Origin of the sequence: Peribacillus sp. NPDC076916, from assembly GCF_050269675.1 — a bacterium.
In the GTDB taxonomy this organism is placed as follows: Bacteria; Bacillota; Bacilli; order Bacillales; family DSM-1321; genus Peribacillus; species Peribacillus aracenensis.
Genome location: NZ_JBNNIU010000018.1, coordinates 1 through 55,588 on the forward strand (window position 1 = coordinate 1; position 55,588 = coordinate 55,588).

The 55,588-nt window shown below is 41.0% G+C and carries 71 protein-coding genes, 1 rRNA gene, 1 pseudogene and 2 other annotated features (1 of these 75 cut by a window edge); of the genes and pseudogenes, 3 read left to right on the forward strand and 70 right to left on the reverse strand.

What is annotated here, in order from left to right:
* Together ACQKFG_RS25815 and ACQKFG_RS25820 are read right to left on the reverse strand one after the other, a co-directional pair.
* Positions 1–67 (reverse strand): 16S ribosomal RNA (locus ACQKFG_RS25815); the annotation flags it as partial.
* 277 nt (positions 68–344) lie between these two features.
* Positions 345–581, reverse strand: a complete 237-nt coding sequence (locus ACQKFG_RS25820; RefSeq protein ID WP_192207459.1) for a hypothetical protein — start codon at positions 579–581, stop codon at positions 345–347.
* A 132-nt stretch (positions 582–713) separates the two neighbouring features.
* Between ACQKFG_RS25820 and pdaB the strand changes: the two genes are divergently transcribed.
* A complete protein-coding gene (pdaB, locus tag ACQKFG_RS25825; protein ID WP_342614897.1) occupies positions 714–1,466 on the forward strand; it encodes a polysaccharide deacetylase family sporulation protein PdaB in 753 nt (250 codons plus the stop codon).
* Between the two features lie 91 nt (positions 1,467–1,557).
* On the opposite strand, the gene ACQKFG_RS25830 is transcribed toward pdaB, so the two are convergent.
* Entirely contained in the window at positions 1,558–2,238 is a 681-nt protein-coding gene (locus tag ACQKFG_RS25830; protein WP_342614896.1) for a KinB-signaling pathway activation protein, read from the reverse strand.
* A gap of 137 nt (positions 2,239–2,375) precedes the next feature.
* Between ACQKFG_RS25830 and gerD the strand changes: the two genes are divergently transcribed.
* Positions 2,376–2,936: a spore germination lipoprotein GerD gene (gerD, locus tag ACQKFG_RS25835; RefSeq protein ID WP_192207456.1), complete on the forward strand. Its 561-nt coding sequence runs from the start codon at positions 2,376–2,378 to the stop codon at positions 2,934–2,936.
* Positions 2,937–2,980: 44 nt separating this feature from the next.
* Here the strand turns inward: gerD and ACQKFG_RS25840 are convergent, their stop codons facing one another.
* The 5 genes from ACQKFG_RS25840 to ACQKFG_RS25860 all read right to left on the reverse strand — a co-directional run bounded on the left by ACQKFG_RS25840 (position 2,981) and on the right by ACQKFG_RS25860 (position 7,290).
* On the reverse strand, positions 2,981–4,039 hold the full coding sequence (locus ACQKFG_RS25840; RefSeq protein WP_427563932.1) for a P-loop NTPase: 1,059 nt from the start codon (positions 4,037–4,039) through the stop codon (positions 2,981–2,983).
* Positions 4,040–4,178: 139 nt separating this feature from the next.
* Positions 4,179–4,895 (reverse strand): N-acetylmuramoyl-L-alanine amidase CwlD, encoded by a 717-nt coding sequence (gene cwlD / locus ACQKFG_RS25845; RefSeq protein ID WP_349730521.1) that lies wholly within the window; start codon positions 4,893–4,895, stop codon positions 4,179–4,181.
* 83 nt (positions 4,896–4,978) lie between these two features.
* Positions 4,979–5,404: a DUF2521 family protein gene (locus ACQKFG_RS25850; protein ID WP_192207453.1), complete on the reverse strand. Its 426-nt coding sequence runs from the start codon at positions 5,402–5,404 to the stop codon at positions 4,979–4,981.
* 544 nt (positions 5,405–5,948) lie between these two features.
* Positions 5,949–6,479, reverse strand: a complete 531-nt coding sequence (locus ACQKFG_RS25855) for an ECF transporter S component (RefSeq protein WP_427563934.1) — start codon at positions 6,477–6,479, stop codon at positions 5,949–5,951.
* 268 nt (positions 6,480–6,747) lie between these two features.
* On the reverse strand, positions 6,748–7,290 hold the full coding sequence (locus tag ACQKFG_RS25860) for a TetR/AcrR family transcriptional regulator (RefSeq protein ID WP_427563936.1): 543 nt from the start codon (positions 7,288–7,290) through the stop codon (positions 6,748–6,750).
* 170 nt (positions 7,291–7,460) lie between these two features.
* On the opposite strand from ACQKFG_RS25860, the gene ACQKFG_RS25865 reads away from it, so the two are divergent.
* Positions 7,461–8,906, forward strand: coding sequence for a DHA2 family efflux MFS transporter permease subunit (locus tag ACQKFG_RS25865; RefSeq protein WP_342614894.1), 1,446 nt, complete (start codon positions 7,461–7,463; stop codon positions 8,904–8,906).
* Between the two features lie 169 nt (positions 8,907–9,075).
* On the opposite strand, the gene rpsI is transcribed toward ACQKFG_RS25865, so the two are convergent.
* The 62 genes and pseudogenes from rpsI to disA all read right to left on the reverse strand — a co-directional run.
* On the reverse strand, positions 9,076–9,468 hold the full coding sequence (gene rpsI / locus ACQKFG_RS25870; protein ID WP_034304957.1) for a 30S ribosomal protein S9: 393 nt from the start codon (positions 9,466–9,468) through the stop codon (positions 9,076–9,078).
* Positions 9,469–9,488: 20 nt separating this feature from the next.
* Positions 9,489–9,926: a 50S ribosomal protein L13 gene (gene rplM, locus ACQKFG_RS25875; RefSeq protein WP_034304960.1), complete on the reverse strand. Its 438-nt coding sequence runs from the start codon at positions 9,924–9,926 to the stop codon at positions 9,489–9,491.
* Positions 9,927–10,191: 265 nt separating this feature from the next.
* Positions 10,192–10,932, reverse strand: coding sequence for a tRNA pseudouridine(38-40) synthase TruA (gene truA / locus ACQKFG_RS25880; protein WP_192207450.1), 741 nt, complete (start codon positions 10,930–10,932; stop codon positions 10,192–10,194).
* A gap of 14 nt (positions 10,933–10,946) precedes the next feature.
* Positions 10,947–11,744: an energy-coupling factor transporter transmembrane component T family protein gene (locus ACQKFG_RS25885; protein ID WP_192207449.1), complete on the reverse strand. Its 798-nt coding sequence runs from the start codon at positions 11,742–11,744 to the stop codon at positions 10,947–10,949.
* Positions 11,744–12,610, reverse strand: coding sequence for an energy-coupling factor ABC transporter ATP-binding protein (locus ACQKFG_RS25890; protein WP_192207448.1), 867 nt, complete (start codon positions 12,608–12,610; stop codon positions 11,744–11,746). Before ACQKFG_RS25890 ends, ACQKFG_RS25885 begins: the two co-directional genes overlap by 1 nt.
* Positions 12,586–13,425 carry an energy-coupling factor ABC transporter ATP-binding protein gene (locus ACQKFG_RS25895; protein WP_192208116.1) on the reverse strand — a complete coding sequence of 280 codons (840 nt, stop codon included), beginning with the start codon at positions 13,423–13,425 and terminating at the stop codon, positions 12,586–12,588. Before ACQKFG_RS25895 ends, ACQKFG_RS25890 begins: the two co-directional genes overlap by 25 nt.
* A 363-nt stretch (positions 13,426–13,788) precedes the next feature.
* Positions 13,789–14,151: a 50S ribosomal protein L17 gene (gene rplQ / locus ACQKFG_RS25900; protein ID WP_034304973.1), complete on the reverse strand. Its 363-nt coding sequence runs from the start codon at positions 14,149–14,151 to the stop codon at positions 13,789–13,791.
* Positions 14,152–14,233: 82 nt separating this feature from the next.
* On the reverse strand, positions 14,234–15,178 hold the full coding sequence (locus tag ACQKFG_RS25905) for a DNA-directed RNA polymerase subunit alpha (RefSeq protein ID WP_034304976.1): 945 nt from the start codon (positions 15,176–15,178) through the stop codon (positions 14,234–14,236).
* Positions 15,179–15,355: 177 nt separating this feature from the next.
* On the reverse strand, positions 15,356–15,745 hold the full coding sequence (gene rpsK / locus ACQKFG_RS25910; RefSeq protein WP_028390438.1) for a 30S ribosomal protein S11: 390 nt from the start codon (positions 15,743–15,745) through the stop codon (positions 15,356–15,358).
* Between the two features lie 22 nt (positions 15,746–15,767).
* Positions 15,768–16,133, reverse strand: a complete 366-nt coding sequence (gene rpsM / locus ACQKFG_RS25915) for a 30S ribosomal protein S13 (protein ID WP_034304978.1) — start codon at positions 16,131–16,133, stop codon at positions 15,768–15,770.
* A 22-nt stretch (positions 16,134–16,155) separates the two neighbouring features.
* The gene (gene rpmJ / locus ACQKFG_RS25920; RefSeq protein WP_003156543.1) at positions 16,156–16,269 is read right to left on the reverse strand and encodes a 50S ribosomal protein L36; all 114 of its coding nucleotides are present in this window, start codon (positions 16,267–16,269) and stop codon (positions 16,156–16,158) included.
* 40 nt (positions 16,270–16,309) lie between these two features.
* The gene (gene infA / locus ACQKFG_RS25925) at positions 16,310–16,528 is read right to left on the reverse strand and encodes a translation initiation factor IF-1 (protein WP_028390440.1); all 219 of its coding nucleotides are present in this window, start codon (positions 16,526–16,528) and stop codon (positions 16,310–16,312) included.
* Between the two features lie 42 nt (positions 16,529–16,570).
* Positions 16,571–17,022: pseudogene (locus ACQKFG_RS25930) on the reverse strand (M24 family metallopeptidase); the annotation flags it as partial.
* 71 nt (positions 17,023–17,093) lie between these two features.
* Positions 17,094–17,747: an adenylate kinase gene (locus tag ACQKFG_RS25935; RefSeq protein ID WP_192207447.1), complete on the reverse strand. Its 654-nt coding sequence runs from the start codon at positions 17,745–17,747 to the stop codon at positions 17,094–17,096.
* Between the two features lie 58 nt (positions 17,748–17,805).
* A complete protein-coding gene (secY, locus tag ACQKFG_RS25940; RefSeq protein WP_192207446.1) occupies positions 17,806–19,101 on the reverse strand; it encodes a preprotein translocase subunit SecY in 1,296 nt (431 codons plus the stop codon).
* On the reverse strand, positions 19,101–19,541 hold the full coding sequence (rplO, locus tag ACQKFG_RS25945; protein ID WP_034304982.1) for a 50S ribosomal protein L15: 441 nt from the start codon (positions 19,539–19,541) through the stop codon (positions 19,101–19,103). Before rplO ends, secY begins: the two co-directional genes overlap by 1 nt.
* A gap of 32 nt (positions 19,542–19,573) precedes the next feature.
* Positions 19,574–19,756 carry a 50S ribosomal protein L30 gene (gene rpmD, locus ACQKFG_RS25950; RefSeq protein WP_076372857.1) on the reverse strand — a complete coding sequence of 61 codons (183 nt, stop codon included), beginning with the start codon at positions 19,754–19,756 and terminating at the stop codon, positions 19,574–19,576.
* A gap of 16 nt (positions 19,757–19,772) precedes the next feature.
* Positions 19,773–20,273, reverse strand: a complete 501-nt coding sequence (rpsE, locus tag ACQKFG_RS25955) for a 30S ribosomal protein S5 (protein WP_034304987.1) — start codon at positions 20,271–20,273, stop codon at positions 19,773–19,775.
* Positions 20,274–20,295: 22 nt separating this feature from the next.
* On the reverse strand, positions 20,296–20,658 hold the full coding sequence (rplR, locus tag ACQKFG_RS25960; RefSeq protein ID WP_053349055.1) for a 50S ribosomal protein L18: 363 nt from the start codon (positions 20,656–20,658) through the stop codon (positions 20,296–20,298).
* 32 nt (positions 20,659–20,690) lie between these two features.
* Complete coding sequence (gene rplF / locus ACQKFG_RS25965) at positions 20,691–21,227, reverse strand: 50S ribosomal protein L6 (protein ID WP_192207445.1); 537 nt, start codon at positions 21,225–21,227, stop codon at positions 20,691–20,693.
* A 30-nt stretch (positions 21,228–21,257) separates the two neighbouring features.
* The gene (rpsH, locus tag ACQKFG_RS25970; RefSeq protein ID WP_034304995.1) at positions 21,258–21,656 is read right to left on the reverse strand and encodes a 30S ribosomal protein S8; all 399 of its coding nucleotides are present in this window, start codon (positions 21,654–21,656) and stop codon (positions 21,258–21,260) included.
* A gap of 30 nt (positions 21,657–21,686) precedes the next feature.
* Entirely contained in the window at positions 21,687–21,872 is a 186-nt protein-coding gene (locus tag ACQKFG_RS25975; RefSeq protein WP_034304998.1) for a type Z 30S ribosomal protein S14, read from the reverse strand.
* A gap of 25 nt (positions 21,873–21,897) precedes the next feature.
* Positions 21,898–22,437 carry a 50S ribosomal protein L5 gene (rplE, locus tag ACQKFG_RS25980; protein ID WP_048677889.1) on the reverse strand — a complete coding sequence of 180 codons (540 nt, stop codon included), beginning with the start codon at positions 22,435–22,437 and terminating at the stop codon, positions 21,898–21,900.
* A gap of 29 nt (positions 22,438–22,466) precedes the next feature.
* The gene (gene rplX, locus ACQKFG_RS25985; protein ID WP_034305002.1) at positions 22,467–22,778 is read right to left on the reverse strand and encodes a 50S ribosomal protein L24; all 312 of its coding nucleotides are present in this window, start codon (positions 22,776–22,778) and stop codon (positions 22,467–22,469) included.
* Between the two features lie 43 nt (positions 22,779–22,821).
* Complete coding sequence (rplN, locus tag ACQKFG_RS25990) at positions 22,822–23,190, reverse strand: 50S ribosomal protein L14 (RefSeq protein ID WP_034305005.1); 369 nt, start codon at positions 23,188–23,190, stop codon at positions 22,822–22,824.
* A 41-nt stretch (positions 23,191–23,231) separates the two neighbouring features.
* Entirely contained in the window at positions 23,232–23,495 is a 264-nt protein-coding gene (rpsQ, locus tag ACQKFG_RS25995; protein ID WP_048677887.1) for a 30S ribosomal protein S17, read from the reverse strand.
* An 18-nt stretch (positions 23,496–23,513) separates the two neighbouring features.
* Positions 23,514–23,717, reverse strand: a complete 204-nt coding sequence (gene rpmC / locus ACQKFG_RS26000; RefSeq protein ID WP_034305010.1) for a 50S ribosomal protein L29 — start codon at positions 23,715–23,717, stop codon at positions 23,514–23,516.
* Complete coding sequence (gene rplP, locus ACQKFG_RS26005) at positions 23,707–24,141, reverse strand: 50S ribosomal protein L16 (RefSeq protein ID WP_034305012.1); 435 nt, start codon at positions 24,139–24,141, stop codon at positions 23,707–23,709. Before rplP ends, rpmC begins: the two co-directional genes overlap by 11 nt.
* A 1-nt stretch (position 24,142) precedes the next feature.
* Positions 24,143–24,799 (reverse strand): 30S ribosomal protein S3, encoded by a 657-nt coding sequence (rpsC, locus tag ACQKFG_RS26010; RefSeq protein ID WP_034305014.1) that lies wholly within the window; start codon positions 24,797–24,799, stop codon positions 24,143–24,145.
* A 3-nt stretch (positions 24,800–24,802) separates the two neighbouring features.
* Complete coding sequence (gene rplV / locus ACQKFG_RS26015; protein WP_034305017.1) at positions 24,803–25,144, reverse strand: 50S ribosomal protein L22; 342 nt, start codon at positions 25,142–25,144, stop codon at positions 24,803–24,805.
* A 17-nt stretch (positions 25,145–25,161) separates the two neighbouring features.
* Entirely contained in the window at positions 25,162–25,440 is a 279-nt protein-coding gene (rpsS, locus tag ACQKFG_RS26020) for a 30S ribosomal protein S19 (RefSeq protein WP_034305018.1), read from the reverse strand.
* A gap of 60 nt (positions 25,441–25,500) precedes the next feature.
* Entirely contained in the window at positions 25,501–26,331 is an 831-nt protein-coding gene (gene rplB / locus ACQKFG_RS26025) for a 50S ribosomal protein L2 (RefSeq protein WP_034305021.1), read from the reverse strand.
* Between the two features lie 26 nt (positions 26,332–26,357).
* The gene (gene rplW, locus ACQKFG_RS26030; RefSeq protein ID WP_034305023.1) at positions 26,358–26,642 is read right to left on the reverse strand and encodes a 50S ribosomal protein L23; all 285 of its coding nucleotides are present in this window, start codon (positions 26,640–26,642) and stop codon (positions 26,358–26,360) included.
* On the reverse strand, positions 26,642–27,265 hold the full coding sequence (gene rplD, locus ACQKFG_RS26035) for a 50S ribosomal protein L4 (protein WP_192207444.1): 624 nt from the start codon (positions 27,263–27,265) through the stop codon (positions 26,642–26,644). The genes rplW and rplD overlap by 1 nt, the downstream gene beginning before the upstream one ends.
* Before the next feature lie 25 nt (positions 27,266–27,290).
* Positions 27,291–27,920, reverse strand: coding sequence for a 50S ribosomal protein L3 (gene rplC, locus ACQKFG_RS26040; RefSeq protein WP_192207443.1), 630 nt, complete (start codon positions 27,918–27,920; stop codon positions 27,291–27,293).
* Between the two features lie 40 nt (positions 27,921–27,960).
* A complete protein-coding gene (gene rpsJ / locus ACQKFG_RS26045; RefSeq protein WP_019244375.1) occupies positions 27,961–28,269 on the reverse strand; it encodes a 30S ribosomal protein S10 in 309 nt (102 codons plus the stop codon).
* Positions 28,270–28,685: 416 nt separating this feature from the next.
* Complete coding sequence (gene tuf / locus ACQKFG_RS26050) at positions 28,686–29,873, reverse strand: elongation factor Tu (protein WP_192207442.1); 1,188 nt, start codon at positions 29,871–29,873, stop codon at positions 28,686–28,688.
* 120 nt (positions 29,874–29,993) lie between these two features.
* Positions 29,994–32,072, reverse strand: coding sequence for an elongation factor G (gene fusA / locus ACQKFG_RS26055; RefSeq protein WP_192207441.1), 2,079 nt, complete (start codon positions 32,070–32,072; stop codon positions 29,994–29,996).
* Positions 32,073–32,116: 44 nt separating this feature from the next.
* Positions 32,117–32,587 (reverse strand): 30S ribosomal protein S7, encoded by a 471-nt coding sequence (rpsG, locus tag ACQKFG_RS26060; RefSeq protein WP_048677878.1) that lies wholly within the window; start codon positions 32,585–32,587, stop codon positions 32,117–32,119.
* A gap of 41 nt (positions 32,588–32,628) precedes the next feature.
* Positions 32,629–33,051, reverse strand: coding sequence for a 30S ribosomal protein S12 (rpsL, locus tag ACQKFG_RS26065; protein WP_034305038.1), 423 nt, complete (start codon positions 33,049–33,051; stop codon positions 32,629–32,631).
* Positions 33,052–33,155: 104 nt separating this feature from the next.
* Positions 33,156–33,404 (reverse strand): 50S ribosomal protein L7ae-like protein, encoded by a 249-nt coding sequence (locus ACQKFG_RS26070; protein ID WP_034305040.1) that lies wholly within the window; start codon positions 33,402–33,404, stop codon positions 33,156–33,158.
* 294 nt (positions 33,405–33,698) lie between these two features.
* Positions 33,699–37,298 (reverse strand): DNA-directed RNA polymerase subunit beta', encoded by a 3,600-nt coding sequence (rpoC, locus tag ACQKFG_RS26075; RefSeq protein WP_144553522.1) that lies wholly within the window; start codon positions 37,296–37,298, stop codon positions 33,699–33,701.
* A gap of 184 nt (positions 37,299–37,482) precedes the next feature.
* Positions 37,483–41,052, reverse strand: a complete 3,570-nt coding sequence (gene rpoB, locus ACQKFG_RS26080) for a DNA-directed RNA polymerase subunit beta (RefSeq protein WP_192207440.1) — start codon at positions 41,050–41,052, stop codon at positions 37,483–37,485.
* A 238-nt stretch (positions 41,053–41,290) separates the two neighbouring features.
* Positions 41,291–41,896, reverse strand: a complete 606-nt coding sequence (locus tag ACQKFG_RS26085; protein WP_427563955.1) for a class I SAM-dependent methyltransferase — start codon at positions 41,894–41,896, stop codon at positions 41,291–41,293.
* A gap of 197 nt (positions 41,897–42,093) precedes the next feature.
* Positions 42,094–42,453 (reverse strand): 50S ribosomal protein L7/L12, encoded by a 360-nt coding sequence (rplL, locus tag ACQKFG_RS26090; protein ID WP_034305050.1) that lies wholly within the window; start codon positions 42,451–42,453, stop codon positions 42,094–42,096.
* Positions 42,454–42,516: 63 nt separating this feature from the next.
* Entirely contained in the window at positions 42,517–43,017 is a 501-nt protein-coding gene (rplJ, locus tag ACQKFG_RS26095; RefSeq protein WP_192207438.1) for a 50S ribosomal protein L10, read from the reverse strand.
* 39 nt (positions 43,018–43,056) lie between these two features.
* Positions 43,057–43,207 (reverse strand) — a sequence feature (ribosomal protein L10 leader region).
* Between the two features lie 46 nt (positions 43,208–43,253).
* The gene (gene rplA / locus ACQKFG_RS26100; protein ID WP_061141095.1) at positions 43,254–43,949 is read right to left on the reverse strand and encodes a 50S ribosomal protein L1; all 696 of its coding nucleotides are present in this window, start codon (positions 43,947–43,949) and stop codon (positions 43,254–43,256) included.
* A gap of 104 nt (positions 43,950–44,053) precedes the next feature.
* Positions 44,054–44,479, reverse strand: coding sequence for a 50S ribosomal protein L11 (gene rplK, locus ACQKFG_RS26105; protein WP_034305057.1), 426 nt, complete (start codon positions 44,477–44,479; stop codon positions 44,054–44,056).
* 174 nt (positions 44,480–44,653) lie between these two features.
* Positions 44,654–45,187: a transcription termination/antitermination protein NusG gene (nusG, locus tag ACQKFG_RS26110; protein ID WP_048677866.1), complete on the reverse strand. Its 534-nt coding sequence runs from the start codon at positions 45,185–45,187 to the stop codon at positions 44,654–44,656.
* A 257-nt stretch (positions 45,188–45,444) separates the two neighbouring features.
* The gene (secE, locus tag ACQKFG_RS26115) at positions 45,445–45,627 is read right to left on the reverse strand and encodes a preprotein translocase subunit SecE (RefSeq protein ID WP_076372883.1); all 183 of its coding nucleotides are present in this window, start codon (positions 45,625–45,627) and stop codon (positions 45,445–45,447) included.
* Between the two features lie 50 nt (positions 45,628–45,677).
* Positions 45,678–45,827, reverse strand: a complete 150-nt coding sequence (gene rpmG / locus ACQKFG_RS26120) for a 50S ribosomal protein L33 (protein WP_349730517.1) — start codon at positions 45,825–45,827, stop codon at positions 45,678–45,680.
* 200 nt (positions 45,828–46,027) lie between these two features.
* Entirely contained in the window at positions 46,028–46,660 is a 633-nt protein-coding gene (gene sigH, locus ACQKFG_RS26125; protein WP_094246690.1) for an RNA polymerase sporulation sigma factor SigH, read from the reverse strand.
* A gap of 85 nt (positions 46,661–46,745) precedes the next feature.
* Positions 46,746–47,255 (reverse strand): NYN domain-containing protein, encoded by a 510-nt coding sequence (locus ACQKFG_RS26130; protein ID WP_034305067.1) that lies wholly within the window; start codon positions 47,253–47,255, stop codon positions 46,746–46,748.
* A gap of 4 nt (positions 47,256–47,259) precedes the next feature.
* Positions 47,260–48,003, reverse strand: coding sequence for a 23S rRNA (guanosine(2251)-2'-O)-methyltransferase RlmB (gene rlmB / locus ACQKFG_RS26135; RefSeq protein ID WP_260288185.1), 744 nt, complete (start codon positions 48,001–48,003; stop codon positions 47,260–47,262).
* On the reverse strand, positions 48,000–48,422 hold the full coding sequence (locus ACQKFG_RS26140) for a Mini-ribonuclease 3 (RefSeq protein WP_427563945.1): 423 nt from the start codon (positions 48,420–48,422) through the stop codon (positions 48,000–48,002). Before ACQKFG_RS26140 ends, rlmB begins: the two co-directional genes overlap by 4 nt.
* A gap of 3 nt (positions 48,423–48,425) precedes the next feature.
* Positions 48,426–49,823, reverse strand: a complete 1,398-nt coding sequence (cysS, locus tag ACQKFG_RS26145; RefSeq protein ID WP_192207433.1) for a cysteine--tRNA ligase — start codon at positions 49,821–49,823, stop codon at positions 48,426–48,428.
* A gap of 1 nt (position 49,824) precedes the next feature.
* Positions 49,825–50,475 (reverse strand): serine O-acetyltransferase, encoded by a 651-nt coding sequence (cysE, locus tag ACQKFG_RS26150; protein ID WP_228467588.1) that lies wholly within the window; start codon positions 50,473–50,475, stop codon positions 49,825–49,827.
* Between the two features lie 84 nt (positions 50,476–50,559).
* Positions 50,560–50,808 (reverse strand) — a binding site (T-box leader).
* A gap of 42 nt (positions 50,809–50,850) precedes the next feature.
* On the reverse strand, positions 50,851–52,308 hold the full coding sequence (gene gltX, locus ACQKFG_RS26155; RefSeq protein ID WP_427563948.1) for a glutamate--tRNA ligase: 1,458 nt from the start codon (positions 52,306–52,308) through the stop codon (positions 50,851–50,853).
* Positions 52,309–52,396: 88 nt separating this feature from the next.
* Positions 52,397–52,876 (reverse strand): 2-C-methyl-D-erythritol 2,4-cyclodiphosphate synthase, encoded by a 480-nt coding sequence (ispF, locus tag ACQKFG_RS26160; RefSeq protein WP_134784433.1) that lies wholly within the window; start codon positions 52,874–52,876, stop codon positions 52,397–52,399.
* A 14-nt stretch (positions 52,877–52,890) separates the two neighbouring features.
* Entirely contained in the window at positions 52,891–53,577 is a 687-nt protein-coding gene (ispD, locus tag ACQKFG_RS26165; RefSeq protein ID WP_427563950.1) for a 2-C-methyl-D-erythritol 4-phosphate cytidylyltransferase, read from the reverse strand.
* Between the two features lie 21 nt (positions 53,578–53,598).
* Positions 53,599–54,696 carry a PIN/TRAM domain-containing protein gene (locus tag ACQKFG_RS26170; protein ID WP_192207430.1) on the reverse strand — a complete coding sequence of 366 codons (1,098 nt, stop codon included), beginning with the start codon at positions 54,694–54,696 and terminating at the stop codon, positions 53,599–53,601.
* Positions 54,697–54,921: 225 nt separating this feature from the next.
* On the reverse strand, positions 54,922–55,588 hold the 3' portion of the coding sequence (gene disA, locus ACQKFG_RS26175; protein WP_192207429.1) for a DNA integrity scanning diadenylate cyclase DisA. 407 nt of this gene lie beyond the right edge of the window; only the last 667 of its 1,074 coding nucleotides appear in the window; its start codon lies off the right edge, out of view; it ends in the stop codon at positions 54,922–54,924.

The window sequence follows — 55,588 nt, forward strand, 5'->3', positions numbered from 1 at the left end:
GCTCGACTTGCATGTATTAGGCACGCCGCCAGCGTTCGTCCTGAGCCAGGATCAAACTCTCCGAAGAAATGTTTGACTTGCTCATTTGCTTTTTTGATAGTGTGTGCTCACTTAAAATTTAACGTTGGCGCTTTGTTTTGTTCAGTTTTCAAAGAGCAATTTGTTTGTCGCATCTCTTAGCGACTTTAATATCTTAACACCTTATCCCCACTTCGTCAATAACTTTTTTAAAAAAGTTTTTTTCATTCTTTTTCAAAAGCTATTACGTAGCAGCAACTTTTATAATATACCAGCGTACAAACCAATAGTCAATAGATTTTTTGAATATAATTCGCATTTAAATATCATGACTGGTTCCGCTTGGATAAATTCGTTTTTCCCCTCATATACATCAGGCATTCCTCCTCGGTGCTCACCCTTTTAAACAGCTTGAAAAGAATATTATATTTCTCGTTTATTGCCCTTTTGACTAAGTGATCGATTCTGTCATCTTGCAAATCGAATAGTATTTCATCCATCTCTCTTTTTAAAAGGTACTCTAATTCCATCTTTTCTTTGTCATTAATCAATAAACCGAGCATGGTTCACACCTCCATCAGACAGCTTTCCCCATTCCCGTCAATTTTATGAATTTCCAACGGATTTTTTTGCATAACAATAATCCTCGCGCATAAATTTGAAGACAAGAGTACTTTGGACAAGGGGATGGATTAATGAAATTTTTCATGGTGCTTCAGGCCAAGAACATTAAATATTATTCGTTGATTTTGCTTACGGCACTTTTTACCGCTTGGTTTCTTTTTGTACAAAACATTCTTCATGCCCCCGTTTTTTCTACAGAGGATGGGCCGAAGGCGGTTTATAAAGGGGAAAAGAATGTTGCGATCACGTTCAATATTGGCTGGGGTGATGAGAAAGCTGCCCCAATAATAGAGACATTAAAAAGAGAAAAAATTAAATCCGCCACTTTTTTCCTCGCGGGATCTTGGGCTGAACGTCATCCGGATATTGTAGCTGAAATTGTGAAAGAAGGATATGAAATCGGCATGCTTGGTTACGATTATAAAGATTATTCCGAAATGGAAGATCAAGAAATCATCCGGGATATTTCTAAAGCCCAGGAAGCATTTAAAAAACTTAATATAAAGAACATAGAACTTTTACGTGCTCCCACCGGCCACTTTGATAAACGCCTCTTAAAGATTAGCGAGAATTTCGGATATACCGTTGTCCATTGGAGCATCGATTCAAAGGATTGGACCAATCCAGGTGTGGATCGGATCGTTCAAAACATCACCAAGGCCCAAAAGGGAGATATCATCTTATTACATGCTTCAGACTCCGCAAAACAAACGAATAAGGCTTTACCGGAGTTACTAAGTGAACTTCGATCAAAAAATTTAAACTTCGTTAACGTTTCAGAGATGATTTCCAATTCATCGGCAAGCAGTGAGGAAATCCGCTGACTGAAAAAACTGCGTACTAATGGTCTCCAAAACCTTTAGTACGCAGTTTTTATGTTTTGATTTCCTTATGTATGGACCGCTTGCAAATAGGTTAGCTGCCTTTCCCTAGTTCACCGGCTTTCATCTTTCCTTTTGCCGGGGTTTGCTTACTCCCTCTTTTACTGGCCAATTCCCTTTGTGAATGCTGAATCAATTTGCTCAGAACCAATAATTGATAAGCATTGCAGGCTAACAACGGAAACAGCATGAAGTAAAACCAACTTTCATCATTGGCACTTAGGACAGGTATCCACTCCAAAACCGTGACCACGACCATGAAAAATAAGGCGGGTATGAACGACTGTTTATTCGATTGTTTCATTTTGAAATATGCTGTAATAAGCCCTGCGGCCAATACAACCAATGCTAACACGATGTAGGAACTGATCCCCTCGCCTGAACCAAAGCTGAGATATCGCAGGTAAACAAGATCGAATACAACAAAAAGAATGAGTACAAGTTGAACGGCATTCCATAAGGAAGCGCTTTTAAATATCCCCAGACCAAAACGATGTATCGTTAAATAGGCAAAAAAGCCGGCTTGGCTTATGACACTGAAAATTAATCCAACACCGAATAACCAAATAAAAGTTGATATGATGGCACTGACTTCAAAAGAAGAAAAATAAGGCTTAAACTCACTCCACCGAGCCAAGAACCCTACAACTCCGCCCGTTACACCACCTATAAGCAATGTTGTTAAAAACAATTTAACTAAGTTACGGCTGTTCATTGTTTTCCTCCATACATTTCTATTTCATTTCCTTAATTGTACCAACCAAATTTGGAAAAATCCACTTATTCCACTAAGGAATAATATCGCCGATTGGAACCATATTAACAGTAAGAAGGATGAAAGGGGCCCTGCGTATGAGAGGTGGAGTTGCTTTGCTTTTCATGTCATTCTTGCTCGTTTGTTCCGGTTGTGCCCAAAATGGAGCAGGCGCAGAAAAAATGGAGTATGAAGAGACAAAGAAAATGATTGTCGATATCTTGAAGACAGATGATGGAAAAAAAGCCATCCAGGATATCATTACTGATGATAAAACGAAAGCTGAACTTATTATGGATTCGGAAGACATTAAGAAATCCATTGAAGATATGGTCACTTCAGATAAAGGGAAGGAATTTTGGAAAAAAACATTTAATGACCCGGAATTTGCTTCCGCTTATGCTAAAGCATTGGAAGACGAACATAAAAAGGTATTGAAGGACTTAACTGCTGATCCTCAGTATCGTGGAATGCTCATGGAAATAATGAAAGAACCGGATATGGAAAAAGAAATGAATAAGTTATTAAAAACCAAGGAGATGCGGTCGGTCTATAAAGAGCTGATCATCGAAACCATGGAAAGTCCCCTCCTTCAAGCGAAAATGCAAGAGAAATTGGATAAAGCTGCCACTAAAGCGGTGGAGAAGGAGAAAAAGTAAAAAGAATGAAAAGAGGCTGATTCCAATCGGAATCAGCCTTCTTTTCATTGTAGTTTTTCAATGACCTTTTTGGCAATATCTTCGTAAATCCTGCCGAGTCTATGGTCCGCTGCGTAAATGGATGGAGCAAAGTCCTCTTCGTTCCAATCTGGCTGCTGCAAGGGAAGTTGGCCTAAAACTTCCGTACGAAGCTCTTCTGCAAGCTTCTTGCCGCCGCCTTTTCCGAATACGTACTCTTTTTCACCTGTCGTTTTACTTTCGAAGAATGACATATTCTCTATGACACCGATGACTTCGTGTTCTGTCTTGATGGCCATGGCACCAGCTCTTGCCGCAACGAAGGCTGCAGTCGGATGCGGTGTCGTAACGATGATTTCCTTACATGAAGGGAGCATCGTATGAACGTCCAAAGCAACATCTCCTGTACCCGGAGGTAAGTCAAGGACCAAATAATCCAATTCTCCCCATTCCACTTCATTAAAGAAACTGTTAAGCATTTTACCGAGCATCGGTCCTCTCCAGATGATCGGAGCGTTATCCTCTACAAAAAAGCCCATTGAGATAACTTGAACGCCAAACCGTTCTACAGGAATGATTTTTTCCCCGCGCACAACCGGTCTTTTTGTTATCCCCATCATATCAGGTACACTGAATCCATAAATATCGGCATCAACCAGTCCGACCTTTTTACCCAAACGAGCAAGTGAAGTAGCGAAATTCACTGAAATCGTGGATTTTCCCACACCGCCTTTACCACTGGCGATCGCGATGAATTGTGTTTTGCTGTTAGGCCCAAGCAAACCTTGGTCTGCTTCATCCTGAGGAATACTCTCACGATGCTTGGCTAACTCCTCGTCTGAAAGCTCCGCGAAACGAATACCTACCGATTCCGCTCCGTTCGTTTTCAGCAAGTCCACAACTTCCGATTGCATTTGCATTTGTTCGGCAGTCCCCGTTTTTGCAATCGCAAGTTTAACGCTTACATGATTCTTTTCAGGTTTGATTTTGATTTCTATAATTCCATTTGTCTCTTCAAGGCTTTTATGTAGAAAAGGGTCTTTAAGATCCTTTAATAAATTCAGTACTTTCTCTTCTGTTAACAAGTCGAGCACCCCTTTGAATTTTATTTTCCCATTTTTCAGTATAACATATTACTGTAAGAAAGCTTATTATCTGCCCCGCATGCGAAACCTGATGATTTCCCCATAATAAAAAGGCCTTGTACCTTACAAGACCCAGACATCACTCTTCATCCGATAGTTTTTCCTCTGTAAAGTACCGTAAAATACCCATATAAATCGAACTGGCAACCTTTTCTTGATATTTATCACTGATAAGGCGTTCCCTTTCCTCGGAATTGGAAAGAAAACCAATTTCCACAAGCGCTCCCGGTTTCTTGGCATAATTCAGCAAATACACATGGTTAATCGTTTTTGCATCACGCTTTGTATTTTCCAGGTTTCTTATGATTTCAGTCTGAATGAATTTTGCCACCTGTTCATTTTCCTCAAACCTGTTTGTATAAAAGGTCTGGGCACCTTTCGATGACGCTGATGGAAAAGAGTTCAAATGAATGCTTAAGAATAAGTCCGCTTCCGAATCATTGATCATTTCAACCCGATTCCGTAAGTCCTCCTGTTTTCGCTGGCGGATACCCTTTGTATTTCCCTGTGCCAAATCCTCGTCCTTCTCACGTGTCATGATGACAAGGGCACCTTGTTCCTGTAAATAGTCCCTGACCTTTAGTGAAACGGAAAGGGCAATTTCCTTTTCCATAACCTCTTGTACATTTGCCCCGCCGTCCATCCCTCCGTGACCTGCATCCAGAATGATGACCTTACCTGCCAGCGGAAGGTTCCAGGAGTCCCAAGAATCATCTTCAACAAATTTAAAAGTCACAATTAAAAAAAGGACAAATAATCCCATTGCGATCCCTGTATATTTCAGCTTTCTGCGCATGACCGTTCCCCCTCCATGGTCTCTCTACTAAAAAGTATGGGACAAACCATGAAATTAGAACAAGGAATGGGATTTTGGCCTTTCTAATGCAGTTTCATTTTATATCGTTTTTCTCCAGTCTTAAAGCCGTCCAGCCACCAATCCCCAACAAACCCTTCACAACAATAAAACAAACCTTCATCGAAAGCTTTATTCGCTGTAACTTCCCGCCAATACAAAATAAAGTTAAAAAGAGTATCGACCAAAAACTTCTCTTCCTTCCAGCACCTGGATCTCACATCTTCTTCCGACTCACCATAATAACCAAACTTACTATAGTTTGCTCCTAATAAATAAGCCTCTATGGCAACATCAAAATAGCCTTCCTCCAAAACATCCATCAAATCCTGGCCGAAGTAACGCTGAATCCTTCCCTTCATGTCCTCGATGGAAAGTTCCCTGAGCAGCCTACGTTCGAACTTCAATTGCCTTTCCCTTTGCATCTCCTGTAAACCTAATATCACAGCCATAATTCACCTCCGGGGCAATTCCCCATTTCCCAAAATTATTTCCCAAGACATAATTTAGTTTTAGCGTTCTATTTTGAACCATTCATTTATTCCATTGGCAAAAAATAATGAGGATAGGTTTGGCGGGTACTTGAAAAAGCATATCGATATGCAATATGATAAGAAACCTGTTAAAGTGCAGACTGCACAAGAAACTTAATGTTAGAAAACCTCGATTTTTCTCCACTAACACGCCACTCAGGCAGCCACCCGAGGCTGACCTTGCCGACTTGGGTCGCTCTCTGGGCATGTCCATTTGGACCTTCTTAAACTTGAGCCAGCCATCCTCCATGATAACTTCAGGCTTTGTGGTCTGTTAAGATAAAAAGGACATCCATGGTCAACGGATGTCCTCAAATGATATAACATTTTATAATAGCGAATTCTTTTAATACCCGTTCACTTAGTATGATGTCTTTTTCAACTTCCTGAGGATCAGAGCGCTGTACAACATCCAAAGTGGTGCAAATCAAAGTTAGAAATGGCTTCCTATTTTTGTTCCACTTTATATCTGTCCAGCTCTTTTCTTTAATCGGCCAGCAATCGGCACTACAATTATTCCAGCTATTACGACCTGCATCAAGTTTCCGGGGATGGAGCCAAATGGCTGTATCCAGTTACCATAAAGGATAACTTCGACAAAATAGTAGCCGACGATTTTAATAATCAATGCAACGGCAACGGCCATGGTGTATACCCATTCTCTTTTGCCCGGTACCTTTTCTGATATAAGGCCGGCTAGAAAGCCCATTGCTCCTACAATGACGAATGTAAACGGTGCCCATGCTGCCCAACCAGAGAAAAGATCGAAGAAGGCCATACCGAAGGCGCCTGCTATCGCTCCTGTTTTTTTGCCATAAACGAAAGCAGCTATAAAAAGGGGGACGTTACCTAGATGGATCAGGCCGCCGTTACCCATTATCGGGAGCTTGATGTTGATGAACATTGTCGCTACAAGAGTTAATGCAATGAATAGCGCATTGATGACCAAGGTTTTTGTTTTAGTTGTTTCAATCGGTGAGTATGTTGAATTCATATGAAGTCCTCTCTCTTTTTTAGTATTATCATACTCCTAAACAGGAACTTAATAAATATGGATTTTACAAAAAATTCTGAATTACATAAATAAACTCACATGTAAATAAATAGGGCATGACTATCACCAACATCTGAAGCCCCCTCACCGCTGCGTTCCATTTACATTTAGTCTGGAAGACTGGGATGGATGGAATGATATGGCCATATTTTCTTCCGGGCATATAAACGATATGATGAAATCCCAAGTTCATTCAAACGTTTTGGAATCATTGCACTCTGTACATTGAATAAATTTGGTTGGCCATATAATCCGAACTAAAATGAAGCCCCTTTCTTAACCACCATATTATAATGCCTACCAATGAGGCCGTTTTAATATTAATGTCAACATAATCAGCAGGCAAATCCTTTTTGGTGTTCTTCCTTCTTATTTCTACTAATTGCTTCAATAATGAAAACAATTGTTCCTCAAATTTATTCGTCTTAAATAAAATAAGTAAATAATTTCGATGGATATATAAATAATCAAGTAATTGAGTAAGCTGTTGTTTTTCTGATAAATCTTTCGCATGTATCAAAGCAAAAATTTTATCAGAAAGCTCCTTTAAAATCTCATTGGTGATTTGCGTTAGTAAATCTTGAATATCCTGATAATGTAGGTAAAATGTTGTTCGGTTTAATCCTGCTTTGGCTGCGATTTTCTGGACCGTTAAATTTGAAATGGCAGGGTCCTCAGATAAGAGAGCAATGACAGCGTTTTTAAACATTTCTCTTGACCGAATTGTACGAGGATCTTCTTTAATAGACATTTTTAACTCCTTTATAGATTTTCTTTGACTTTCTCAACAGCATATATTCCTATGTCGATTAGTGAACATTTTCAAGAAAACTGTTCATGGTAAGCAACATATATTTTTGTTACCATCGATTTTATCGACACGATGTTGAGAATGCAAGTCAAAAATAAAGGAGTTAACGAATGAAAAATGATATTTCAGAAAGAAATAAAAAAATTTTATTAATTGTACTGATTGCCGGCTGTTTCTTATCGACATTAAATCAGACTTTATTAAATGTTGCATTGAGTGGTTTAATGGACGTATTTCATGTTACGGCCGCGACTGTACAATGGTTATCGACAGGATTTATGCTGGTGAACGGTGTTTTAGTGCCGATTACGGCTTTTTTAATGAAACGGTTTACAACAAGGCAGCTATTTATTAGCTCGATGTTCTTTTTGTTAATCGGATCTGCACTTTCTGCATGCGCGGTGAATTTTGGCATGCTGTTAACGGGAAGAATGATTCAAGCAATTGGTGCCGGGATTATAATGCCTCTTATGATGACAGTTATTTTATATTTATATCCTAGCGAAAAGCGTGGAAGCATCATGGGGACAATCGGATTTGCGATAATATTTGCTCCAGCCATAGCTCCTACATTATCTGGTTTTATCATTGAATATGTTTCATGGAGATGGTTATTTATTGGGTTAACCCCATTTATAATAATCGTCATTGTTCTAGCGTTCAAATATTTAATGAATGTTGCAGAGACAACAAAAGCAAAATTAGATATCTCTAGCGTCATTTTATCAACGATTGGTTTTGGCTGCATATTATTTGGGTTTAGCAGCGCAGGAAGCAAAGGATGGGATAATCCCGTTATCATCACTGCAATAATCGCCGGAATAATCGTGACGGCTCTATTCTGTTTACGTCAAATGAAATCCAGCGATCCATTATTGAATTTATCTGTATTTAAGTACAAAGTTTTCACGCTCACATCTTTCATCAATGTACTAATTACGATGATTATGTATGCGGATTTAATTCTTTTACCAATTTACTTGCAAAATGGCCGAGGTTTTACAGCATTTGAAGCAGGTTTACTGTTATTGCCTGGAGCTGTGATTAATGCCTTCTTGTCCCCTGTCACTGGTAAAATGTATGATAAACACGGTGCTAAACCACTCTTTATTTCAGGTTTAATATTAATCATTGTTTCGATGTGGGGAGTCATAGATATAAACGAATCCACAACCTATATCTATATAATGGTCCGTACCATTATATTACGAATTGGATTAAGCTTCATTACCATGCCTTTAAATACAGCAGGGCTGAATGCTTTACCAAGAGAATTGGGTTCCCATGGTTCAGCTGTAAATAATACCATTCGCCAATTGTCAGGTGCTATTGGAACAGCAGTTGTCATCACAGTGTATACAATGCAAGCAACTTCACATGCCTCTGAGCTATCCATGCAAAATGAAAACATTTCAGCAATACAACTAGAGGCATTAGCATCTATCTTCGGCTCAAGTGATGCCTATGTTTTTATGTTAATCCTATCTTTTGTGGCGTTAATTTTTGCATGCTTTATGCCGAAAAAAGCCGCAATTAAAAAAAGTGAAAGTGAATAACTTAAATAAAATCGATAACAATAGGATTTTTTAAATAAAGCATATCCCGATATCCCGGGTATGCTTTATTATTTTTAAAATATAAGTCCATGGAGCCTGATGTGTTCATAATCGGACAAAAAAAGACTCCCAACCAAAGTGGTTGGGAGTCTTTGAAACGGTAATAGAATTAACGTTTTGAGAACTGAGGTGCACGACGTGCGCCTTTAAGACCGTATTTTTTACGTTCTTTCATACGTGGGTCACGAGTTAGTAAACCAGCAGTTTTAAGAGATGGACGGTATTCTGGATCAACTTGTAGCAATGCACGAGCGATACCGTGACGGATTGCTCCAGCTTGACCAGTGTATCCACCACCGCTAACGTTTACTAGAACGTCGTAATTTCCAGTAGTTTCTGTTGCAACTAGTGGTTGGTTAACAACTTCACGTAATGCTGCGAAAGGAATATATTCATTGATGTCACGACCGTTAATAACGATGCGACCTTCGCCTGGTACTAAACGTACACGAGCTACTGAGCTCTTACGGCGACCAGTACCATAATATTGAACTTGTGCCAAGATAGTAACCTCCTTAGTAATTATCCGCGTAATTCGTATACTTCTGGTTGTTGAGCAGCGTGTGGGTGCTCAGCTCCAGCGTATACGTGTAATTTTTTGTAGATTTGACGACCAAGAGAATTCTTTGGAAGCATACCTTTGATAGCAAGTTCAAGCATTCTCTCAGGGTAGTTTGTACGCATTTCAAGAGCAGTTCTAGTTTTAAGACCGCCTGGATGCATAGTGTGACGGTAATAAATTTTGTCTGTCAATTTTTTACCAGTCAAGTGGATTTTTTCAACATTGATAAGAATTACATGATCACCAGTGTCAATGTTCGGTGTAAAAGTTGGTTTATGTTTACCACGTAAGATGGATGCTACTTCAGTAGAAAGGCGACCTAAAGTTTTGCCTTCAGCGTCAATCACATACCATTTACGTTCTACTTCATTAGCTTTCGCCATAAATGTCGTACGCATGGTTAACCTCCTAAAAAACTTTTTAATTTTTTATATTTATTTTCAATCACAATAAACTTCCGGGGCTTATCGTGGGATTAAAATACATACCATATTATATTAACTTCTCCCAGATTCATTGTCAAGGGAATGTTACACTAGGATAAGTTGTCTATAAAACACTCTCTGCAACTCCAGGAAAAGATCAGTATAGCGCCAAACCGCTCCATTACTGATTTCATTCCGTTTCCCGGTTGTAAAAAAACTGGTATCACTTCGAAAAAATTTATTTGTAAAATACTTTCCATAAATATAATCCTTGGGCAGGCGCAGTTTTCCCTGCAAAACTGCGGTCCTTTTTGTCCAAAATCCCGCTCATGTCACAGGGTGACATTTTGCCGCTGCCGACATCCAGGAGCGTCCCAACCAAGATACGGACCATATTATACAAAAATCCTTCGCCAACGAAGCGGAAAACCATGAATCCGTCGCTCTCTTCAAAATCCATTTCTTTTATGGTTCGAACTTTATCGACCACTTCCGTTTTTGCCGAACAAAAACTTGTAAAGTCATGTGTCCCTATCAAATAGGAGATTGCTTCCCTCATCGCCTCCCCATCTAATGGGTAGGGATAATGATAGGCGTAATTTCTTTGAAACGGGTCCCGTAGTTTCGAACGGGCGATGATATAACGGTACTCTTTCCCCGTCGTATGGAACCTCGCATGAAAATCGTCAGGCACGATATCGACTTCCAGAACGATGATATCGGTCGGAAGAAGGGCACTGAAGGCCTTTACCCAATTTTCAGTAGGGAATGTAAGCGGCGATTCAAAGTGAAGTACTTGCCCCTTTGCATGGACCCCTGAGTCTGTCCTGCCTGAAGCAGTCACTTTTATGATTGTGCCTTTATGCATTTGGGCCAAGACTGCCTCGAATTCACTTTGTATGGTGCGTTTCTCTGGCTGCACCTGATAACCAGCAAAATCCGTGCCGTCATAAGCGATCACACATTTATATTTTGGCATAGTTCTCTTCCTTATTATGAACGTAATAAAAATAACATGACCGTTAGAACGCCTATTGAGACCATCAAAAGACTATCACTCGTCTTCCAGTCCAATTGGCGATATTTCGTGCGGCCTTCCCCGCCACGGTATCCTCTTGACTCCATGGCAGTTGCCAATTCCTCCGCCCGTTTGAATGAACTGACAAATAAAGGAACAAGCAGCGGTACAATCGATTTAACCCTGTCCTTTATCGGGCCAGATGAAAAATCAACTCCCCTTGCAGTTTGGGCCTTCATGATTTTTTCCGTTTCCTCCATTAGCGTTGGAATGAATCGAAGGGCAATTGACATCATCAATGCCAGTTCATGTACAGGCATCTTCCACTTCTTCAAGGGTCCCAACAGCTCTTCCATTCCGTCTGTAATGGATATCGGGGATGTCGTCAAAGTTAAAAGTGACGTAACAAGGATTAGTAAAGTAAATCTAACGGATATGAAAAAACCTTGAATCAGACCGCCTTCATAGATTTCAAACCAACCGTATTCAAAAAGCAATTCCCCTTCTTTCGTAAAAAATATATGGAGAAGGAATGTGAATACGATCAAGAAAAAGATTGGTTTTAACCCATTATAAAGATAACGAAGCGGTATTTTGGAAAGGCTGATCAAAAGGATGGTGAATACAGCAAGCAACCCGTAAGAAACGACATTATTCGCCAAAAAGACGACACAAACAAACAGGAACACGAGGAGCAATTTAGCCCTTGGGTCCATCTTGTGCATCAGTGAATTTGCAGGGACATAACGCCCGATAATCATTTTATCCAGCATCAGCGGTTCCCCCTTTTCATGGCTTTATCTATTTCTATCGCTAAATCACTGATATTAAGACACGGATGATCAAATCGAACACCAAGTTCCTTCTGGAGCTTCAGCTGAAAACGGACCGTATCAGGAACATCCAGGCCAAGCTCCATTAATTGTTCCGGCTCCGAGAAAATTTCCTGGGGGGTTCCTTTTTGGAACACCGTACCCTTGTGCATGATAATGATGTCATCCGCGTACTTGGCTGCATCCTCCATGCTATGTGTTACAAGAATCGTTGAAATGCCCCTTGCTTTATGCAAATCATAAAACATATCCATGATTTCTTTGCGTCCTCGCGGATCCAGTCCCGCTGTGGGCTCATCAAGCACCAATACTTCAGGTTCCATGGCAAGTACCCCAGCAATGGCCACCCGTCGCATTTGTCCGCCGGATAAGTCGAATGGAGATTTTTCAAGAATTTCCTCATTCAATCCGACTTGCGCGATGGCCTTCCTGGCCAGTTTCTTAGCATCGATTTCAGAAACGCCAAAATTCATTGGTCCGAAACATATATCCTTTTCAACCGTTTCATCAAATAACTGATGTTCAGGAAACTGAAAAACTATTCCGACCTTTTGTCTTATTGGCCGCAAAGCCTTTTCTTTTCTTCCGGCTTCAATCGTCCGATCCCCAATGAAAACACGACCCTTCGTCGGTTTTAAAAGAGCATTCAAATGCTGCAGTAGCGTGGATTTCCCGGACCCTGTATGCCCGATGATTGCGGTATAGGTTCCCGGCTCCATTGAGATATTGACATCATGAAGGGCTAGATGTTCAAAAGGAGTATTCACCTGATAGCGGTATTCTACATCATCGAGTGTAATTCGCATAAATCCTTCACCAACTCTTCCTCTGTCAAATGCCCATCAACTACACGAACACCATTTTTTTGTAACTCCTTGGTTAGTTTCACTGAAAAGGGAATATCCAGACCAAGGGCAATCAATTCTTCCTCTAACTCAAAAATATCCTGAGGCGGTCCTTCACGATATAACCGACCTTGGTTCATGACTATCATTCGATCAGCTTTGGCAGCTTCCTCAAGGTCATGGGTGATTGATATGACAGTGATCTCGTTTTCCTGTTTCAATTCCCTAACTGTTTCAAGCACTTCTTCACGGCCTCTTGGGTCAAGCATGGAGGTTGCTTCATCTAAGATGATTATGTCTGGCTGCAGGGCTATTACACCTGCTATGGCCACTCTTTGCTTTTGACCGCCGGATAGATGGTGCGGCTCTTGATTAAGAAAGGCATTCATTTTAACCTTATTTAACGCACCATGAACACGCTCCACCATAACCTGCTGAGAAACACCGGCGTTTTCTAAACCAAAAGCCACATCATCCTGAACTGTAGTGCCTACAAATTGATTATCTGGGTTTTGAAAGACCATGCCAATTTTCTGGCGAACATCCCAAACGGATTCTTCTGTCAAAAGTTGATCATTAATCGTAATGGTACCTGAGTTAGCGAACTGAAGACCATTCAGTAACTTTGCTAATGTCGACTTGCCAGAGCCATTATGTCCGACAATCGCAAGCCACTCCCCCTGATGAATATCAAAAGAAACATCATCCAAGGCGTTTCGAGACTGACCCTCATATTTAAAAACAATATTATTTAAAGAAACCAGCTTCTTCATTATGTGGCCCTCCTCATCCTCGACTGCACTCGTCTAAACTAAACTCTGCTCAATCAATATACAGTAGTTTTTCTTTCTGAAAATATAAAAAAACGCTGCACCCCTTCCACCGAAAGAATTTTCGGTAAATTAAGAGCAGCTAACAGCGGGCCTGTTACGAAAAACAGGTTATCTTATAATCGCTTATCAAAAGCGGGAAGGGATGCTTGAGCTAGACGTGAAGGCTCCCTGCATAATACAGGTTCCGCCAGCCATCGTAACACTCAATGCGAATTTCTAGATGACAGAATTTCTATTAAAAAAAAAGAAAAAGGGCATAGAACAAGTGAGTATATTCATTTGTCCCGCCCTTTTTCATCGTTGTTATTAAACTAATTCAATAACCACGACTGGTGCACCGTCACCGCGGCGTGGACCAACTTTCATGATACGAGTGTATCCACCTTGACGTTCTTCATAACGTGGAGCCACGTCACTGAATAGTTTTTGAAGGGCATCTGTGCCATTCTCAGCGTCAGCGATTTCGTTACGGATGAAAGATGCAGCTTGACGGCGTGCATGCAAGTCACCACGTTTACCAAGAGTGATCATTTTATCTACTACAGAACGTAATTCTTTTGCACGTGCTTCAGTAGTTTCAATGCGCTCATGGATAATAAGATCCGTAGCTAAATCACGAAGTAATGCTTTACGTTGTGCGCTAGTGCGTCCTAACTTTCTGTAACCCATTAGAGATTCCCTCCTTTGTTGAAGTTCTATATTGTGTGTCTATAACAAGGCTCACAACATAATGGATTGATCCGCCATGTTATCAGTCGTCTTTACGAAGACCTAAGCCTAATTCTTCTAGTTTCGCTTTCACTTCTTCAAGTGATTTACGTCCTAGATTACGTACTTTCATCATATCTTCTTCCGTTTTATGAGCTAGCTCTTGAACGGTATTGATTCCGGCACGTTTCAAGCAGTTGTAAGAACGAACAGAAAGGTCTAATTCTTCGATCGTCATCTCAAGAACTTTTTCTTTTTGATCTTCTTCTTTTTCAACCATGATTTCAGCATTTTGAGCTTCATCGGTTAAACCAACAAAGATATTTAAATGCTCTGTTAAAATCTTAGCTCCAAGTGCTACCGCTTCTTGCGGACCAGTACTGCCATCAGTCCAAACATCGAACGTTAACTTGTCAAAGTTAGACAACTGTCCAACACGTGTATTTTCAACTTGGAAAGATACGCGTGAAACTGGAGTGTAAAGAGCATCAATTGGAATTACACCAATTGGCTGGTCTTCTCTCTTGTTTTGAACAGCAGGAGTGTAGCCGCGGCCGCGACGTGCAGATAAACGCATACGCATATGACCGTTTTTACCAATTGTAGCAATATATAAATCCGGATTAAGAATTTCTACATCACTATCATGAGTGATATCAGCAGCCGTGATGACTCCGTCACCCTGAACGTCAATTTCCAGCGTCTTCTCTTCATCAGAGTAAATCTTAAGAGCTAGTTTTTTCACATTAAGAATGATAGATGTTACATCTTCCACGACGCCTTCAATTGTTGAGAACTCATGTAGCACTCCATCAATTTGTATAGCTGTGACAGCAGCACCTGGGAGTGAGGATAAAAGGATACGACGTAAGGAGTTACCCAATGTAGTACCATACCCACGCTCTAGTGGCTCTACGACGAATTTACCGTATTTGGTATCGTCGTTGATTTCAACCGTTTCGATTTTTGGTTTTTCTATTTCGATCATCAATAAACCCTCCTTCAAAACGTCAAAACCCCGGCAAGTAAACGAAGTCACTTAAACCGAAATTCCCCATGTATACGTTCCCGCTGTGCGCAACAACTGAAAATTAATCCTCTGTAAGAACGCAAACTCAGTATTATATCCCATTATTGACAGGAATACAAAATCTATACAGAAAAATTAAACACGGCGACGTTTTGGTGGACGGCATCCGTTATGTGGAACTGGAGTTACATCTTTAATTGCAGTTACTTCTAGGCCAGCAGCTTGAAGTGCACGAATAGCAGCCTCACGTCCAGCACCAGGTCCTTTAACTGTAACTTCAAGAGTTTTCATACCATGTTCAATTGATGTTTTAGCAGCTGTTTCAGCAGCCATTTGTGCAGCGAATGGAGTGGATTTACGAGATCCACGGAATCCTAAAGCTCCAGCACTTGACCAAGAAATAGCATTACCATGAGAGTCAGTGATCGTAACGATAGTGTTATTGAATGTTGAACGAATATGAGCAATACCAGTTTCTATATTCTTTTTCACACGACGTTTACGTGTATTAGTTTTACGTGCCATGAAAAGTAACCTCCTTTACTAATTATTTTTTCTTGTTAGCTACAGTACGACGAGGTCCTTTACGCGTACGAGCATTGTTTTTTGTATTTTGACCGCGAACAGGAAGACCACGACGGTGACGTAAACCACGGTAAGAACCGATTTCCATTAAACGTTTGATGTTTAGGGAGATTTCACGACGAAGGTCGCCTTCTACTTTAAGCTTGTCAATGATATCACGAATTTTGTTCAATTCGTCTTCCGTTAAGTCACGAACGCGAGTTTCTTCAGAAACGCCTGCTTCTGCAAGAATCTTGATCGCTGTTTGTTTTCCAATACCATATATATATGTTAATGAGATAACAATACGTTTGTCACGGGGAATATCTACTCCAGCAATACGTGCCATGCTTGAGTGCACCTCCTTCTATTTAGCCTTGTTTTTGTTTATGTTTAGGGTTTTCGCAAATAACCATAACTTTACCTTTTCTGCGGATAACTTTACACTTTTCGCAGATTGGTTTGACTGATGGTCTGACTTTCATTGCTATCTAACCTCCTTATACAGATCGGAGCGTAACCGGATTATTTGAACCGGTATGTGATTCTGCCGCGAGTTAGATCATACGGGGAAAGCTCAACCGTAACTTTATCTCCAGGCAAAATGCGAATAAAGTGCATACGAATTTTACCGGATACATGAGCTAAAACAGTATGACCATTTTCTAATTCTACCTTAAACATTGCATTTGGCAAAGTCTCTTGTACTGTGCCTTCTACTTCAATTACATCATCTTTCGCCATTAAAGTGATTCTCCCTTCTCTATGCGTGAACCTATTAAAGGTGCACATCTTTCCGTCAACATTACTACAGTCCAATTATCCTCATAAGTCTTAAAATTCTGCATCAAGTATTCACCATTTTGTAGAACCAGGCTTTAACTGAGGACCTTTATCAGTTGGACCGAAATGAGGATTTTATGGGTCCTCATGTAAGTCTTGACCGATTCCGTGACCGACATACTCTCGAAATAGAGAAGCAATTAGTCTCGACATAGGTTTGAATAGCATGGGAGATGTTTGAAAGGCGCACGCCTGACATAGCTTCTTTCAACCCTCTATATCACGACTCTTTAGGAATCCCAATAGAGTCACTGCATTTCTTCATCAATTTTGCCGACCGGATATGTCCATGAAGATCACTTAAAAAGTAATCGCCCAATTCAGGGAATACCAAGTACAAGAACCTGATTAATAAATGTGCGAATGCTCTCGCGAAATCCATTATACCCTTTGTATTATAGGAATGCACCAAGTTTAACTAGTAAGTTATAAAAATGGTATGAATTTCATAAATCAATACGAACGATTAATTTTGTAAAGCACCAAGCAACACATCGATATTTTCAAATACCTTATTAATATCTTGCTGTCCGTTAATGTTGACCAAGTATCCTTTGTCTCCGTAGAAATCAAGAAGTGGTTTGGTTTGTTTCAAATTCACATCTAAGCGATTTTGAACCGTTTCTGCATTATCGTCGGCACGTTGATATAATTCTCCGCCGCAGCGGTCGCATACATCATCATTTGCAGGAGGATTGAATACAAGATGGTATGTCGCACCACATGATTTGCAAATACGACGTCCTGTCAATCTTTCCATTAAAATGTTTTTATCAACATCGATATTAATGACAAAATTTATTTTGCGATCTAAATCAGTTAGAATGCTTTCAAGTGCCTCTGCCTGTGCCACAGTACGTGGAAACCCATCAAGCAAAAATCCTTTTAGGCAGTCCTCCTTGCTTAAACGTTCACGTACGATGCCAATGGTAACTTCATCAGGTACCAATTCGCCTTTGTCCATGAATGATTTCGCCTTTAGACCTAATTCTGTTCCATCTTTGATAGCTGTTCGGAACATATCTCCAGTAGAGATATGAGGGATATTATATTTTTCTACGATTTGTTCAGCTTGAGTGCCCTTACCAGCACCCGGCAGACCCATTAAAACTAGATTCAATGTTCTTCCCCCTCAAACTCTATAATGGGTAAAGGGAACAAGGTGTTCCCAAAACTCATTACTTTATAAAGCCTTTATAGTGTCTCTTCACAAGTTGTGATTCCAGCTGCTTCATCGTATCAAGGGCAACCCCCACTACGATCAGCAAACTGGTACCGCCAATCTGTGCAGATTGAGGTAGATCAGCAAGCTTAATGAAAAATACCGGTAAAACGGCAATGATGGCCAAGAATATGGAGCCTACAAACGTCAAACGGTATAAAACACGTGTTAAATATTCTTGTGTACTCTTACCTGGACGAATCCCCGGCACATAGCCACCTTGCTTTTTCAAATTCTCAGCCATTTGTTCAGGGTTAACCTGAATGAATGCATAAAAATACGCAAAAGCAATGATAAGAGCAACATAGATGATCATACCAATTGGCTTGGTATAATCAAGATTTGCTGATATCCAACTAGTCACGCTGTTCTTTCCAAAGAAAGAAGCGATTGTAGTGGGAGTAATGATAAATGCCATTGCAAAGATTACCGGAATAACCCCCGCAGCATTTACTTTCAATGGTAAATGAGTAGACTGGCCACCCATTTGTGTACGACCTACCGCAGCACGTTTCGCATACTGAATAGGAATTTTACGTAATGCCTGCTGAATGAAAATAACAGCAACCACGATTGCTAATACTGCTAAAACAATGAGGATAATCGTTATGATTCGTAAGAATAATTGATCACCGGCATTTTCAAATTGTTGGGCGTAAATCTGATTTGCCGTATTTGGCAAACTAGCTACGATACCAGCAAAGATAATGATGGAAATCCCATTACCCACACCCTTAGCAGTGATCAGCTCCCCTAACCACAAAAGAAAAGCTGTTCCTGCCGTTAAGACAGTCGCAATAAGCAAGTATGTTGCAATTCCAGGATTTTCAATCAACTGGCCACCTGACATATTATTGAACCCATAAGACATACCAACTGCTTGGATAAATCCTAGGATAATAGTGAAGTAACGAGTAAATTGTGCTAATTTACGGCGCCCTGCTTCTCCTTGTTTAGACCATTCAGTGAACTTAGGAACAACATCCATCTGTAACAGCTGAACGATGATGGATGCCGTGATGTAAGGCATGATACCCATCGCTAATATAGAAAAGTTTTGCAGCGCCCCGCCGCCAAAGGTATTTAAAAGACCGATGACGCTCAGCTGGTCCTGTTCAGCGAGAAAATCGGCATTCACATGCGGTACAGGTATAAATGTACCGATGCGATAGACGATTAACATTAGAAGGGTAAAAATTATCTTATTCCTTATTTCACCCACGCGCATAAAATTGGAGATCGTGCGAAACATTAGATCACCTCTGTATTACCGCCAGCAGCTTCGATAGCTTCTTTAGCAGTAGACGAGAATTTGTGAGCTTTAACAGTAAGCTTTTTCTCAATGCTTCCTTTGGCAAGAATTTTGATTCCTGCTTTTTCTTTACTTACAACCCCAGTCTCAAGTAAAAGAGCTGGTGTTACTTCAGTACCGTCTTCGAAAAGATTTAACGTATCAAGATTCACGATAGCATAGTCTTTACGGTTGATGTTGGTAAATCCACGTTTAGGTAAACGTCTGAATAGAGGAGTTTGTCCCCCTTCAAATCCAAGACGCACACCGCCGCCGGAGCGAGCGTTTTGTCCTTTATGTCCTTTACCTGCTGTTTTACCGTTACCAGATCCAATACCGCGACCTTTACGTTTACGTTCTTTACGAGAACCTTCTGCAGCTTTTAACTCATGAAGTTTCATGTTGGCACCTCCTTGTTAAGTTAAAAATTATTTTATTGTTCTTTTACAGTAACAAGATGAGCAACTTTGGTAATCATACCGCGAATCGCAGGGTTATCTTCTTGGATAACCGTTTGATGCATTTTGCGTAAACCCAAAGTGTTAACTGTAACACGTTGATCTTCAGGACGACCAATTAAGCTGCGAGTGAGGGTAATTTCTAATTTATTAGCCATAATTCGATTTCCCTCCTTATCCTAACAGTTCTTGTACTGATTTTCCACGTAACTTAGCTACGTCTTCAGCACGTTTCAATTGCTTCAATCCTTCAATTGTTGCGCGAACCATATTAATAGGTGTATTAGTACCTAGTGATTTAGACAGGATATCGCTAACTCCGCCTAATTCAAGTACCGCACGAACTGGACCACCAGCAATTACTCCTGTACCTTCAGAAGCTGGTTTCAATAGAATGTGACCTGCGCCATAGCGACCGTTCACAAGGTGAGGAATTGTAGTACCAACCATTGGTACAGTAATTAGATTTTTCTTAGCATCCTCAATAGCTTTACGGATAGCATCCGGAACTTCTTGAGCTTTACCAGTACCAAATCCAACATGACCATTTTTATCACCAACAACAACTAGTGCAGTGAAACGGAAACGACGTCCGCCTTTAACAACTTTAGCTACACGATTTACTGTAACTACGCGTTCTTCAAGTTCTAATTTATTAGGATCAATGCTACGCATCTGTTATGTCCCTCCTTATCCATTAAAATTCTAAGCCGTTTTCACGAGCAGCGTCAGCCAATGCTTTTACACGACCATGGAAGAGGTAACCACCGCGGTCAAATACCACAGCTTTGAAACCTTTTTCAACAGCACGTTTCGCAATAAGTTCGCCAACTTTTTGAGCTGCTTCAGCATTGCTACTAGCTTCGATACCGATCTCTTTATCAAGAGTTGAAGCACTTGCTAATGTTACGCCTTTTGCATCGTCAATTAATTGTGCGTAAATGTGTTTGTTTGAACGAAACACATTTAAACGAGGACGAGCTTCTGTTCCAGAAAGCTTAGCACGTACACGCGCATGTCTTTTCTGACGAGTAGCATTTTTATCAAGCTTCGTAATCATTTACGTCACTCCTTTCGTTTACTTATGCGGCATTACTTACCAGTTTTACCTTCTTTACGACGAACGAATTCGCCTTCGTAACGGATACCTTTACCTTTATACGGCTCAGGCGGGCGAACATCACGGATATTAGCTGCTAGAGCTCCTACACGTTCTTTGCTTGCACCTTTGATGATTACTTTTGTATTAGAAGGAACTTCGACTTCAACGCCAGCTTCTGGCTCTATTTCTACAGGGTGGGAATATCCTACGTTAAGGACAAGCTTGTTACCTTGCTTTTGTGCACGGTACCCAACCCCAATAAGTTCAAGTGATTTTACGAAACCTGTTGATACACCTTCAACCATGTTAGAGATAAGTGCGCGAGTAGTACCGTGTAAAGAACGGTGAGCCTTCTCGTCAGACGGACGTGTAACAGTTAACACGTTCTCTTCAACAACGATTGAAAGGTCAGGATTGAATGATCTAGTTAATTCACCTTTAGGTCCTTTAACAGTTACTTCACTTCCAGTAATAGTAACTGTTACGCCTGCAGGGATTTCAATAGGTTTTTTACCTATACGAGACATAATGTGCACCTCCATTCTTGTGAAAATGTATTACCAAACGTATGCTAAAACTTCTCCGCCAACTTGTTTAGAGCGAGCTTCCTTGTCTGTTAAAACTCCGTGAGAAGTAGAAACAATTGCGATACCTAAACCGTTAAGAACGCGTGGTACCTCTCCAGTTTTTGCATATACACGCAAACCAGGTTTGCTGATACGTTTTAGACCAGTGATAACACGTTCGTTGTTTGCACCGTATTTTAAGAAGATACGGATGATACCTTGTTTGTTGTCTTCGATTAATTCAAAGTCACGTACGAAGCCTTCACTTTTTAAGATCTCAGCGATTTCCTTTTTGATCTTTGAAGCAGGAACTTCCAGTTTTTCGTGACGAACCATATTCGCATTACGGATGCGAGTAAGCATATCTGCAATAGGATCTGTCATGACCATTATATTTTACCTCCTTCCCAAACTCGGGTTTTACCAGCTAGCTTTTTTAACGCCAGGAATTTGTCCTTTATATGCAAGTTCGCGGAAACAAATACGACAAAGTTTAAATTTACGTAATACAGAATGTGGACGTCCGCAACGTTCGCAACGTGTATATTCTTGTACTTTAAACTTCTGTTCGCGTTTTTGCTTTACGATCATAGACTTTTTAGCCACGATTTCGCCTCCCTTTATTTAGAGATTACTTTTGGAACGGCATTCCAACTTGAGTAAGTAGTTCACGAGCTTCTTCGTCAGTGTTGGCAGTCGTTACGATAACGATGTCCATACCACGAACTTTGCTCACTTTATCGTAATCAATCTCAGGGAAGATAAGTTGTTCTTTAACACCTAATGTATAGTTTCCACGTCCGTCAAAGGATTTCTTTGAAACGCCGCGGAAATCACGTACACGCGGTAAAGATACAGATACTAGCTTATCAAGGAATTGATACATACGCTCTCCACGTAATGTAACTTTCGCTCCGATAGGCATACCTTCACGCAAACGGAAGCCTGCGATTGATTTTTTTGCTTTTGTTATAACCGGTTTTTGACCTGTGATCAATGTAAGTTCTTCAACAGCTGTATCCAAAGCTTTCGAGTTAGATACTGCGTCACCCACACCCATGTTAATAACGATTTTCTCAATGTTTGGTACTTGCATTACTGATTGATAGTTGAATTTACCCATCAATGACGGTGTAATTTCACTTTTGAATTTTTCTTTAAGGCGGCTCATTGCTTAGTGTACCTCCCTTCATTTATGACTTATTTATCTAAAGATTCACCTGAAATTTTAGCTACGCGTACTTTTTTACCATTTTCGATCTTATATCCAACACGAGTCGGTTTACCTGATTTAGGATCAAGTGGCATTACATTGGATACGTGAATAGCAGCTTCTTTGCTGATAATTCCACCTTGTGGATTAAGTTGAGATGGCTTGGAATGCTTTTTCACGATGTTAATTCCTTCTACAAGCACACGATTTTGTTTCGGATATGCAGAAAGAATTGTTCCTTGTTTGCCTTTGTCCTTACCAGAGATGACTACGACTTTGTCACCTTTTTTAACATGCATTAGCTTGGCACCTCCTTGAAAGGCTTTATACAAATTTTACATATTATAGAACTTCTGGAGCAAGAGAAACGATCTTCATGAAACTATTGTCGCGTAATTCACGAGCAACAGGTCCAAAAATACGTGTTCCACGTGGGCTCTTATCGTCACGGATAATTACACATGCGTTTTCATCAAAACGAATGTAAGAACCGTCAGGACGACGCATACCACGTTTTGTACGGACAACAACAGCCTTAACGACTTCACCTTTTTTAACAACGCCTCCTGGTGTTGCCTGTTTAACTGTACAAACGATGATATCACCGATGTTTGCAGTTTTACGGCCAGAACCACCTAGGACTTTAATTGTTAGCACTTCACGAGCACCTGAATTGTCAGCGACTTTTAAACGAGATTCTTGTTGAATCATGTACGGTACCTCCCTTCGGAATTAGCTTAATCCGAACTATATTAAATGATTACTGCTTTTTCTACTACTTCTACAAGACGGAAGCGTTTTGTAGCTGAAAGTGGACGAGTTTCCATGATACGTACTACGTCGCCTGCTTTAGCTTCGTTTAGCTCGTCATGAGCTTTAAACTTTTTAGAGTATTTCACGCGTTTACCGTATAAAGAATGCTTTTTATAGGTTTCTACAACTACTGTAACTGTTTTATCCATTTTGTCGGATACTACGCGTCCAGTGTAGATTTTGCGTTGGTTGCGTTCGCTCATTCTGCAAACCTCCATTCATTATCGATTAGTGACACCGATCTCTCTTTGACGAACAACTGTTTTCATACGAGCAATCGATTTGCGAACTTCACGGATGCGAGCTGTATTTTCAAGTTGTCCAGTAGCTAACTGGAAACGAAGATTAAATAGTTCTTCTTTAAGAGATTTTAGTTTTTGTTCAATTTCAGCAGTGGTTAGATCTTTGATTTCATTAGCTTTCATTTGTTTCACCACCAATTTCCTCTCTTTTTACAAACTTGCATTTGATTGGAAGTTTGTGTGCTGCAAGGCGCAATGCTTCTCTTGCCACCTCTTCAGATACACCAGAGATTTCAAACATAACTTTGCCCGGTTTAACTACTGCTACCCAACCTTCAGGAGCACCTTTACCGGAACCCATCCGTACTTCAAGCGGCTTAGCTGTGTAAGGTTTGCTTGGGAAGATTTTGATCCAAACTTTCCCTCCACGTTTCATATAACGAGTCATCGCAATACGAGCTGCTTCGATTTGGCGGTTTGTGATCCAGGAAGCTTCTTGAGCTTGAAGTCCAAATTCTCCGAAATGAACTTCAGTGCCGCCTTTAGCCATCCCTCTCATCTTACCGCGGTGTTCACGACGGTATTTTACGCGTTTTGGCAATAACATATTATTTTCCTCCTTCCTCAGATTTCTTCTTAGTAGGAAGAACTTCTCCACGGTAGATCCAAACTTTCACGCCTAGCTTACCGTAAGTAGTATCTGCTTCAGCATGAGCATAATCTATGTCTGCACGAAGTGTGTGAAGTGGAACTGTTCCTTCGCTGTAATGTTCAGCACGAGCAATATCAGCACCGCCAAGACGACCAGAAACTTGAGTTTTGATTCCTTTTGCTCCAGAACGCATAGTACGTTGGATAGCTTGCTTTTGAGCGCGACGGAATGAAACACGGTTTTCTAATTGACGAGCGATGTTTTCTGCAACCAATTTTGCGTCAAGATCTGCTCTTTTAATTTCAATGATATTGATATGAACTCTTTTGCCAGTCAGCTGGTTCAAAGCTTTACGAAGTGCTTCGACTTCAGTACCGCCTTTACCGATAACCATTCCTGGTTTAGCAGTGTGGACAGATACATTGATACGGTTAGCTGCACGTTCGATTTCAACTTTTGAAACAGAAGCATCATTTAGACGTTTCGCGATATATTCACGAACTTTGATGTCTTCATGCAAAAGAACTGCGTAGTCTTTATCAGCGTACCATTTGGATTCCCAGTCACGGATTATCCCGATACGCATACCGATTGGATTTACCTTTTGACCCACAGATTACCCCTCCTTCTTTTCTGATACAACGATTGTAATATGACTAGTACGTTTGTTAATAGCACTCGCACGACCTTGAGCGCGAGGACGGAAACGTTTTAATGTTGGTCCTTCGTTAACGTATGCCTCTGAAACGACTAGGTTATTAATATCCATTTCGTAGTTGTGTTCTGCATTTGCGATAGCAGATTTCAGAATTTTTTCTACGACTGGAGAAGCAGATTTTGGTGTTAAGCGAAGAATCGCTACTGCTTCACCTACTTGTTTTCCTCGAATTAAATCTGCGACTAAACGCACTTTACGAGGAGCAATACGAACTGTTTTAGCGACAGCTTTAGCTTGCATGAGATGCCCTCCTCTCATTAACGTCTTGTTTTCTTGTCATCACTTGCGTGACCTTTATAAGTGCGTGTAGGCGCGAATTCGCCTAGTTTGTGACCTACCATATCTTCTGTTACATAAACCGGCACGTGCTTACGACCGTCATAAACGGCGATTGTGTGTCCGATGAATTGCGGGAAGATTGTTGAGCGACGAGACCAAGTTTTTACTACCTGTTTCTTGTCAGCTTCATTTAATTTTTCAACTTTTACCAATAAATGATCATCAACAAAAGGTCCTTTTTTTAAGCTACGACCCATGCGAGTACCTCCCTTCGTGACTGTTCTACGGTTCTATATATGAACCGTAGTGCAATCCCGTTATTTTTTACGACGACGTACGATAAATTTATCGGATTTATTTTTCTTCTTACGAGTTTTGAATCCAAGAGTAGGTTTACCCCATGGAGACATTGGTGATTTACGTCCGATTGGCGCTTTACCTTCACCACCACCGTGTGGGTGATCATTCGGGTTCATTACAGATCCACGAACTGTTGGGCGTTTACCTAACCAACGGTTACGGCCAGCTTTACCAATGTTGATAAGTTCATGTTGTTCATTACCAACTTGACCGATAGAAGCACGGCAAGTAGCAAGAATCATACGAACCTCACCTGAGTTTAAACGTACTAGTACATAACGACCTTCTTTACCAAGTACTTGAGCAGAAGTTCCTGCTGAACGGACTAATTGTCCACCTTTTCCTGGTTTAAGTTCGATGTTATGAATTACTGTACCAACTGGGATGTTGATAAGAGGTAGAGCGTTACCCACTTTGATGTCAGCTTCTGGACCTGACATAACTTCCAAACCTACTTCTAGGTTTTTCGGAGCTAGGATATAACGTTTTTCTCCATCAACGTAATTAATTAATGCAATGTTTGCAGAACGATTTGGATCGTACTCAATAGTAGCAACGCGCCCTGGTATACCATCTTTATTCCGTTTGAAATCGATGATACGGTATTGACGCTTGTGGCCGCCACCTTGATGACGAACTGTTAACTTACCTTGGTTATTACGGCCGCCTTTGCTGTGTAAAGGAGCAAGTAATGATTTTTCCGGTTTGTCTGTAGTAATCTCAGCAAAATCGGAAGTTGTCATATTACGTCGACCGTTAGAGGTAGGTTTATACTTCTTAATCGCCATTTGTATTTCCCTCCTTCTCTAATGAATTAAGCCTCGAATAGCTCGATTTCTTTGCTGTCAGCAGTTAATTTAACAATAGCTTTACGGCGCTTGTTAGTATAGCCTGCATGTTTGCCCATGCGTTTGAATTTACCTTTGTAATTCATGATGTTTACTTTCTCAACTTTAACGCCGAAAATTTCTTGAACAGCATCTTTAACTTGAGTTTTATTAGCTCTAACATCAACTTCAAAAGTATATTTCTTTTCAGCCATTATGTCTGAAGAGCGTTCAGTGATTACGGGGCGCTTAATGATATCGCGTGCATCCATTATGCAAGCACCTCCTCTACTTTTTCGACAGCTGATTTAGTCAAGATCAATTTGTTGTGTGAAACAACATCAAGAACATTAAGACCATCAGCTTCAACTACAGTAACACCAGGGATGTTACGTGCAGAAAGAGCAACTTTCTCATCTAAACCGTCAGTAACAACTAATGTTTTAGTGTCAACAGAAAGGTTTTTAAGAACCGCTACAAACTCTTTTGTTTTTGGAGCTTCGAAAGACAAGCTTTCAAGTACCAAAATGTTCTCTTCCAATGCCTTTGCAGACAATGCAGATTTAATAGCTAAACGACGTACCTTTTTAGGCAACTTGTAAGAGTAAGATCTTGGTGTTGGTCCAAAAACAATACCACCGCCACGCCATTGTGGAGAACGGATAGAACCTTGACGCGCACGTCCAGTTCCTTTTTGTTTCCAAGGTTTACGTCCACCGCCTGCTACTTCAGAACGGTTTTTAACTTTATGAGTTCCTTGACGTAAGGAAGCTCTTTGCATGATGATTGCTTCAAATAATACGTGATTATTAGGTTCGATACCAAAGATGGATTCATTTAGTTCGATGTCGCCAACTTGAGAACCTGTTTGGTTGAACAATGTAACTTTTGGCATTCTATTGCTCCTCCTTTCTTAGAAATTACTTTGCTTTAACAGCAGATTTAACTTTGATCAATGCTTTTCTAGCACCAGGTACATTACCTTTGATCAATAGTAGGTTACGTTCAACATCAACTTTAACGATAGCTAAGTTTTGAACAGTGATTTGTTCTCCACCCATACGTCCTGGTAAAAGTTTACCTTTGAATACGCGGTTTGGAGCTACAGGACCCATTGAACCTGGGCGACGGTGGTAACGAGAACCGTGAGACATTGGTCCGCGGGATTGTCCATGACGCTTGATAGAGCCTTGGAATCCTTTACCTTTTGAAATTCCTGATACATCTACTAAATCGCCTTCAGCGAAAATACTTACATTGACTTCTTGACCGATCTCATATTCGTTAAGATCCGTTCCGCGGAATTCGCGAATGAAGCGCTTAGGAGTAGTATTTGCTTTTTCAACATGGCCCTTTTCAGGTTTGTTAGAAAGCTTTTCACGTTTGTTTTCAAAACCAACTTGAACTGCTTCATAGCCATCAGTTTCAACAGTTTTCTTTTGAAGAACCACGTTATTAGCAGCTTCGATAACTGTTACCGGAATAAGTTCACCGTTTTCAGCAAAAACTTGAGTCATACCGATTTTTCTTCCTAAGATTCCTTTGGTCATAAGTCACACCTCCTAGAGTAATTGTTCATATTTATATGAATTATAATTTGATTTCAATGTCAACGCCTGATGGTAAATCTAAACGCATCAATGAGTCAACTGTTTGTGGAGTTGGATTAACGATGTCGATTAGACGTTTATGCGTACGCATTTCGAATTGTTCACGAGAATCTTTGTATTTATGAACCGCACGTAGGATCGTATATACCGATCTTTCAGTAGGTAATGGAATTGGACCAGATACAGCCGCACCAGAACGTTTTGCAGTTTCAACAATTTTCTCAGCAGATTGATCAAGAATTCTGTGATCATATGCTTTTAAACGGATACGAATTTTTTGTTTTGCCATAATTTTCCCTCCTTTTCGCCTATTTTAAAATAGACCTTCTCAATGGAAATTTCCCACACACTCGCCATGGCAAAGCGGCCGGGTGTGTCAGCAACCTTCCATATCATCGCAGTCAAAGACCAACATTGTCTATTATACATATAACACAAGTGAAATGCAAGTTAAACTTAGATTTTTCTTGTGCAACACACTTTTATTATTATACATACTTTCACAAGTATTTACAAGTACATTCTACGTGGACTTTCATATCCATTTTCTTCATTTCGGAAATGTTCAAGATACCCATTAAATGCACCGCATTTTTAACTGATATATTATAGAAGAAAGAATATCCTTTAAAATAAAAAAAAGCAGATGGCGTCCCATCTGCTTCTCCCGGAAGGCGTCCCTTCCAATATTGTTTTATGAATCAATTATTCTTGGATTGTAGCAACTACGCCAGCGCCTACAGTACGTCCACCCTCACGGATAGAGAATTTAGTACCTTCTTCGATAGCGATTGGAGCGATAAGTTCTACAGTCATTTCGATGTTGTCTCCAGGCATAACCATTTCTACGCCTTCAGGAAGGTTACAAATACCAGTTACGTCAGTTGTACGGAAGTAGAACTGAGGACGGTAGTTTGTAAAGAATGGAGTGTGACGTCCACCTTCTTCTTTAGAAAGAACATAAACTTCAGCTTTGAACTTTGTGTGTGGAGTGATTGTACCTGGTTTAGCAAGTACTTGTCCACGTTGGATATCTTCACGGGATACACCACGAAGTAGTGCTCCGATGTTGTCACCAGCTTCAGCGTAGTCAAGAAGTTTACGGAACATTTCAACACCAGTTACTGTTGTTGGTTTAGACTCTTCGTTGAAACCGATGATGTCAACAACGTCACCGACTTTAACTTGTCCACGCTCAACACGGCCAGTTGCAACTGTTCCACGACCAGTGATAGAGAATACATCCTCAACTGGCATCATGAATGGTTTTTCAGTGTCACGAGTTGGTTCTGGGATGTACTCGTCAACAGCTGTCATTAATTCATGAATTTTTTCTTCCCATTCAGCTTCTCCTTGAAGAGCTTTTAGAGCAGATCCTTTGATAACTGGAATGTCATCGCCAGGGAATTCGTATTCAGATAGAAGATCACGGATTTCCATTTCTACTAATTCAAGAAGTTCTTCGTCATCAACCATGTCGCATTTGTTCATGAATACTACTAGGTATGGTACACCAACTTGACGAGAAAGAAGGATGTGCTCACGAGTTTGTGGCATTGGGCCATCAGCAGCAGATACTACTAGGATCCCGCCGTCCATTTGTGCAGCACCAGTGATCATGTTTTTAACATAGTCAGCATGTCCTGGGCAGTCAACGTGTGCATAGTGACGAGTAGCTGTTTCGTACTCAACGTGTGCAGTAGAGATTGTGATACCACGTTCTCTTTCTTCTGGAGCACCATCGATTTGGTCATAAGCGCGAGCTTCTGCGCCACCAGATTTAGCAAGTACAGTTGTGATTGCAGCAGTTAGAGTAGTTTTACCATGGTCAACGTGACCAATTGTTCCAACGTTAACGTGCGGTTTTGAACGATCAAATTTAGCTTTTCCCATTAGGAATTCCTCCTTAAAATTATAAATAAAAGATTAAGTATATAGGGCTGTGAAAGAAGACTAATTCTTCCATCACAGCTTACATAAGATAGTTATACTTTAATAAGAGATGAAAATCAATTATTCACCTTTATTTTTTTTGATGATTTCTTCGGAAATGCTCTTAGGTACTTCTTCATAATGATCGAAGTGCATAGAGAATGTTCCGCGTCCTTGAGTGTTAGAACGTAAAGATGTAGCATATCCGAACATTTCAGATAGTGGAACCATCGCTTTAACCATTTGCGTGTTACCGCGAGCTTCCATACCTTCTACACGACCACGACGAGATGTGATATCTCCCATGATGTCGCCTAGGTAATCTTCTGGAATAACTACTTCCACTTTCATGATTGGCTCAAGGATGACAGGCTTACATTTAGATGCTGCATTTTTAAGTGCCATCGATGCAGCAATTTTAAATGCCATTTCGTTGGAGTCAACGTCATGGTAAGATCCGTCAAATAATTTTGCTTTAATGTCGACTAGCGGGTAACCAGCAAGTACACCACGGTCAAGTGAATCAACTAATCCAGCTTGTACAGCAGGGATATATTCACGTGGTACTACACCACCGACGATAGCATTTTCAAATTCGAATCCTTTACCTTCTTCGTTTGGACCAAATTCGATCCATACGTGTCCGAATTGTCCACGACCACCAGATTGGCGAACGAATTTACCTTCAACTTTAGCTGAACCACGGAAAGTTTCACGGTATGCTACCTGAGGAGCACCAACGTTTGCTTCCACTTTGAATTCGCGACGCATACGGTCAACAAGGATGTCCAAGTGAAGTTCACCCATACCAGCGATAATTGTTTGACCAGTTTCTTGGTCAGTGTGCGCACGGAATGTTGGATCTTCATCTTGAAGCTTTTGTAAAGCTTGAGACATTTTGTCTTGGTCTGCTTTTGATTTCGGTTCAACTGATAGTGAGATAACTGGCTCTGGGAATACCATGGACTCAAGAATTACTTGGTTCTTGTCATCACATAGAGTATCTCCAGTTGTAGTATCTTTCAATCCTACAGCAGCTGCGATATCCCCTGCATATACAGTAGATATTTCTTCACGGCTGTTTGCGTGCATTTGAAGGATACGACCAATACGTTCACGTTTACCTTTAGTTGAGTTGATTACATAAGATCCTGATTCTAATGTACCTGAGTACACTCGGAAGAATGTAAGTTTACCAACGTAAGGGTCAGTCATAACTTTAAACGCTAAAGCAGAGAACGGTTCAGAATCATCTGAATGACGTTCCACTTCATCTTCTGAATCCGGTAATGTACCTTTGATAGCTGGTACATCCAATGGAGATGGAAGGAAGTCGATAACGTTATCAAGCATTAATTGAACACCTTTGTTTTTGAAAGCTGATCCGCAAATAACAGGGAAGAATTCAACATTAACGGTTGCTGTACGAATAGCTGCTTTCAATTCAGCAATGCTGATTTCTTCGCCGCCAAGGTATTTTTCCATTAAGTCTTCATTAACTTCTGCTACTGCTTCAATTAACTTCTCACGGTATTCTTCAGCTAATTCCCGGTGTTCTTCAGGAATTTCACCGACAGTGATATCAGTTCCTAGGTCATTACCGTAGAAATGAGTTTTCATTTCAATAAGGTCAATGATTGCAGAGAATTGATCTTCTGCTCCGATTGGTAACTGAACTGGGTGAGCGTTAGCTTGTAAACGATCGTGGATTGTTCCAACTGAATACAAGAAATCCGCACCGATTTTGTCCATTTTGTTTACGAATACGACACGCGGTACACCGTAAGTTGTAGCTTGGCGCCAAACTGTTTCAGTTTGAGGCTCAACACCTGATTGGGCATCAAGTACAGCTACAGCTCCATCAAGTACGCGCAAAGAACGTTCAACTTCAACTGTGAAGTCTACGTGTCCCGGTGTATCGATGATGTTTACACGGTGACCTTTCCATTGTGCAGTTGTTGCAGCGGAAGTGATCGTGATTCCGCGTTCTTGTTCCTGTTCCATCCAGTCCATTTGTGAAGCACCTTCGTGCGTCTCACCAATTTTGTGGATTTTACCAGTGTAATATAGAACACGTTCTGTTGTAGTCGTTTTACCAGCATCGATGTGAGCCATGATACCGATATTACGAGTGTTTGCTAAGGAGAACTCTCTTGCCATTTGTCTTTCTCCTTCCTTCTATAAGGATTTTATAGTGTTTGATCTTACCAGCGATAATGTGCGAAAGCTTTGTTGGCTTCAGCCATTTTGTGAGTATCTTCACGTTTCTTAACTGCTGCTCCAGTGTTGTTAGCAGCATCCATGATTTCATAAGCTAAACGCTCTTCCATCGTTTTTTCTCCACGAAGGCGAGAGTAGTTTACTAACCAACGAAGTCCTAGAGTCGATTTACGGTCTGGACGCACCTCAACTGGTACTTGGTAGTTAGCTCCACCCACACGGCGTGCTTTTACTTCTAATACAGGCATGATGTTTTTAAGTGCTTGATCGAAAACTTCGATCGGCTCATTGCCAGTACGTTCTTTGATTAAATCAAATGCAGAGTAAAGAATTTTTTGTGATTTACCTCTTTGTCCATCAACCATTAATTTGTTGATTAAGCGAGTCACAAGTTTTGAATTATAAATTGGATCTGGTAATACGTCTCTTTTCGTTACAGGTCCTTTACGAGGCATTATATTTCCTCCTTTCAAGAAAGTTCAATTTTTGTTTAAGATTATTTTTTAGCTGCTTTCGGACGCTTAGTACCGTATTTAGAACGGCCTTGCATACGATTGTTAACTCCAGCAGTATCAAGAGCACCACGTACGATATGGTAACGTACCCCTGGTAAATCTTTTACACGACCGCCACGGATAAGAACCACGCTGTGTTCTTGTAGGTTGTGACCGATACCTGGGATATAAGCTGTTACCTCGATACCGTTTGTTAAACGTACACGCGCATATTTACGTAACGCGGAGTTTGGTTTTTTCGGTGTCATAGTACCCACACGAGTGCAAACACCACGTTTTTGCGGAGATGATACGTTAGTTTGTGCTTTTTTAAAGCTGTTGTAGCCTTTGTTAAGTGCTGGAGATTTTGAATTAACCTCTTTAGACTCGCGTCCTTTACGCACTAATTGATTAATAGTAGGCATTACATTTTTCCTCCCTTCACGTTTTCATTTCTAGTACCACACATCCAGGTGGTTCATAAATGGGTAAAAACAAAGTCTTTGCAAATATAATTGCAAAAACATCTTTACTTTTTGATGGCAACAGTTGCTGCTCCGACATCAATACCACATGCTTTGCCAAGCATTCTCATCGAATCAACATATGTGATAGGAACATCCAATTCTTTGGCAGTCTCAACGACACGCCCAGTCAAGTATATATCTGCATCATCAGCGATGATAACTTCTTGAATTAAATTGTTTTTAAGAGCTCTAACTGCTTGTTTCGTCCCTATAATCACTGACTTTGCCTGTATTACTTTTTCATAAGACATGGTCCATATCCTCCAAAGTTACAGGGTAACATAGGAGCACCTTTGCTATAGTATCATTATTAGTCGGATACTGTCAACTTCTTTCAAAAAAATAATTCAAGCAAAAGGTTTTCCTTACATCATTCTATTAAGATTATCAATTTGCCTTATCGGAATATATCAAATCCTCATACTGCTTTTCAGTCAGCCATGAGTAATAAGAGAGACCAGCTCAATAAACTCTGATCCTCCAGCTCCAATGGGAAACAGGAGTGGAATTTTCAGTTTGAATTATTGAGCTGGTCCTTTTTTCCTTTAATCCACTGTTACAGTATCGGCACTTTCGTCACCAACAACGACAGGGTTTGCTTTTCTGTATCTAAGCATTCCCGTTCCTGCAGGGACAAGTTTACCGATGATGACATTTTCTTTAAGCCCAAGCAATTCATCACGTTTTCCTTTTATTGCTGCATCAGTCAAGACTCTTGTTGTTTCTTGGAATGACGCGGCAGACAAGAAGGAATCCGTTTCTAGAGATGCTTTTGTGATACCTAGCAATACAGGGCGTCCTGTAGCCGGTAATTTGTTGGTCAGCAATGCATCAGTGTTTGCAGTAGTGAACTGGTTAACATCCAATAATGTTCCTGGAAGCACTTCAGTTTCACCTGCATCAAGCACACGGACTTTACGCATCATTTGTCTAACCATTACCTCGATATGTTTATCACCGATTTCAACACCTTGCATCCGGTATACTTTTTGTACTTCATGAAGCAGGTATTCCTGAACAGTAAGCACGTCTGTAACCTTCAGCAATTCTTTCGGATCGATGGAACCCTCTGTCAACTCTTCACCACGACGGACAGGTGTATCAACAGTTACTCTTAAACGCGCTGTGTACGGCGCAGTATACGTGCGTGATTCAACAGCACCTTGAACAACGATTTCCTGTTGTTTATCCCTAATTTCATTAATCGAAACAATCGTTCCTTCGATTTCAGAAATGACAGCTTGACCTTTAGGGTTTCTCGCTTCAAATATCTCTTGGATACGTGGAAGACCTTGAGTGATATCGTCCCCAGCAACCCCACCTGTATGGAATGTACGCATCGTCAACTGTGTACCAGGCTCTCCGATTGATTGAGCGGCAATAATACCGACTGCTTCGCCCACTTCAACTTCTTGACCTGTAGCCAAGTTGCGTCCATAACATTTTTTACATACACCATGGCTGGTATTACATGTAAAGGCGGAACGAATCCATGCTGTTTCAATTCCAAGTGATTCAATATAGTTAGCAAGATCTTCAGTAATAAGGTCGTTTTCAGCCACGATTACTTCATTTGTTTCTGGATGTCTGATCGCTTTTCTTGCATAACGGCCAATTAGGCGCTCTTCAAGATGCTCAATTATTTCAGTACCCTCTCTCAAGGCTGAAATTTTCAAGCCGCGGTCCGTTCCGCAATCATCGTCACGGATGATGACATCTTGTGCAACGTCAACAAGTCGACGGGTAAGGTAACCGGAATCGGCTGTTTTAAGCGCTGTATCGGCAAGACCTTTACGCGCACCATGTGTAGAGATGAAGTACTCCAACACTGTTAAACCTTCACGGAAACTTGATTTGATCGGTAATTCAATGATACGTCCAGCCGGGTTGGCCATCAGTCCACGCATACCCGCAAGCTGCGTAAAGTTGGAAGCATTACCACGGGCACCGGAGTCACTCATCATGAAGATAGGGTTGCGTCGGTCCAGTGAGTCCATAAGTTTGGACTGAATGGTATCTTTGGCAGCACTCCAGATTGAAATGACGCGATCATAACGCTCATCCTCAGTAATAAGACCGCGTCTGAATTGTTTCAGGACGTTATCCACTTTGGTTTGAGCCTCAGTGATGATTTCTTGTTTTTCTTTTAATACGACGATATCAGCCACACCAACGGTAATACCAGCTTTTGTCGAATATTTGAATCCAAGATCTTTCATCCGGTCAAGCATTTTGGATGTTTCGGTAATTTTAAAGCGTTTAAAGACTTCCGCTATGATATTTCCAAGAATTTTTTTCTTGAAAGGATCGATAGCAGGTTGAGCCTTAATCAACTCAGGGATATTAGCGCCTTTTTCCACAAAATATTTCTCTGGAGTTTTCGTTTCCAAATTATATCGTGTCGGTTCGTTAATATACGGGAATGATTTAGGTAAAATTTCATTGAAGATCAGTTTACCAACAGTAGTAATGAGAAGTTGGCCGTTTTGTTCTTCAGTGAAAGTTTCATTATTCAGTGACGATGCATGTACGGCACAACGGGAATGTAAGTGTACATATCCGTTTTGGTATGCAAGTAATGCTTCGCTTGTATCTTTAAAGATCATACCCTCACCGATAGCGCCTTCTCTTTCCAATGTTAAGTAATAGTTACCTAATACCATATCTTGAGAAGGTGTAACGACAGGTTTACCATCTTTAGGGTTCAAAATGTTCTGTGCTGCAAGCATAAGCATGCGTGCTTCGGCTTGGGCTTCAGAAGATAGAGGAACATGGACCGCCATTTGGTCACCATCAAAGTCAGCGTTGTAAGCTGTACATACGAGCGGATGCAAACGAATTGCGCGACCTTCAACTAACGTTGGTTCAAATGCTTGGATACCAAGTCTGTGAAGAGTCGGTGCACGGTTCAATAGTACTGGGTGTTCTCTAATGACTTCTTCTAATACATCCCAAATTTCAGGAGATAAACGTTCAATTTTACGCTTAGCGGATTTGATGTTATGTGCCAGGCCTCTTTGAACAAGCTCCTTCATAACGAATGGTTTGAATAATTCAATCGCCATTTCTTTTGGAAGACCACATTGGTACATCTTTAAGTTTGGTCCGACTACGATAACGGAACGGCCAGAATAATCAACACGTTTACCAAGAAGGTTTTGACGGAAACGACCTTGTTTACCTTTTAACATGTGAGATAAAGATTTTAACGGACGGTTACCAGGTCCAGTTACCGGACGGCCGCGACGGCCATTATCGATGAGTGCATCGACAGCTTCTTGCAGCATACGCTTCTCATTTTGAACGATAATGCTTGGTGCTCCAAGGTCCAGTAATCTTTTCAACCGATTATTACGGTTGATAACACGGCGATATAAATCATTTAGGTCAGATGTGGCAAAACGTCCTCCATCAAGTTGAACCATTGGACGAAGTTCCGGTGGAATGACCGGAAGCACGTCAAGGATCATCCATGAAGGCTCATTTCCTGAGTTACGGAATGCTTCAAGCACTTCCAAGCGTTTGATTGCACGGGTTCTGCGTTGTCCTTGAGCTGTTTTAAGCTCCTCTTTCAACGACTCTACTTCCTTTTCCGTATCAATATCTTGCAAAAGTTTTTTAATAGCTTCCGCACCCATGGCAGCTTGGAATTTCTTACCGTATTTTTCACGGTATGTACGATATTCCTTTTCGGAAAGAAGCTGTTTCTTTTCTAAAGTTGTATCGCCCGTTTCAGTTACGACGTAAGATGCAAAGTAAATGACTTCTTCCAAAGCCCGTGGAGACATGTCAAGTACAAGTCCCATACGGCTAGGGATTCCTTTGAAATACCATATGTGTGAAACTGGAGCTGCCAGCTCAATATGACCCATACGCTCACGACGCACCTTAGCACGCGTGACTTCAACGCCACAACGGTCACAGACTACGCCTTTATAACGAACACGTTTATATTTTCCGCAATGACATTCCCAGTCCTTTTGAGGTCCAAAAATTCTCTCACAGAATAAACCGTCTTTTTCTGGCTTTAACGTACGATAGTTGATTGTTTCTGGTTTTTTAACTTCTCCATGGGACCAAGAACGAATCTTGTCTGGTGAAGCAAGACCAATTTTCATATACTCAAAATTATTAACGTCTAACAAGGGGCCTACCTCCCTTTTAATCTCCAGGTTTAACCCTTGATTGCCGTCAAATATCAGGCAATCTTACACCGGATGATGGTTGATTGAATCAATAAGGCTCTAACAAGGCAGCATGATCTTCAAATGAACATCTCGCTGCCAGTCAGAGCAGGTAATATATAACTAGATATGTTTATATTTAATTTTATTCTTTGACAGGTGCCCCTACTTCGGAAGCAACCATGTCCTTAGTTTCTGAATCAAGGCTTAATTTGTCTGCTTGGTTGGCATCATCTTCATCTTCCAAATCACGCATTTCGATTTCACGATCTTCGGCATTGAGGATTTTAACATCCAATCCTAAACTTTGAAGCTCCTTAATCAATACTTTGAAGGACTCAGGAACGCCTGGTTCAGGGACATTTTCACCTTTGACAATCGCCTCGTACGTTTTAACACGACCTACGACATCATCTGATTTAACGGTTAGGATTTCTTGTAATGTATAAGCAGCACCATAAGCTTCAAGTGCCCATACTTCCATCTCACCGAAACGCTGTCCGCCAAATTGCGCTTTACCACCAAGTGGTTGCTGCGTAACAAGGGAGTAAGGTCCAGTTGAACGCGCATGAAGTTTATCATCGACCATATGTGCCAGTTTGATCATATACATGACACCAACTGATACACGGTTATCGAATGCTTCACCTGAACGGCCGTCATAAAGGACTGTTTTTGCATCACGTGACATCCCGGCTTCTTCAATCGTACCCCAAACATCTTCCTCAGTGGCACCATCGAATACAGGAGATGCTACATGAATGCCAAGTGCGCGTGCAGCCATACCTAAGTGAAGCTCCAACACCTGACCGATGTTCATACGTGAAGGTACACCCAATGGGTTTAACATGATGTCGACTGGAGTGCCATCTGGTAAATAAGGCATATCTTCTTCAGGAAGAATCCTTGAGATTACCCCTTTGTTACCATGTCGTCCAGCCATTTTATCGCCTTCATGGATTTTACGTTTTTGAACGATATATACACGTGCGAGTTGGTTTACACCAGGAGGCAGTTCATCGCCGTCTTCTCTGTTGAATACTTTAACATCAAGAACGATTCCGCCGCCGCCGTGAGGTACACGAAGTGATGTATCCCTTACTTCACGTGCTTTTTCACCGAAGATCGCATGTAATAGACGTTCCTCAGCAGTCAGTTCCGTTACACCTTTAGGAGTGACTTTACCAACGAGAAGGTCTCCGTCTTTCACTTCAGCACCCACACGGATAATTCCGCGCTCATCAAGATTACGAAGCGCATCTTCCCCTACGTTAGGGATATCACGGGTGATTTCTTCAGGCCCTAATTTTGTATCGCGTGATTCAGATTCATATTCTTCAATATGAATCGAAGTGTACACATCATCTTTAACCAATCGTTCACTCATGATGATGGCATCTTCATAGTTATATCCATCCCATGTCATGAAGGCAACCAATACGTTACGGCCAAGTGCCAACTCACCTTTTTCCATTGAAGGACCATCAGCAAGAATTTCACCTTTTACAACGTTGTCGCCAACACTTACGATAGGGCGTTGATTATAGCACGTTCCTTGGTTGGAACGAATGAATTTTAATAGACGGTATTTATCAAGGTTTCCTTTTACTTGCTGTCCGTCAACTTCGCTTACCCTACGTACCCATACTTCACGTGATTCAACGTGCTCTACGATACCAGGGTGTTTACAGATTACGGCAGCACCGGAGTCTTTCGCTGAAACATACTCCATACCCGTTCCGACTCGAGGGGCTTCCGGTTGCAGCAAAGGAACTGCTTGACGTTGCATGTTCGCTCCCATAAGGGCACGGTTGGAGTCATCATTTTCCAAGAAAGGAATACATGCTGTCGCAGCAGATACTACCTGTTTAGGAGATACATCCATGTAATCTACGCGGTCACGCGGAACAACGGTATTTTCACCGCGGAAACGTGCAACAACATCGTTATCAAGGAATGAGCCGTCATCTGACAGTCGTACATTCGCTTGGGCAACTACATAATTATCTTCCTCATCAGCTGTTAAGTAGTCGATTTGGCTTGTAATTCTACCTGTTTCAGGGTCCACACGGCGATATGGTGTTTCAATGAAGCCATATGGGTTAACCTTTGCAAAACTGGATAACGAGTTAATCAAACCAATATTCGGTCCCTCAGGCGTTTCAATCGGACACATGCGGCCATAGTGGGAATAATGAACGTCACGTACTTCAAAGCCAGCACGCTCACGTGTCAGACCACCAGGTCCCAATGCAGATAGACGACGTTTATGCGTCAATTCGGCCAACGGGTTCGTTTGATCCATGAATTGGGAAAGCTGTGAGCTTCCAAAGAACTCTTTAATGGATGCAATGACCGGGCGAATGTTGATTAGTTGCTGTGGAGTGATTGTATTCGTATCCTGAATGGACATTCTTTCACGGACAACACGCTCCATACGGGATAAACCAATTCTGAATTGGTTTTGCAACAATTCACCAACGGAACGCAGACGACGGTTACCTAAATGGTCAATGTCATCCGTGATTCCCACACCATGCAATAAATTAAAGAAATAACTGATGGAAGAAATGATATCAGCCGGTGTAATGTTTTTGACCTGGTCGGTCACATAGGCATTACCGATGATATTGATCACTTTTTCGCCTTCAGCATCGTTTGGCGCAAACACTTTAATAGGTTGAAGAAGAGTTTCTTCCTCTACTACACCGCCTGATGGATGGAATGTCTTGAATCCGATTCCACCTTCGATATGAGGCAGGATCCTATCAAGAGTCCGACGATCAAGCATTGTCCCTTTTTCAACGATGATTTCACCTGTTTCGGGATCAATCAAAGTCTCTGCAATACGTTGTCCGAATAAACGGTTCTTGATATGCAGTTTTTTATTGATTTTATAACGGCCTACATTAGCTAAATCATAACGTTTCGGATCAAAAAAGCGTGATACTAAAAGACTTTTCGCGTTTTCGACAGTAGGCGGTTCACCTGGGCGTAGACGCTCATAGATTTCTAGTAATGCTTTTTCTACACTCTCGGTGTTATCCTTTTCAAGAGTGTTGCGAAGGTATTCGTTGTCTCCGATCAAATCGATGATTTCTTGATCTGTTCCGAACCCAAGGGCACGCATCAATACCGTGATCGGTAATTTCCTTGTGCGATCGATCCGAACATACACAACATCCTTGGCGTCTGTTTCATATTCGAGCCATGCGCCACGGTTAGGAATAACGGTCGCAGAGAATCCGAGCTTACCGTTTTTATCCATTTTCCCATTGTAGTAAACACTCGGTGAGCGCACTAATTGGGATACAATTACCCGTTCAGCACCATTGATGACAAATGTACCTGTTTCAGTCATCAGCGGGAAGTCGCCCATAAATACATCCTGGTCTTTCACTTCCCCTGTTTCTTTGTTAACAAGGCGCACTTTCACACGAAGTGGTGCAGAATACGTAACATCGCGTTCTTTTGTTTCTTCCACAGAATACTTCGGCTCAGCTAAGCTGTAATCGATGAATTCTAACGATAAATTACCTGTAAAATCCTCAATAGGAGAAATATCCTGGAACATTTCCTTTAAACCTACATCTAGAAACCATTGATAAGAAGCTGTTTGAATTTCAATCAGATTCGGAAGATCCAAAACCTCACTGATTCTTGCATAACTTCTACGTTGGCGGTGTCGTCCATACTGAACAAGTTGACCTGTCAACTGATTCACCCCTTAAATCAAGCGTTATAAGGATCCATTTGCCCCGGAAAAGGAATCATTTCCATAGACAAAAAGAAAATGGTTTTTATTTTAAAAACCACTATTTCTCATAAAACGAACTATTATTTATATATTTTTCCCATATTATCCATTGATTATACATCAATGGTATAAAAATTGCATAGTTACGGAATTATATATATGCATTTTATAATACTAACATAGCGAAAATTTAGAGTCAAACCTTTTTGGATAATAGTATATAGTAACCTTTTTTCTTAACGGGCACTTCAACATTTCCAAATAATTGCTCCATTTTATCCATTGCGGATGGAGCCCCTTGTTTTTTTTGAATGACAACCCATAATTCTCCACCAGCTACCAAACTGCGATAGCCTTCTTCTAAAATTTCGTGGACTACACTTTTACCTGCGCGAATGGGAGGGTTCGTAAGAATCGCCGCGAATTGATTGGAGGCAACTTTGTCAAAACGATCACTTTCGTAAATCTTCACATTTGCGATCCCATTAGAAGCCGCATTCTCTTTTGACAATTCAACTGCCCGGCTATTTATATCAATCATTTCTATCGTTCTATCGGGATAAGCTGCCGCAATCGATATTCCGATTGGCCCATAACCGCAACCAACATCGAGAATATCTCCTTCCACAGCTTCATCAAGGTTAAAACTCTCAACCAAAAGACGCGATCCGAAATCAACTTCCTTTTTCGAAAAAACACCATTATCGCTTTTGAAGCGAAATGTACGTCCCTTTAATGTGAAATCCCAAAATTTCGGATCGCTTACGACATCCGGTTTTTGTGAGTAGTAATGCTCTGTCAGAGTCATCTCCCCCTATCAGAAAGGAATATTGAAGATTTAATGAGAGAAGAGAATTGAAGAATGGTTGCTTGCACGCCGGAATGTTCGAATAACGAAATCCTCTCGTTACCAAACCATTAACGGCTTTTTTTCTTCATTCCTTTAAAAATGAAGAAAAAAAGCCCGCCAGTGATAGCGAGCTTTTTGTTTATGCAAGATTACTTAACTTCAACGCCAGCTCCAACTTCTTCAAGTTTAGCTTTGATTTCTTCAGCTTCTTCTTTAGAAGCAGCTTCTTTGATTGCTTTTGGAGTGTTGTCAACAAGTTCTTTTGCTTCTTTAAGTCCAAGACCTGTAACTTCACGTACAGCTTTGATAACTTTGATTTTTTGATCTCCAGCAGATGTAAGGATTACATCAAACTCAGTTTTTTCTTCAGCAGCAGCGCCACCAGCAGCAGCTACAGCTACAGGTGCAGCAGCAGTTACACCGAATTCTTCTTCGATTGCTTTTACAAGGTCGTTTAATTCTAAAACAGTCATATTTTTAACTGCTTCAATGATTTGATCTTTAGTCATTTTTATTTCCTCCTCGAAATGGTTGGTTTTTTTTTGAATCAATAGGCTAGTTAAGCGGTTAGCTTACGCGCCTTGTTCTTCTTTTTGCTCTGCAACAGCTTTTGTAGCAAGAGCAAGTCCGCGCATAGGTGCTTGTAGCACGCTGAGTAGCATTGAAAGTAGGCCTTCGCGTGAAGGTAGTTCTGCAAGAGCTTTAATTTCTTCAGCAGTTGCAACATTTCCTTCGATAACTCCAGCTTTGATTTCTAAAGCTTCATGTTTTTTCGCAAAATCGTTAAGGATTTTTGCTGGCGCAATAACATCTTCATTTGAGAATGCAATTGCGTTTGGACCTGTTAATGATTCGTTCAAAGCGCCAAGTTCAGCACTTTCAGCAGCACGGCGAGTTAAAGAGTTTTTGTAAACTTTAAACTCAACGCCAGCTTCACGAAGTTGCTTACGAAGTTCTGTTACTTCAGCAACAGTCAATCCACGGTAGTCAACAACTACTGTTGATTGGCTTGAAGTTAACTTATCAGAAATCTCAGCAACGATTTTTTGCTTTTGTTCAATAATTGCGTTCATCCTTACACCTCCTGTAGATTTGCTTGAAAACATTTATACCGTTTCAAAGAAAAAGCCTTCATCTCTATTGCAGACATGAAGGCAGTAATTTCAAAAGTCATAGTCTAGGACTATTATTATCGAATTACCTCGGCAGGGAATTAAGCTCGTAATGAGCACCTACTGTCTACGGTACAAATAGTATTCATTTATTCACAACAAAACTTATTATAACAATAATAGTTTTGGTATGTCAATTATTTATTGAAAGTAGAAGGATCAACTTTCACACCAGGGCCCATTGTAGTTGTTACAGAAACGTTTTTCATGTAAGTTCCTTTAGCAGCCGCAGGTTTAACTTTTAATAATGTATCATAGATAGTAGTGAAGTTTTCCACTAGCTTAGCATCTTCGAAAGATACTTTACCGATTGGAGCATGGATGTTACCAGCTTTATCTACGCGGTATTCAACTTTACCAGCTTTGATTTCATTAACAGCTTTCGTTACATCGAAAGTTACTGTGCCAGTTTTAGGGTTAGGCATTAAACCTTTAGGTCCTAATACACGGCCAAGTTTACCAACTTCACCCATCATGTCTGGAGTCGCAACGATTACATCGAATTCGAACCATCCTTGTTGGATTTTGTTGATGAAGTCAGATTCGCCAACGTAGTCAGCACCAGCAGCTTCCGCTTCTTTTGCTTTTTCGCCTTTAGCGAACACTAATACGCGTTGAGTTTTACCAGTACCATTCGGCAGAACAACAGCTCCACGAATTTGTTGGTCAGCTTTCTTAGGGTCTACGCCTAAACGGAAAGCAACTTCAACAGTCGCATCGAATTTTGCGAAGTTTGCTTTTTTAGCAACTTCGATTGCTTCAGTTACAGCATAAGCCTTAGAAACTTCTACAAGCTTAGCTGCTTCAAGATACTTTTTACCTTTTTTCGCCATGATATAAATCCTCCTAAATTGTGGTTTTAACGGAATGACCTCCCACGAATAAAGGTTGCGAGTATCAATCGCAACCCCGTAGAAACAAATAGCAATTACATGGATTAGTCTTCGATGACAATACCCATGCTGCGAGCAGTACCTTCAACCATACGCATTGCAGCTTCAACACTTGCAGCGTTTAGGTCAGGCATTTTAGTTTCAGCAATCTCGCGCACTTGATCACGCTTGACTGTAGCAACTTTATTACGGTTAGGTTCACCAGAACCAGACTCGATACCAGCTACTTTCTTAAGCAATACTGCAGCAGGCGGAGTTTTTGTAATGAATGTAAATGAACGGTCTTCAAATACCGTGATTTCAACAGGAATAATTAGACCAGCTTGATCTGCTGTACGAGCGTTGAACTCCTTACAGAATCCCATGATGTTTACACCAGCTTGACCTAATGCAGGACCGACTGGCGGTGCCGGATTCGCTTTACCAGCAGGAATTTGCAATTTAACCATTTTAATTACTTTTTTAGCCACGAGACACACCTCCTTATAAGTCCGTGATGTGGTAATAGGGTAATACCCTCCCACTCATCTTGAATTCTTTATCTATTAATAAAGAATGCTTGTATCGTTGAGGCCTAAAAATTGAAACATACTGACCTTTGAAATTTTACCACTTTCAAAAGGCAATTTCAAGTTTTTTTCCGTTTATAATTTTTCCACTTGATTAAAATCAAGTTCAACCGGTGTATCACGACCGAACATATTGACTAGGACCCTTACTTTCCCTTTGTCTTTATCAAGTTCTTCAATTGGCCCTGCAAAGGTTGCGAAAGGTCCTTCTTTAACTTGAACCGTGTCGCCGATTTCAAAATCAACTTCGATTTTGCTTTCATCTACGCCCATTCGTTTAAGGACGACTTCAATTTCTTCCGGAAGCAATGCAGTCGGTTTTGACCCAGCTCCGGACGAACCTACGAAACCTGTTACGCCAGGCGTATTCCGGACAACGTACCATGAATCATCCGTCATGATGATTTCAACCAATACATAACCTGGAAATACTTTCTTTTTGGTCACTTTCTTTTTGCCGTCTTTCACTTCTGTTTCTTCTTCTTCTGGAACTACAACGCGAAAGATCTTGTCTTCCATCCCCATAGTTTCAACACGTTTTTCCAAGTTAGCCTTAACCTTGTTCTCATAACCTGAATAGGTGTGAACTACATACCAATTCTTTTCCATGTGTTAGGACTTTAACGTCCTTCCCTCCCTGCAATCAATCATTTTCTTTATTAATCTTTATCTTTGAACGTTTTAGCCAAAAAACCATACCGGCGTCATCCTGACTTAACTAGAAAATATTGTGATGATTCATATTACAGCAGTGCTCGATTTCGAGCTTATTCACTTATTAAAAAAGACAAATTAAAAAACCCGTTTCCGGGCTTTTCTGCTGACACATATTATTCTATCACTATTATACCTTATTTTCGAATCTCTTATTCAATAACTAAGCGAATTAATTCGGAAATGCCCAAATCGACCACTGTAAAGAATAAAGCCATAAACAATACAGTCGTTACTACCACGATTGTATATTTGGTAAGCTCCTTGCGTTTCGGCCAGCTTACTTTTCGCATTTCGCGAGCGACTCCGCTGAAAAATTCGGTAAAACGTTTCATGAATGTACCTCCAAGCATTAGAAGCTTCTGTAAATCTATTTATAAAACGGTTATTTCGTTTCTTTATGAATCGAGTGTGAGTTGCACGTACTGCAAAATTTCTTGATTTCCAGTCGTTCGCCGCTTGTCAATTGTTTGCTCTCATAACTATAATTTCTTGTACCGCAATCATTGCATGCAAGAACTATTTTTTTTCGCATTAGATACACCTATCCTATCTACTATATCCATAAAACCTTATCACGGCTGTTTTTTATTGTCAATATCAAAGCGGGTTTCACCCATTATGGACACAATAAATCAAAACTTCGGTTACTTAACATCCATTAAAAATTTTAGTGAATAATAAACTTCCATGTGGAGAAGGGACAGATGAAATTAAGCGGAAAAAGCGGAGGGATTATAAACTGATTTCCCTTACTTCCAGATAGCGCTCGAGCTTTCTTTTCACCCGTTGAAGGGCGTTGTCGATTGACTTAACATGCCGGTTCAACTCTTCCGAAATTTCTTGGTAGGTTTGTCCATCCAGGTAAAGAGCTAACACTTTTCTCTCAAGATCACTCAGGAGCTCGGCCATCTTTAATTCGATATCGTCAAACTCTTCTTGGTTGATGATCAGTTCTTCCGGGTCCAAAACTTTCGTACCGGATATGATATCCATTAGAGTTCGGTCCGATTCCTCATCATAAATGGGCTTGTCCAGGGAAACATAGGAATTGAGCGGAATATGTTTTTGACGTGTTGCTGTTTTGATAGCTGTAATGATCTGCCTCGTAATGCATAGTTCTGCAAATGCTTTAAAAGAAGATAACTTATCCCCTTTAAAATCACGGACGGCTTTATATAAACCAATCATACCTTCTTGCACGATGTCTTCCTTATCGGCACCAATCAAGAAATAAGTCCTTGCCTTCGCTCTTACAAAATTACGATATTTTTGGATCAAATAATCCAGCGCTTCACTGTCTCCAGTGTGCACCAACCCTATCAATTCATCATCCTCAAACTGCAGATACTTTTCGTTCAGCTTCATTCCGAATTTGAGACCCACATTATATCCCCCTGACCTGACTCAGATAGAAATATTATACAGCAGGTAAATTTTACCCGTCAATGGTTCAAATTTTACCCCGGCGCCATTTTTCGAAAATTTCTGCCACTTCTTCACTTAAAGGAATTTTGGCCACGGGTCTTATAGTCGTTGTTTTTCTTACATCTTTCTTAATTTCGCCTTGAATTTCTTCCATTTCAATAAGCAGTTCACGAGCGGATTTCCTTAGGGCCCCTTGGCCAAAGATCACCCACTGTTCCGTGAAGTCAGAGGTAGCCACTTGAATTTGCGTTTTGACATTATTCAGTTCAATGGCCATCTTTTCTATTCTTTCATCCGCAGTTTCATTTTCTTTTGTAAAAATTACGTCAACTTTGTGATTTTTGAATATGCGGGCAATTCCCTGAACATATTGAGCGTCAAATACGACAATTACACGGTATCCGGTAAATGCTTGATATTCTGCCATCATTTCTATCAGCCGATCTCTTGCAGCAGCAAGATCCCGTTCTTTTAATTCTCTCAGTTCCGGCCAAGCTCCAATAATGTTATAACCGTCCACCAACAGAATATTCATTTCATCATTGCCCTAGAGGATTTCTTTTTCTATAAACCTCATACATCAATAAACCGGCCGCTACCGATGCATTTAACGAAGTTACTTGTCCTGCCATAGGGAGACGGATGAGAAAATCACATTTATCCTTCATTAACCGGGCCATGCCTTTTCCTTCGCTGCCGATAACAAGTCCGATAGGCATCTTTCCGTCCATGTTACGATAATCATCGCTGCCTTTCGCATCGGTACCGACTATCCATACCCCTCGCTCTTTCAACTCTTCCACCGCTCTTGCCAAATTTGTAACGCGAGCTACCGGAATATATTCGATTGCACCCGTCGAAGCTTTTGCCACTGTCGCCGTCAGGCCCACTGCTCTTCTTTTTGGGATGATGATTCCATGAGCCCCGACTGCATCAGCCGTCCTCATGATCGAACCTAAATTATGCGGATCTTCAACTTCATCAAGAATCATGAAAAAAGGTGCTTCGTCCCGTTCAGCCGCTCTTGCGAATAAGTCATCCAGCTCCACATATTCATATGCGGCCACTTGCGCGATAACGCCTTGATGGATGCCTTCTGCCATTTGGTCAATTTTTTTCTTTGGTACGATTTGGACGAATACCTTCTTCTCCTTCGCCAGACCGATGAGTGGTTGCATCGAACCTTTTTGCGAGCCCTCGGCTATCCAAATTTTATTAATATCCCGTTCGGAGCGAAGTGCTTCCAATACGGGGTTTCTGCCAATGATATATTCTTCGCTCATGGGTTACTCCCCTTTTCTTCTTCAATGTATTCAATGGATTTTTTGATGAGTTCTTCCATTCTTTCTTTTCGACCGGATAAATACAAAAATCCAATAAGTGCCTCGAAGGCTGTACTGTAGCGATACGTTTGCACATCTGTGTTCTTCGGTACCGTACCGGATTTTGCATTTCGGCCGCGCCGAACGACAGCGGATTCCTCTTCCGTTAACCAATCTGACTCCAGGAAAAAGTGGATGATTTTATTTTGCGCTTTAGCAGCTACAAAAGATGTAGCTTTTTTGTGGAGCAGATTGGGCTTGACCGCTCCTTTTTGAATGAGGTGATGCCGTATATACGTTTCGTATACAGCATCACCTATATATGCTAAAGCAAGACTATTCAGCATTTTTGCATCTACCTTACTATCGTAATGAAGCATTAATTACCCTCTTTTCCATCTTGTACCTTGAGGGGTATCCTCTAATATGATATTCATGTTTTTCAATCGATCACGAATTTCATCAGATAACCCAAAATTGCGGTCTTTCCGCGCTTGAATTCTCTGCTGTATCAAGCCTTCAATTTCTTCATCCAAAAGCCCATCTTCTTCAAGGGACAAACCTAGGACAGAAAATAGGATGCTGAATTTATCAAGGAAAGCATCAATCACTTCCTTGTCGGTGTTTTTCTCCATCAAGTAATAATTTGCCTGTTTGGAAAGTTCAAAGAGCATGGATATTGCATTAGCTGTGTTGAAATCATCGTCCATTTCCTTAATGAATTGTTCATGTAATTCATTCAGCTTCCCTAACCAAACATCATTATTCTCAGTCAATCCGTCACTAACTTGAAGGCGATGCTTTAAGTTTTGATAAGATGTCCTTAAGCGATCGAGGGACGCCTTTACATTTTCAAGCACTTCTTCACTATAATTGATGGGATGACGGTAATGAACAGATAACATAAAGAAGCGTAACACTTGTGGATCATGCTTCTGGATGATGTCATGCACAAGGACGAAATTACCTAAGGACTTAGACATTTTTTCATTCTCAATATTTATATACCCGTTATGCATCCAATAATTCGCAAAGGGCTTACCCGTCAATGCTTCAGATTGTGCAATTTCATTTTCATGATGAGGGAAAGCTAGATCTTGACCTCCTGCATGAATATCGATTGTATCGCCCAAATACTTTTTGACCATTGCGGAGCATTCGATATGCCAGCCAGGACGCCCCTTACCCCATGGGCTTTCCCAAGATATTTCATCATCCTTTGCCGTTTTCCAAAGGGCAAAATCAAGGGCATCTTGTTTTTTCTCCCCTATTTCAATACGCGCCCCCACTCTCAGCTCATCGATGGACTGATGTGAAAGTTTTCCATACCCCTCAAACTTACGAGTTCGGTAATACACATCCCCTTCAGATTCATAAGCGAATCCTTTCTCAATTAATGCCGAGATGAATTCAATGATTGCATCCATGTTCTCCATTACGGTTGGGTGAGCATCGGCTTTTTTGCAGCCCAATGCCGACACGTCTTCAAAATAAGCCTTGATGAAACGCTCTGATATGGTTGGGACATCTTCCCCCAATTCTTTTGCCGCACGAATCAGCTTATCATCCACATCCGTAAAGTTCGAAACGAATTGCACATCATATCCACGGTAATCCAAATACCTACGAACGGTATCGAATACGATTGCCGGTCTTGCATTACCAATATGAATGTAATTATAGACAGTGGGTCCGCATACGTACATCTTCACCTTTCCCTCTTCCATCGGGACGAAGGTTTCCTTTTTTCTTGTAGCTGTGTTATATATTTTAATCGCCATATTATAGGCTCCTTTCCTTCTGCTTCTCTTCAGCCATCTTCGCTCTTAAGGCCCTGATTTCACTATCCAATTCCTTAAAGCGATCAGCAATTGGATCAGGAAGATCACAATGATTTAGATCTTTGTTGATTTTGATACCATCTTGAATGACCACTTTACCTGGAATGCCCACCACTGTGGAATTTGGTGGCACTTCCTTTAAAACGACCGATCCTGCACCGATTTTTGAGTTTTCCCCAACAGTGATGGAACCCAGCACTTTTGCTCCTGTGGCAATCAAAACGTTATCCTTTATCGTAGGATGACGTTTTCCCTTTTCCTTTCCTGTCCCCCCAAGGGTTACACCTTGAAAGACAGATACATTGTCGCCAATTTCACAAGTTTCGCCAATGACGATCCCCATTCCATGGTCAATGAAGAAACGACGGCCAATCGTAGCCCCTGGATGAATTTCAATACCGGTAAAAAACCGACTGATCTGAGATATACTTCTTGCCAGGAAAAAGAATTTCTTCTTAAATAGTGCGTGAGCCATCCTATGGCTCCAAATCGCATGTAAACCCGCGTACGTCAATATGACTTCCAAATAGCTGCGCGCAGCAGGATCTTGATCAAAAACCACTTCGATATCTTCTTTAAACATCTTTAACAAAATGATTCCCCCCTATGTTGCGTAATTTTCCAACATCCCCTTTGAAGCTTTTAAAGCATATAAAAAAGCGCCTCTGTCCAAATAGACAGAGACGCTTTAAGCGCGGTTCCACTCTGTTTGGAATGTACGAATCAGGTAAAGCTTTTTCCTGTTTTTTCATCCCCAACTTTAATCCCTGTAACGGAGGACATTCCGCCTGTGCCTACTATAGGTTAGTTCAGCAAAGGACTCAAGGGTGCATTTCAGAAAACGAGAGGCCTGAACCACTTTCAGCAGGTTATGGTTCTCTCTAAAAAGCTTCGTTTACTTACTTCTCCCCATCTACGCGTTCTTTTGTAAGATTATTAAATACTATATTACATTTTTGACAAATTGTTAATATAAAATACTCTGAATACGCTGTTTAATTTTTTCCTTGCCGAGTAATGAAATCGCCTTAGGCAAGTCAGGACCATGTGTTTGACCCGTGACGGCCGCCCTTATCGGCATGAATAATTTTTTCCCTTTATGGCCTGTGCTTTTTTGTACGGCTTTAATCGATTTCTTGATGTCATCCGCGTTAAATTCTTCAAGGCCATCGATCTCCTGAAGGAAAGCTTTCATGACTTCCGGCACCTGTTCTTCAGCCAGTACTTCCTTGGCATCTTCCTCGAACACGACCTCATCCTTGAAAAACAGTTCAGATAGCTCGACTATTTCCGCTCCATAGCTCATCTGCTCTTGAAAAAGGGAAACTAGCCCATGTACCCACTCTTCTTCTTCGGCGGTCAGTGTCTCTGAAACCTTCCCGGCTTTAATTAAGTGAGGCATTGACAATTCCACTGCACGATTTCCGTCCAGTTGCTTCACATATTGGTTATTCATCCATGTAAGCTTTTGTTTATCAAAAAGCGCAGGTGACTTAGACAGCCGATCAGCATCGAAAAGATTAATAAATTCTTCCTTCGTGAAAATCTCTTCTTCCCCGACCGGAGACCATCCTAGTAATGTAATGAAATTGAATAAAGCTTCAGGTACATAACCAAGCTCTTCATATTGCTCAATGAATTGAATGATGGACTCATCACGTTTACTCAGTTTCTTCCTGCTTTCGTTTACAATCAGCGTCATATGTCCGAATACCGGCGGTTCCCAGCCGAAAGCTTCATAAATCATCAGTTGTTTTGGGGTATTGGAGATATGGTCATCACCGCGAAGGACATGGGAAATCTTCATCAAGTGATCATCGACGACCACTGCAAAGTTGTAGGTTGGAATGCCATCTTTTTTAACGATGACAAAATCACCAAAGCCATCCGCTTCAAACGAAACCTCGTCCTTAACCATATCATTGAAAGTAAGGACCTTCCCAGCTGGAACAGCAAAGCGAATGCTCGGTTTTCTTCCTTGGGCCACTAGTTCCGCTTGCTCTTCTTCAGTTAAATGCTTGCACTTCCCTGAATATTTTGGCGTTTCATTCCGCTCGACCTGTCCTTCACGTTCTGCCTCAAGCTCTTCTTCCGTACAATAGCATTTATATGCCAAACCCTTATCTAAAAGCTCTTGATACAATTCCTGATAAAGGTCGTTCCTTTCGGATTGACGATATGGTCCGAATTCACCGCCAACATCAACACCTTCATCCCAATCCATACCAAGCCATTTCAAATATTTAAGCTGACTTTCCTCTCCGCCCTCAATATTTCTCTTTTGGTCGGTATCTTCAATTCGGATGATGAATTTCCCGCCTTTATTTCGTGCGTATAAATAATTAAATAAAGCAGTCCGTGCATTACCAATATGTAAATGTCCAGTCGGACTCGGTGCATAGCGAACTCGAATATCGCTGCTCATGATATATAGACCTCCCAGTCGTTCTATTCTATTGTATATATTATCATTTAAATACATTGGGATAAAGGCATCCACTCTAAAAACGAAATTAGTTTGATTTAACCAATAAAACCACAGCCTGTGCCGCGATCCCTTCGCTCCTGCCTGTAAAACCAAGTTTCTCGGTAGTGGTCGCCTTTACATTAATTCTGTCTATCGACGCATCTAAAAGTTCAGCAATCCTGCCGCGCATTTCCTCAATATACGGTGCCATTTTCGGGCTTTGTGCAATGATTGTACAGTCCGCATTGCCTAGGGAATATCCTTCTTTTTTTACGATCGCCCAAATATACTGCAGCAGTTTTGCCGAATCGGCATCTTTAAATTCAGGATCGGTATCCGGAAAATGCTTACCGATATCCCCTGCACCAATTGCCCCCAAACAGGCATCAGCAACTGTATGCAGAAGGACATCCGCATCCGAATGACCTAGCAAACCTTTCTCATACGGAATCGTAATCCCGCCAATAATCAAAGGTCTCCCCTCCACAAGCTGATGAACGTCATATCCTTGTCCTATTCTAAACATATCATTCTCCCCAATCATCGTTTTCCATGTTGTTTATGTAAAATCGCTTCTGCAAAATAAAGGTCTTCCTGAGTCGTAATTTTAATATTATCATAATTGCCCTCAATAATAACTACCTGTTCATTGATCCGCTCTAGCAAACTTGCATCATCCGTCCCTAAAAATGCTTCAGCTTCAGCCTGTTCATACGCACTTTTCAATATGGATACACGAAAAGCTTGTGGAGTTTGTACCGCCCACAAGCTTGATCGTTCCACTGTTTCCACTACCTTATTGTTTGACGCTTTTTTTATCGTATCCTTAACGGGCACTGCAATTACGGCACCTCCATGAAGGGAGGCGGCAGTAGTCAATTCACTGATTTGCCCAACATTGATAAAAGGGCGGGCACCGTCGTGGATAAGGACGATTTCTTCTCCTGCATGTTGCAGTCCATTATAAACGCTTTGTTGGCGCTCCTTGCCACCCACGACCAGTTTCTTGACCTTTTTAAGCCCATATGCTGCAATCAATTGACTGAAATAATCCTTTTCTGCCGGGTTTATCGAAAGGATGATTCCCCGACAGTCAGGATCTTCTTCGAAGACACGCAGTGTATAAACAATAATCGGGATACCCGATAGTTCAATAAAAAGTTTATTCTTGCCCGCCTTCATTCTTTTGCCTTGTCCAGCTGCAGGTATCACTACTTCATAAAACATAACGGTTTCTCCTACTCTTCTTTATAATGCTTTTTCTAATAGTTTCGGTTTAGCGAATATCATACGGCCTGCCGAAGTTTGCAATACACTTGTGACAAGTACATCGATGCGTTTCCCGATATGGTCACGGCCGCCCTCGACAACGATCATGGTGCCATCATCCAAATAAGCGATGCCCTGATTCTGCTCTTTCCCGTCCTTGATGACCTGAACATTCATCTCTTCCCCAGGAAGAACAACAGGTTTTACGGCATTGGCAAGGTCATTGATATTAAGGACCGCCACATTTTGAAACTCGCATACTTTGTTCAAGTTGAAATCATTGGTAACGACCATTCCGCCCGATATTTTGGCAAGTTTCACTAGTTTACTGTCCACTTCCTGAATGTCTTCAAAATCCCCCTCATACATCTCCACTTTAATCGGCAGGTCTTTTTGAATGCGATTCAAGATATCCAGACCACGTCTTCCACGATTCCTTTTCAAAGCATCCGATGAATCGGCAATGTGCTGCAGTTCGTTTAAAACGAATTGAGGAATGACTATGGTACCCTCGAGAAAGCCTGTCTGACAAATATCCGCAATTCTGCCATCAATGATGACGCTTGTATCGAGAATCTTCAGCCGCTTGCTATACCCCTCTTCATCGTCTTCGCTCGCTTCACCATCAGTGTTCTTTTTCTTATTGCTTTTCGTGAATAAACTCAATAGCTCATCACGCTTTTTAAAGCCAACTTGAAAACCAAGATAACCAAATAAAAGCGTAAGGATGATGGGAACCACTGTATTAAAAAACGGAAACTTGATGGCACTGAAGGCGGAGCCAACCAAGAACGCCGCAAGCAGTCCCACTAAAAGACCGACGCTGCCAAAGATAATATCCGTAATTGGTATCTTTACAAGCTGTTCCTCCAGCCACTTCATAAAATAGATCACATGATCTACTGCCCAAAAAGTTATAAGATAAAAGATAATGGCACCCAACAGTACACTTACATAAGGATTGTTTATTAAAGCAATATCATCTGCATGTAAAACAATTAATAATTCTGGAATAAGTAACATACCAAGTGTTCCGCCGACTATTAAGAAGCATGCTTGTATAATGCGTTTTAACATCCCTTTCACCTCCTTCTACTCATTATTGACCAATAAAATAAAATGAAACCTTCGAAAATTCGTTTTCATTATATACGTTAAATTCACTTAGGAATTAGTGGATTTACAAATATGATTTCTTCTCTTTTTCGTAATATTAGCCTAGCACCCTGAGTTTTGAGTGTCAAAAATAAACACCAGCCAATTTCATGCAAGTTCAGGGGAATTTTAAAAGGCCAGCTGCACCTACATCCTTCTATTTGTGACAAGCTGATTTTTTAAAATCCGGAGTCCTTCTTTGATTTTATTTGCCCGGACTTCGCCTATGCCCTCCACATCGTCAAGGTTTTCAACCGTAGCTTTATTGACTTCACTAAAGCTTCCGAACTGTTTCACTAAATTTTCGATGATCAAACCCGGCAAGCGTGGGATTTTATGAAGAATACGGTAACCACGGGGATGTACTGACTCATCAAGGTGTATGTATCCATTATAGCCCAGCACCTTTAGAAGAATGCTTTCGTCCAGTTTTTCCTGCATGGCCAACTCTTGAAGCCTAAAAATGATTTCCTCGGGATCTTCATCATTACTGGAGGTATAATCCTTGATAAGCCATTTTCCTTCCGTTTCAATATCTGCCAGGATTTCATTCATTTGCAAACGGATCAATCTTCCTTCCGTACCAAGCTCATTAAGGTACGTTAATAGCTCCGCCTTGATCCTGAGCACCATTACATATCGGTGAAATACTTGCAAAAGGTCGGCATAGGTAACGATTTCCTCAAACTCGAGCGCTCCTAAAACCGATATGCTCTGCTGCAGGACCACCTTGTATTTTTCCAAGGTCTGGATGGCTAAATTAGCCTTGGCAAGTATGACTCCAATATCTTTAAGGGCGTATCGAAAATTGCCT

What these genes read in the sequence shown, in the direction of transcription:
- rplV (WP_034305017.1), bottom strand. Translation starts at nt 25,144, where the DNA reads ATGCAAGCTAAAGCTGTCGCTAAAACAGTTCGTATTGCTCCTCGTAAA.
- rpsM (WP_034304978.1), bottom strand. Translation starts at nt 16,133, where the DNA reads ATGGCACGTATTGCTGGAGTAGATATTCCCCGTGACAAACGTATTGTT.
- ACQKFG_RS25885 (WP_192207449.1), bottom strand. Translation starts at nt 11,744, where the DNA reads ATGCTGGATAAAATGATTATCGGGCGTTATGTCCCTGCAAATTCACTG.
- pdaB (WP_342614897.1), top strand. Translation starts at nt 714, where the DNA reads ATGAAATTTTTCATGGTGCTTCAGGCCAAGAACATTAAATATTATTCG.
- rplB (WP_034305021.1), bottom strand. Translation starts at nt 26,331, where the DNA reads ATGGCGATTAAGAAGTATAAACCTACCTCTAACGGTCGACGTAATATG.
- rpmJ (WP_003156543.1), bottom strand. Translation starts at nt 16,269, where the DNA reads ATGAAAGTCAGACCATCAGTCAAACCAATCTGCGAAAAGTGTAAAGTT.
- cysS (WP_192207433.1), bottom strand. Translation starts at nt 49,823, where the DNA reads ATGGCGATTAAAATATATAACACAGCTACAAGAAAAAAGGAAACCTTC.
- rplN (WP_034305005.1), bottom strand. Translation starts at nt 23,190, where the DNA reads ATGATTCAACAAGAATCTCGTTTAAAAGTCGCTGACAATTCAGGTGCT.
- ACQKFG_RS25905 (WP_034304976.1), bottom strand. Translation starts at nt 15,178, where the DNA reads ATGATCGAAATAGAAAAACCAAAAATCGAAACGGTTGAAATCAACGAC.
- rpmG (WP_349730517.1), bottom strand. Translation starts at nt 45,827, where the DNA reads ATGCGAAAAAAAATAGTTCTTGCATGCAATGATTGCGGTACAAGAAAT.
- truA (WP_192207450.1), bottom strand. Translation starts at nt 10,932, where the DNA reads ATGCCAAAATATAAATGTGTGATCGCTTATGACGGCACGGATTTTGCT.
- rplL (WP_034305050.1), bottom strand. Translation starts at nt 42,453, where the DNA reads ATGACTAAAGATCAAATCATTGAAGCAGTTAAAAATATGACTGTTTTA.
- ACQKFG_RS25890 (WP_192207448.1), bottom strand. Translation starts at nt 12,610, where the DNA reads ATGCGAATTACACTCGATGATGTAGAATACCGCTATCAGGTGAATACT.
- rpsS (WP_034305018.1), bottom strand. Translation starts at nt 25,440, where the DNA reads ATGGGTCGTAGCTTAAAAAAAGGACCTTTTGTTGATGATCATTTATTG.
- rpmC (WP_034305010.1), bottom strand. Translation starts at nt 23,717, where the DNA reads ATGAAAGCTAATGAAATCAAAGATCTAACCACTGCTGAAATTGAACAA.
- rpsQ (WP_048677887.1), bottom strand. Translation starts at nt 23,495, where the DNA reads ATGAGCGAACGCAACCAACGCAAAATCTACACTGGACGCGTAGTATCC.
- rplR (WP_053349055.1), bottom strand. Translation starts at nt 20,658, where the DNA reads ATGATTACGAAGCTTGATAAAAATGCTACTCGTCAGAAAAGACATGCG.
- gltX (WP_427563948.1), bottom strand. Translation starts at nt 52,308, where the DNA reads ATGAGCAGCGATATTCGAGTTCGCTATGCACCGAGTCCGACTGGACAT.
- ACQKFG_RS26140 (WP_427563945.1), bottom strand. Translation starts at nt 48,422, where the DNA reads ATGCTTCATTACGATAGTAAGGTAGATGCAAAAATGCTGAATAGTCTT.
- rplQ (WP_034304973.1), bottom strand. Translation starts at nt 14,151, where the DNA reads ATGGGTTACAGAAAGTTAGGACGCACTAGCGCACAACGTAAAGCATTA.
- ACQKFG_RS25830 (WP_342614896.1), bottom strand. Translation starts at nt 2,238, where the DNA reads ATGAACAGCCGTAACTTAGTTAAATTGTTTTTAACAACATTGCTTATA.
- ACQKFG_RS26170 (WP_192207430.1), bottom strand. Translation starts at nt 54,696, where the DNA reads ATGTTAAAACGCATTATACAAGCATGCTTCTTAATAGTCGGCGGAACA.
- secY (WP_192207446.1), bottom strand. Translation starts at nt 19,101, where the DNA reads ATGTTTCGCACGATCTCCAATTTTATGCGCGTGGGTGAAATAAGGAAT.
- ACQKFG_RS25850 (WP_192207453.1), bottom strand. Translation starts at nt 5,404, where the DNA reads ATGGCTGTGATATTAGGTTTACAGGAGATGCAAAGGGAAAGGCAATTG.
- fusA (WP_192207441.1), bottom strand. Translation starts at nt 32,072, where the DNA reads ATGGCAAGAGAGTTCTCCTTAGCAAACACTCGTAATATCGGTATCATG.
- rplP (WP_034305012.1), bottom strand. Translation starts at nt 24,141, where the DNA reads ATGTTATTGCCAAAACGCGTAAAATACCGTCGTGAACACCGCGGTAAG.
- rpsK (WP_028390438.1), bottom strand. Translation starts at nt 15,745, where the DNA reads ATGGCACGTAAAACTAATACACGTAAACGTCGTGTGAAAAAGAATATA.
- rplA (WP_061141095.1), bottom strand. Translation starts at nt 43,949, where the DNA reads ATGGCGAAAAAAGGTAAAAAGTATCTTGAAGCAGCTAAGCTTGTAGAA.
- ACQKFG_RS25865 (WP_342614894.1), top strand. Translation starts at nt 7,461, where the DNA reads ATGAAAAATGATATTTCAGAAAGAAATAAAAAAATTTTATTAATTGTA.
- ACQKFG_RS26070 (WP_034305040.1), bottom strand. Translation starts at nt 33,404, where the DNA reads ATGTCTTATGAAAAAGTAATACAGGCAAAGTCAGTGATTATAGGGACG.
- rplM (WP_034304960.1), bottom strand. Translation starts at nt 9,926, where the DNA reads ATGCGTACGACATTTATGGCGAAAGCTAATGAAGTAGAACGTAAATGG.
- rpsL (WP_034305038.1), bottom strand. Translation starts at nt 33,051, where the DNA reads ATGCCTACTATTAATCAATTAGTGCGTAAAGGACGCGAGTCTAAAGAG.
- rplF (WP_192207445.1), bottom strand. Translation starts at nt 21,227, where the DNA reads ATGTCTCGTATAGGTAAAAAACCTATTGAAATCCCTGCAGGCGTAACA.
- rpsE (WP_034304987.1), bottom strand. Translation starts at nt 20,273, where the DNA reads ATGCGTAGCATTGATCCTAATAAATTAGAACTTGAAGAACGCGTAGTT.
- rplJ (WP_192207438.1), bottom strand. Translation starts at nt 43,017, where the DNA reads ATGAACGCAATTATTGAACAAAAGCAAAAAATCGTTGCTGAGATTTCT.
- rplD (WP_192207444.1), bottom strand. Translation starts at nt 27,265, where the DNA reads ATGCCAAAAGTTACATTGTTCAACCAAACAGGTTCTCAAGTTGGCGAC.
- tuf (WP_192207442.1), bottom strand. Translation starts at nt 29,873, where the DNA reads ATGGGAAAAGCTAAATTTGATCGTTCAAAACCGCACGTTAACGTTGGA.
- rlmB (WP_260288185.1), bottom strand. Translation starts at nt 48,003, where the DNA reads ATGAGCGAAGAATATATCATTGGCAGAAACCCCGTATTGGAAGCACTT.
- ACQKFG_RS25855 (WP_427563934.1), bottom strand. Translation starts at nt 6,479, where the DNA reads ATGAATTCAACATACTCACCGATTGAAACAACTAAAACAAAAACCTTG.
- rpsJ (WP_019244375.1), bottom strand. Translation starts at nt 28,269, where the DNA reads ATGGCAAAACAAAAAATTCGTATCCGTTTAAAAGCATATGATCACAGA.
- rplX (WP_034305002.1), bottom strand. Translation starts at nt 22,778, where the DNA reads ATGCATGTTAAAAAAGGTGACAAAGTCGTAGTCATCTCTGGTAAGGAC.
- rpmD (WP_076372857.1), bottom strand. Translation starts at nt 19,756, where the DNA reads ATGGCTAATAAATTAGAAATTACCCTCACTCGCAGCTTAATTGGTCGT.
- ACQKFG_RS25860 (WP_427563936.1), bottom strand. Translation starts at nt 7,290, where the DNA reads ATGTCTATTAAAGAAGATCCTCGTACAATTCGGTCAAGAGAAATGTTT.
- rplO (WP_034304982.1), bottom strand. Translation starts at nt 19,541, where the DNA reads ATGAAACTTCATGAGTTAAAAGCTGCAGAAGGTTCTCGTAAAGAACGT.
- infA (WP_028390440.1), bottom strand. Translation starts at nt 16,528, where the DNA reads ATGGCGAAAGATGATGTAATTGAAGTAGAAGGCACAGTACAAGAGACT.
- rplC (WP_192207443.1), bottom strand. Translation starts at nt 27,920, where the DNA reads ATGACCAAAGGAATCTTAGGAAGAAAAATCGGTATGACTCAAGTTTTT.
- secE (WP_076372883.1), bottom strand. Translation starts at nt 45,627, where the DNA reads ATGAAACGTTTTACCGAATTTTTCAGCGGAGTCGCTCGCGAAATGCGA.
- ACQKFG_RS26130 (WP_034305067.1), bottom strand. Translation starts at nt 47,255, where the DNA reads ATGAATATTCTGTTGGTGGACGGTTATAACATTATTGGAGCTTGGCCG.
- cwlD (WP_349730521.1), bottom strand. Translation starts at nt 4,895, where the DNA reads ATGCGCAGAAAGCTGAAATATACAGGGATCGCAATGGGATTATTTGTC.
- ispF (WP_134784433.1), bottom strand. Translation starts at nt 52,876, where the DNA reads ATGTTTAGAATAGGACAAGGATATGACGTTCATCAGCTTGTGGAGGGG.
- rpsH (WP_034304995.1), bottom strand. Translation starts at nt 21,656, where the DNA reads ATGGTCATGACAGATCCTATTGCAGATATGCTTACTCGCATCCGTAAT.
- ACQKFG_RS25820 (WP_192207459.1), bottom strand. Translation starts at nt 581, where the DNA reads ATGCTCGGTTTATTGATTAATGACAAAGAAAAGATGGAATTAGAGTAC.
- rpsG (WP_048677878.1), bottom strand. Translation starts at nt 32,587, where the DNA reads ATGCCTCGTAAAGGACCTGTAACGAAAAGAGACGTATTACCAGATCCA.
- ispD (WP_427563950.1), bottom strand. Translation starts at nt 53,577, where the DNA reads ATGTTTTATGAAGTAGTGATACCTGCAGCTGGACAAGGCAAAAGAATG.
- rplW (WP_034305023.1), bottom strand. Translation starts at nt 26,642, where the DNA reads ATGGATGCACGCGATATCATTAAGCGCCCCGTAATCACTGAACGCTCT.
- sigH (WP_094246690.1), bottom strand. Translation starts at nt 46,660, where the DNA reads ATGAAGCTGAACGAAAAGTATCTGCAGTTTGAGGATGATGAATTGATA.
- rplE (WP_048677889.1), bottom strand. Translation starts at nt 22,437, where the DNA reads ATGAGCCGCCTTAAAGAAAAATTCAAAAGTGAAATTACACCGTCATTG.
- gerD (WP_192207456.1), top strand. Translation starts at nt 2,376, where the DNA reads ATGAGAGGTGGAGTTGCTTTGCTTTTCATGTCATTCTTGCTCGTTTGT.
- nusG (WP_048677866.1), bottom strand. Translation starts at nt 45,187, where the DNA reads ATGGAAAAGAATTGGTATGTAGTTCACACCTATTCAGGTTATGAGAAC.